The organism is Klebsiella sp. GB_Kp047, assembly GCF_040065235.1.
Classification (GTDB): Bacteria; Pseudomonadota; Gammaproteobacteria; order Enterobacterales; family Enterobacteriaceae; genus Klebsiella; species Klebsiella quasipneumoniae.
On sequence record NZ_JBEAJG010000012.1, the window covers coordinates 1 to 52,639 of the forward strand.

At 50.9% G+C, this 52,639-nt stretch carries 42 protein-coding genes, 1 tRNA gene and 1 pseudogene; 20 read left to right on the forward strand and 24 right to left on the reverse strand.

Annotated features, from left to right (window positions below; translation table 11 throughout):
• Positions 1-335: 335 nt before the first annotated feature.
• Both ABLV76_RS07335 and iolC read right to left on the reverse strand, forming a co-directional pair.
• Positions 336-1,193 carry a MurR/RpiR family transcriptional regulator gene (locus ABLV76_RS07335; protein WP_004206536.1) on the reverse strand — a complete coding sequence of 286 codons (858 nt, stop codon included), beginning with the start codon at positions 1,191-1,193 and terminating at the stop codon, positions 336-338.
• A gap of 151 nt (positions 1,194-1,344) precedes the next feature.
• Complete coding sequence (gene iolC / locus ABLV76_RS07340) at positions 1,345-3,258, reverse strand: 5-dehydro-2-deoxygluconokinase (RefSeq protein ID WP_348878246.1); 1,914 nt, start codon at positions 3,256-3,258, stop codon at positions 1,345-1,347.
• A gap of 505 nt (positions 3,259-3,763) precedes the next feature.
• Between iolC and iolD the strand changes: the two genes are divergently transcribed.
• Genes iolD through iolE form a run of 4 tightly spaced genes read left to right on the forward strand, consistent with a single transcriptional unit; the run spans position 3,764 to position 8,613 of the window.
• A complete protein-coding gene (iolD, locus tag ABLV76_RS07345; RefSeq protein ID WP_004152191.1) occupies positions 3,764-5,704 on the forward strand; it encodes a 3D-(3,5/4)-trihydroxycyclohexane-1,2-dione acylhydrolase (decyclizing) in 1,941 nt (646 codons plus the stop codon).
• A 46-nt stretch (positions 5,705-5,750) separates the two neighbouring features.
• Positions 5,751-6,764 (forward strand): Gfo/Idh/MocA family oxidoreductase, encoded by a 1,014-nt coding sequence (locus ABLV76_RS07350; protein ID WP_004186740.1) that lies wholly within the window; start codon positions 5,751-5,753, stop codon positions 6,762-6,764.
• A gap of 41 nt (positions 6,765-6,805) precedes the next feature.
• On the forward strand, positions 6,806-7,690 hold the full coding sequence (locus tag ABLV76_RS07355) for a sugar phosphate isomerase/epimerase (RefSeq protein ID WP_004152193.1): 885 nt from the start codon (positions 6,806-6,808) through the stop codon (positions 7,688-7,690).
• Between the two features lie 23 nt (positions 7,691-7,713).
• Positions 7,714-8,613: a myo-inosose-2 dehydratase gene (iolE, locus tag ABLV76_RS07360; protein ID WP_002886970.1), complete on the forward strand. Its 900-nt coding sequence runs from the start codon at positions 7,714-7,716 to the stop codon at positions 8,611-8,613.
• A gap of 185 nt (positions 8,614-8,798) precedes the next feature.
• Here the strand turns inward: iolE and ABLV76_RS07365 are convergent, their stop codons facing one another.
• The 8 genes from ABLV76_RS07365 to ABLV76_RS07400 all read right to left on the reverse strand — a co-directional run bounded on the left by ABLV76_RS07365 (position 8,799) and on the right by ABLV76_RS07400 (position 17,185).
• Positions 8,799-10,109, reverse strand: coding sequence for an ABC transporter substrate-binding protein (locus ABLV76_RS07365; protein ID WP_073901621.1), 1,311 nt, complete (start codon positions 10,107-10,109; stop codon positions 8,799-8,801).
• Entirely contained in the window at positions 10,102-11,175 is a 1,074-nt protein-coding gene (locus tag ABLV76_RS07370) for an ABC transporter ATP-binding protein (protein WP_348878247.1), read from the reverse strand. Before ABLV76_RS07370 ends, ABLV76_RS07365 begins: the two co-directional genes overlap by 8 nt.
• Positions 11,176-11,180: 5 nt before the next feature.
• On the reverse strand, positions 11,181-12,005 hold the full coding sequence (locus tag ABLV76_RS07375) for a phosphodiesterase (RefSeq protein ID WP_017899879.1): 825 nt from the start codon (positions 12,003-12,005) through the stop codon (positions 11,181-11,183).
• 10 nt (positions 12,006-12,015) lie between these two features.
• A complete protein-coding gene (locus ABLV76_RS07380; RefSeq protein WP_004206543.1) occupies positions 12,016-12,903 on the reverse strand; it encodes an ABC transporter permease subunit in 888 nt (295 codons plus the stop codon).
• Positions 12,893-13,777, reverse strand: a complete 885-nt coding sequence (locus tag ABLV76_RS07385; protein ID WP_004146807.1) for a sugar ABC transporter permease — start codon at positions 13,775-13,777, stop codon at positions 12,893-12,895. The genes ABLV76_RS07380 and ABLV76_RS07385 overlap by 11 nt, the downstream gene beginning before the upstream one ends.
• A gap of 130 nt (positions 13,778-13,907) precedes the next feature.
• Entirely contained in the window at positions 13,908-14,927 is a 1,020-nt protein-coding gene (locus tag ABLV76_RS07390) for an NAD(P)-dependent alcohol dehydrogenase (RefSeq protein ID WP_004178400.1), read from the reverse strand.
• Between the two features lie 111 nt (positions 14,928-15,038).
• Positions 15,039-16,508 carry a SulP family inorganic anion transporter gene (locus tag ABLV76_RS07395; protein ID WP_348878248.1) on the reverse strand — a complete coding sequence of 490 codons (1,470 nt, stop codon included), beginning with the start codon at positions 16,506-16,508 and terminating at the stop codon, positions 15,039-15,041.
• Positions 16,505-17,185, reverse strand: coding sequence for a carbonic anhydrase (locus ABLV76_RS07400; protein WP_348878249.1), 681 nt, complete (start codon positions 17,183-17,185; stop codon positions 16,505-16,507). The genes ABLV76_RS07395 and ABLV76_RS07400 overlap by 4 nt, the downstream gene beginning before the upstream one ends.
• A 590-nt stretch (positions 17,186-17,775) precedes the next feature.
• Here ABLV76_RS07400 and ABLV76_RS07405 point away from each other — a divergent pair.
• The 3 genes from ABLV76_RS07405 (at position 17,776) to ABLV76_RS07415 (ending at position 20,403) form a co-directional block, all read left to right on the forward strand.
• A tRNA-Leu gene (locus ABLV76_RS07405) sits at positions 17,776-17,860 on the forward strand.
• Positions 17,861-18,046: 186 nt separating this feature from the next.
• Complete coding sequence (locus tag ABLV76_RS07410; RefSeq protein WP_348878250.1) at positions 18,047-19,312, forward strand: integrase arm-type DNA-binding domain-containing protein; 1,266 nt, start codon at positions 18,047-18,049, stop codon at positions 19,310-19,312.
• A 215-nt stretch (positions 19,313-19,527) separates the two neighbouring features.
• Entirely contained in the window at positions 19,528-20,403 is an 876-nt protein-coding gene (locus tag ABLV76_RS07415) for a phosphorothioated DNA-binding restriction endonuclease (protein ID WP_348878251.1), read from the forward strand.
• A 647-nt stretch (positions 20,404-21,050) separates the two neighbouring features.
• Here the strand turns inward: ABLV76_RS07415 and ABLV76_RS07420 are convergent.
• From ABLV76_RS07420 to ABLV76_RS07460, 9 genes are all read right to left on the reverse strand, one after another.
• Positions 21,051-22,127 carry a Shedu anti-phage system protein SduA domain-containing protein gene (locus tag ABLV76_RS07420; RefSeq protein WP_151085343.1) on the reverse strand — a complete coding sequence of 359 codons (1,077 nt, stop codon included), beginning with the start codon at positions 22,125-22,127 and terminating at the stop codon, positions 21,051-21,053.
• A gap of 38 nt (positions 22,128-22,165) precedes the next feature.
• Positions 22,166-25,300, reverse strand: coding sequence for a type I restriction endonuclease subunit R (locus ABLV76_RS07425; protein ID WP_348878252.1), 3,135 nt, complete (start codon positions 25,298-25,300; stop codon positions 22,166-22,168).
• Positions 25,301-25,315: 15 nt separating this feature from the next.
• A complete protein-coding gene (locus ABLV76_RS07430) occupies positions 25,316-26,512 on the reverse strand; it encodes a DUF4268 domain-containing protein (protein ID WP_348878253.1) in 1,197 nt (398 codons plus the stop codon).
• Positions 26,505-27,830 carry a restriction endonuclease subunit S gene (locus ABLV76_RS07435; protein WP_220982678.1) on the reverse strand — a complete coding sequence of 442 codons (1,326 nt, stop codon included), beginning with the start codon at positions 27,828-27,830 and terminating at the stop codon, positions 26,505-26,507. Before ABLV76_RS07435 ends, ABLV76_RS07430 begins: the two co-directional genes overlap by 8 nt.
• Positions 27,820-29,526: a class I SAM-dependent DNA methyltransferase gene (locus tag ABLV76_RS07440; protein ID WP_348878254.1), complete on the reverse strand. Its 1,707-nt coding sequence runs from the start codon at positions 29,524-29,526 to the stop codon at positions 27,820-27,822. The genes ABLV76_RS07435 and ABLV76_RS07440 overlap by 11 nt, the downstream gene beginning before the upstream one ends.
• Before the next feature lie 309 nt (positions 29,527-29,835).
• Positions 29,836-30,126: a hypothetical protein gene (locus ABLV76_RS07445; RefSeq protein ID WP_220982680.1), complete on the reverse strand. Its 291-nt coding sequence runs from the start codon at positions 30,124-30,126 to the stop codon at positions 29,836-29,838.
• Positions 30,127-30,386: 260 nt separating this feature from the next.
• A complete protein-coding gene (locus ABLV76_RS07450; protein WP_143113950.1) occupies positions 30,387-31,022 on the reverse strand; it encodes an inovirus Gp2 family protein in 636 nt (211 codons plus the stop codon).
• Between the two features lie 373 nt (positions 31,023-31,395).
• Positions 31,396-31,653 (reverse strand): AlpA family phage regulatory protein, encoded by a 258-nt coding sequence (locus ABLV76_RS07455; RefSeq protein ID WP_045411024.1) that lies wholly within the window; start codon positions 31,651-31,653, stop codon positions 31,396-31,398.
• A 293-nt stretch (positions 31,654-31,946) separates the two neighbouring features.
• Positions 31,947-33,209 (reverse strand): hypothetical protein, encoded by a 1,263-nt coding sequence (locus ABLV76_RS07460; RefSeq protein ID WP_348878255.1) that lies wholly within the window; start codon positions 33,207-33,209, stop codon positions 31,947-31,949.
• Between the two features lie 96 nt (positions 33,210-33,305).
• Here ABLV76_RS07460 and ABLV76_RS07465 point away from each other — a divergent pair, with 96 nt between their 5' ends.
• The gene (locus tag ABLV76_RS07465; RefSeq protein ID WP_348878256.1) at positions 33,306-34,196 is read left to right on the forward strand and encodes a GTPase; all 891 of its coding nucleotides are present in this window, start codon (positions 33,306-33,308) and stop codon (positions 34,194-34,196) included.
• A 36-nt stretch (positions 34,197-34,232) separates the two neighbouring features.
• On the opposite strand, the gene ABLV76_RS07470 is transcribed toward ABLV76_RS07465, so the two are convergent.
• Positions 34,233-34,586: a hypothetical protein gene (locus ABLV76_RS07470; RefSeq protein WP_301696098.1), complete on the reverse strand. Its 354-nt coding sequence runs from the start codon at positions 34,584-34,586 to the stop codon at positions 34,233-34,235.
• A gap of 318 nt (positions 34,587-34,904) precedes the next feature.
• Between ABLV76_RS07470 and ABLV76_RS07475 the strand changes: the two genes are divergently transcribed.
• The 9 genes from ABLV76_RS07475 (at position 34,905) to ABLV76_RS07515 (ending at position 42,658) form a co-directional block, all read left to right on the forward strand.
• Positions 34,905-35,594, forward strand: coding sequence for a hypothetical protein (locus ABLV76_RS07475; protein ID WP_348878257.1), 690 nt, complete (start codon positions 34,905-34,907; stop codon positions 35,592-35,594).
• A 223-nt stretch (positions 35,595-35,817) separates the two neighbouring features.
• Entirely contained in the window at positions 35,818-36,264 is a 447-nt protein-coding gene (locus tag ABLV76_RS07480; protein WP_240265882.1) for an antirestriction protein, read from the forward strand.
• Positions 36,265-36,274: 10 nt separating this feature from the next.
• A complete protein-coding gene (gene radC, locus ABLV76_RS07485) occupies positions 36,275-36,751 on the forward strand; it encodes a DNA repair protein RadC (protein WP_243811844.1) in 477 nt (158 codons plus the stop codon).
• Between the two features lie 13 nt (positions 36,752-36,764).
• Positions 36,765-37,091, forward strand: coding sequence for a type IV toxin-antitoxin system YeeU family antitoxin (locus ABLV76_RS07490; protein ID WP_348878258.1), 327 nt, complete (start codon positions 36,765-36,767; stop codon positions 37,089-37,091).
• 24 nt (positions 37,092-37,115) lie between these two features.
• Entirely contained in the window at positions 37,116-37,457 is a 342-nt protein-coding gene (locus ABLV76_RS07495) for a TA system toxin CbtA family protein (protein ID WP_080851713.1), read from the forward strand.
• Between the two features lie 114 nt (positions 37,458-37,571).
• Entirely contained in the window at positions 37,572-38,405 is an 834-nt protein-coding gene (locus tag ABLV76_RS07500) for a DUF4942 domain-containing protein (protein ID WP_348878259.1), read from the forward strand.
• Between the two features lie 279 nt (positions 38,406-38,684).
• Positions 38,685-39,917 (forward strand): metallophosphoesterase, encoded by a 1,233-nt coding sequence (locus ABLV76_RS07505; protein WP_213313689.1) that lies wholly within the window; start codon positions 38,685-38,687, stop codon positions 39,915-39,917.
• A gap of 1 nt (position 39,918) precedes the next feature.
• Complete coding sequence (locus ABLV76_RS07510; RefSeq protein ID WP_143113961.1) at positions 39,919-41,715, forward strand: hypothetical protein; 1,797 nt, start codon at positions 39,919-39,921, stop codon at positions 41,713-41,715.
• Positions 41,705-42,658, forward strand: coding sequence for a hypothetical protein (locus ABLV76_RS07515; RefSeq protein WP_348878260.1), 954 nt, complete (start codon positions 41,705-41,707; stop codon positions 42,656-42,658). Before ABLV76_RS07510 ends, ABLV76_RS07515 begins: the two co-directional genes overlap by 11 nt.
• 699 nt (positions 42,659-43,357) lie before the next feature.
• Here ABLV76_RS07515 and ABLV76_RS07520 read toward each other — a convergent pair.
• Together ABLV76_RS07520 and ABLV76_RS07525 are read right to left on the reverse strand one after the other, a co-directional pair.
• Complete coding sequence (locus ABLV76_RS07520) at positions 43,358-44,845, reverse strand: HNH endonuclease signature motif containing protein (protein ID WP_129678767.1); 1,488 nt, start codon at positions 44,843-44,845, stop codon at positions 43,358-43,360.
• Positions 44,846-45,420: 575 nt separating this feature from the next.
• Entirely contained in the window at positions 45,421-46,290 is an 870-nt protein-coding gene (locus ABLV76_RS07525) for a phosphorothioated DNA-binding restriction endonuclease (RefSeq protein ID WP_348878261.1), read from the reverse strand.
• A 179-nt stretch (positions 46,291-46,469) separates the two neighbouring features.
• Here ABLV76_RS07525 and ABLV76_RS07530 point away from each other — a divergent pair, with 179 nt between their 5' ends.
• Positions 46,470-47,108, forward strand: coding sequence for an HNH endonuclease (locus tag ABLV76_RS07530; protein WP_064158617.1), 639 nt, complete (start codon positions 46,470-46,472; stop codon positions 47,106-47,108).
• A gap of 81 nt (positions 47,109-47,189) precedes the next feature.
• On the opposite strand, the gene ABLV76_RS07535 is transcribed toward ABLV76_RS07530, so the two are convergent.
• Both ABLV76_RS07535 and ABLV76_RS07540 read right to left on the reverse strand, forming a co-directional pair.
• Positions 47,190-48,869, reverse strand: coding sequence for a glycoside hydrolase family 43 protein (locus ABLV76_RS07535; protein WP_348878262.1), 1,680 nt, complete (start codon positions 48,867-48,869; stop codon positions 47,190-47,192).
• A gap of 58 nt (positions 48,870-48,927) precedes the next feature.
• Positions 48,928-50,367, reverse strand: coding sequence for an MFS transporter (locus ABLV76_RS07540; protein ID WP_072140513.1), 1,440 nt, complete (start codon positions 50,365-50,367; stop codon positions 48,928-48,930).
• Between the two features lie 426 nt (positions 50,368-50,793).
• Between ABLV76_RS07540 and xylA the strand changes: the two genes are divergently transcribed.
• Positions 50,794-52,113 carry a xylose isomerase gene (gene xylA / locus ABLV76_RS07545; RefSeq protein ID WP_348878263.1) on the forward strand — a complete coding sequence of 440 codons (1,320 nt, stop codon included), beginning with the start codon at positions 50,794-50,796 and terminating at the stop codon, positions 52,111-52,113.
• A gap of 330 nt (positions 52,114-52,443) precedes the next feature.
• Positions 52,444-52,639, forward strand: a pseudogene (locus ABLV76_RS07550) (carbohydrate porin); the annotation flags it as partial.

A 52,639-nucleotide genomic window follows, 5' to 3' on the forward strand; every position in this document is an offset into this window, starting at 1 on the left:
GGGGGTACAGGGGGCGGCGGCGACTGGCCGCCCCCTGTGCGCTCCCTGCGCCATGCCAGGCATAACGCAGACGATTAACCGGGAGCGCAAATTTCGCTGAAGTTACACGTGATAAACGCATTGTCTGGCCGGGAAAGTTGCAAACCGATAACAGTCTCTACGGCGACCCGCAGGCGCACATACCCCAGGCCCGGCAAGCGCAGCGCCGCCGGGCAGGACACCTCCGGCGCCATACCTGCCTTTGTGCCGGATGGCGGCTTCGCCTTATCCGGCCTACGGGATCCTCCCGCAGGCTTATGCCACTCCGCCAGGCAACCGACGCCAGGCGGTCTGTCTCACGCCTTCTGCTTGGCCTCAGACTCCTGACTGCTGTTCAGCGCCAGCGAGACCGCCAGCGTCTGGGCCAGGCACAGCGAAGCAACCTGCGAGCGGAAGCCATCCACCTGCGCTTCCCGCACCACAAAGCAGACATCGCTGAAGGCCGCCAGCGGGCTGACCTGGCTGTCGGTAATGGCGATCTGCCGCGCTTTGCGCTGCGCGCCCAGCTCCACCAGCTCGACCACTTCCCGGGCGTACGGCGAGAAGCTCACCGCTACCACCACGTCTTTCGGGCCGACCAGACTCAGCTGCTCGGTGAACATGCCGCCGAGGCCGTCGATCAGAAAGGCTTTGCGATCGAGGTGGCGCAGCGCATAGGTCAGATAGGAGGCGACGCTGAACGACCGGCGCAGGCCAATGACGTAGATATTTTCCGCCTCGCCCAGCAGGGCCACCGCGCGCTCCAGCTCATCGCTGGAGGTCTGCATCGCCAGCTGCTGCAGCGCCTGGTTGTTCACCATCGTGAACATATTAAGGATTTCCGTCGGCGTTTCCGGCGGGCTGGACTCATCGCTGGTGGTCTGGCGGAACAGACGGGCGCGCTCGGTATAGTTGGCGGTCTCTTCCATCAAATGCTGCTTGAACATCTGTTTCATTTCGTTAAAGCCGCTGAAGCCGAAGGCGTTGGCAAAACGAATCAACGTGGAAGGGGGAACGTCCGCCTGTTGCGCAATGGAGGCCACTGTATCGAAAGCCACGCTATTGCTGTTATCAAGGATATAGCGGGCGACCTGTTTCAGGCGTTTGCTTAACGTATCGTAGCGACGCCTGATTTCATCCTGCAGGATGGTCAGCTGTGTTGGGTTATTGGCCATAGAGTGCGCTCTGAGAAAATGGAAGGAATATGGCTTCCAGTGTACCAAATGAAGCGAATTTTTCATTTATTGCGACGAAATACGCGATTCATTTCACGAAGAAACAGAAAAACGCCCGCTCCGCAAGGTGACGGAGACGGGCGTCGGGGGATCAGCGGCGGGCTTCGCGCCAGTAGCCAATAAGCGTCAGGTAGTTGCGTTTCACTTCCTCTATCAGCGCCTCATCGCTGAGCTCACCCTGCATCCAGCGCCGAGACGGCTGGCCAAAGATGGTGCGCCCGACGGCGAAACCTTTGATCATCGGGTGTGCGGCCGCTTCGGTGAAACCGGCGCGCAGTTTGTCGGAAGGCGCGTCGAGGCCGAGGATCAGGATCCCGCGGCTCCACGGATCTTCGCGCTCGATAAGGGCGGTGATCTGCTGCCAGCTGGCGCTGGAGAGCGGCGGCAGCTTCCACCAGTCCGGCTTGATCCCCAGCTGATAGAAGTGTTCCAGCATGGTGTGGTAATGGCGCTCGTCTTTGTCCGGGCCATTTTCCGGCAGGATCACCTCCAGCAGCAATTCATGGCCTGACTTGTTACAGGCCTGCCACACCTCGAGCAGCAGGGCGTCCTGCTCTGCACGCAGCGCCGCCGGGTCATCCGGGTGATAGAAAACCAGACATTTGACGACATGCTCCAGCGGCCAGTCGATCAGCTGCGAGCCGATGTTGCCATGCTCCAGACGCAGCGGTCGCGAGCTGGGCAGTTCGATAGGGCGCCCGATCCACCAGCCCTTGCCGGTAATGGCGTTCAGCGCACGCTGGCCGTAGGTGCCGTCGGCCAGAATACCGCTGCGCTGGTCAAGGCCCGCCTCCTGCGCCGCCGCTTCGGCCGCGGCCAACAACAGCAGCTTGAGCTGCGGAATGCAGGCTTCATCGCGCCCGGCCCCCCGCGCCAGATCGGCCAGCTGTTTGCGATGGTCGAAGGCGAAAATGCACAGCTCCGGCCACTGCTGGCGGCGGCTGGTCACCCGGTGCAGGTGGTTGAGGCGCTCGTCGACGTCCGGGCGCGGCACCGATTCGGCGCGCTGCAGATAGTCATCGAGTTCGACTTTGGTCGGCATCGCCGGCGCACAGCCGTGGCGGGAGACCACCAGCGCCCCGCAGGCATTGGCATAACGGCAAGCCTGCTCCCAGCCCTCGTCGTTAAGCCAGCCGCGCAGCAGGCCAGACATAAAGGCATCTCCGGCGCCCAGCACGTTGAGCACCTCCACGCGCACGCCCTGCTGCAGCGGCACCTGGTCCCAGCTGTCCGGGATGTCGCCTTCCAGCACCACGCAGCCCATCGGCCCGCGCTTGCAGACGAGGGTGGCTTTGGTGGCATGGCGCACATTTTTGAGCGCGGTCAGGGTATCGGTGCTGCCCCCGGCAATATGAAACTCTTCTTCGGTTCCCACCACCAAATCGAACAGATGCAGCACTTCCTGCAGCTGGCTGGTGACCGGCCCGGACTCAATGAAACGGGTTTCGCCATCGCCGAGCGAGGTGAGTCCCCACAGCACCGGACGGTAATCGATATCCAGCGCGGTACGCAGGCCGTGACGGCGGGCGTACTCCAGCGCCTTCAGCACCGCGGCGCGGGTGTTGGCGTGCGACAGATGGGTGCCGGTCACCGCCAGCGCCCGGGAGGAGGCAATATACTCCTCGCTGATGTCGTCAGGCGTTAAGGCCATATCGGCGCAGTTATCGCGGTAGAAAATCAGAGGGAAAGTCTCCTGATCCTTGATCCCCAGCATCACCAGCGCGGTCAGGCGGGATTTGTCGGTAATCAGATACTCAGTATCCACCCCGGCGCGGTTGAGCGTTTCACGCAGGAAACGGCCGTTGTGTTCATCGCCAACGCGCGCCAGCATGGCCGATTTCAGCCCCTGAATCGCGGTGCCAAAGGCCACGTTGCCGGAGGAGCCGCCCAGATATTTCGAGAAACTGGCAACGTCTTCTAGCCGCGAACCGATCTGCTGGGCATAGAGGTCGACGGCCACCCGACCTATACAGATGACGTCGAGCCGCTTTACTGCTGCATTCATAGCTAGGATTTCCTTTTTGGTGTCTGCTGCCTGGAAGGGTCGGGATCCCGACGTCGACTCCGTGAACAGCCTGAGGGTTATTGGTTACCCTTAGTTTGAGAAATAAATATTTCATTTGCAAACTCGTTCGAAATTAAAAAACCAAAAGTGTGAGGGATCTACCACTCTGCCGCATTGAGCCTCGCGTGAGCGCGGATCGTCCCCACTGTTGACCCGGGAGGAAATGAAACGCCACACGACATCCATTTACCTATGATTTTTAAGGGGATATTGCCGTGTGCTGCGGCAAAAAAGGGCCCGAAAACGTGTCAGGAATGTAAGTGAAACGTATGAAATGGGTAGAGAGTTTGATCCTTCTCGCAAAATGAAATATTTCTTCTGTATTTGTATTTAATGAAAAAAATGTTTGCCTATAATCCACAGGTATTCCAGTGACGTGAACGACGGCCCCGGCGGCATCGGCGCGACGCCACACACAAATACTGAACAATAAGGATTGTGCATCATGGGCAAACTGAGACTGACAACGGCGCAGGCGCTGGTGAAGTTCCTCGATAACCAGTACCTGGAAGTGGATGGCGTAGAGCTGAAGTTCGTGAAAGGCATTTTCGCGATATTCGGCCATGGCAACGTCCTGGGGCTGGGGCAGGCGCTGGAGCAGGACAGCGGCGACATGCGCGTCTATCAGGGGCGCAACGAGCAGGGGATGGCCCACGCGGCCACCGGTTTTGCCCGCCAGGCCTTGCGCCGGCAGATTATCGCCTGCACCTCCTCCATCGGTCCGGGGGCGGCCAACATGATCACCGCCGCCGGCACCGCCAGCGCCAACCGCATTCCGCTGCTGCTGCTGCCGGGCGATGTCTTCGCCACCCGCCAGCCGGACCCGGTGCTCCAGCAGATTGAACAGAGCTACGATCTCAGCATCAGCACCAATGACGCTTTCCGCGCAGTCAGCAAATACTGGGACCGCATTACCCGCCCGGAACAGCTGATGAGCGCCTGCATCAACGCCATGCGCGTCCTGACCGACCCGGCGGAAACCGGCGCGGTGACGCTGTGCCTGCCGCAGGACGTGCAGGGCGAAGCCTGGGACTACCCGGAATCCTTCTTTGCGCGCCGGGTGCACCGTCTTGACCGCCGCCCGGCCAGCGCCGCGCAGCTGGCGGACGCCGTGGCGGCCATCAAAGCCAGCCGTAAACCGCTGATCGTCTGCGGCGGTGGGGTGAAATACTCCGGCGCGGGCGAAGCGCTGTCCCGTTTCGCCGAGCGCTACGGGGTGCCCTTCGCCGAAACCCAGGCCGGGAAGGGGACGGTGGTCTCTTCTCACCCCCTGAACGTCGGCGGCGTCGGCGAGACGGGCTGTCTGGCGGCGAACCTGCTGGCGAAAGAGGCCGACCTGGTGATCGGCGTCGGCACCCGCTTCAGCGATTTTACCACCGCCTCGAAATGGATTTTCCAGCACCCGGAGGTGCGTTTCCTGAATATTAACGTCAGCAACTTCGACGCCTGGAAGCTGGACGGCATTGCCATGCTGGCGGACGCCCGGGAAGCGATGACCGCCCTCGACGCGGCGCTGGCGGACAGCGGCTGGCAGGCCGGCTGGGGCGCGCAGATCGAGAGCGTGCAGAGCCGTCAGTTAAAAGAGACCCAGCGCGTCTACCAGGCGGTGTGGCAGGAGAAATCCTTTGTCCCGGAGATCGACGATCATCTCGATCGCGAATCAGTGTATCGCGAATTCCGCCAGATCACCGACTCCACCCTGACCCAGAGCAGCGTCCTTGGGGTACTGAATGAAACGCTGCCGGCCGAGGCGGTGATCGTCGCGGCGGCGGGCAGCCTGCCCGGCGATCTGCAGCGCGTCTGGCGCAACCGCGCGGAAAACACCTACCACGTGGAGTACGGCTACTCCTGCATGGGATATGAGGTCAACGCCGCACTGGGCGTAAAGCTGGCGCAGCCGCAGAGCGAAGTCTACTCCCTGGTCGGCGATGGCTCGTTCATGATGCTTCACTCTGAACTGGTCACCTCTCTGCAGGAGCGGGCGAAGATCAACGTCGTGCTGTTCGACAACATGGCCAACGGCTGCATCAACAACCTGCAGATGGAGCACGGGATGGACAGCTTCGGCACCGAGTTCCGCTACCGCCAGCCGGAAACCGGCCAGCTGCAGGGCGGCCTGGTGCCGGTGGACTTCGCCACCATCGCCGCCGGCTACGGTTGCAAAACCTGGCGCGTCACCACCCTGGACGAACTGCGCCACGCGCTGGACGCCGCCCGTCGCGAAACGGTCAGCACCCTGATTGATATTAAAGTGCTGCCGAAGACCATGGTGCACAAATACGGCAGCTGGTGGAACGTTGGCGTCGCCCAGACGGCGCTCTCTGAGCGGATCCGCAAAGTTGCGCAAATGATTAATGAAAAGCGCGCCCAGGCGCGTGATTACTAAAACGAACATCCACTCTGAATCCTACAGACTTACGGAGAAAACCATTATGTCGCTCAAATTAGGTGTCATCGGCGCTGGCGCTATCGGTAAAGAACACATCCGTCGCTGCACCCAGGTTCTGCAGGGCGCCACCGTTGTGGCGGTGTCTGATATCAATGCCGACAACGCCCGTGCGGCGGTCGCGCTGCCGGGCGTGCAGGCGGAAGTCTACGCCGACGGCCACGACGTGATTAACGCCAGCGATGTCGACGCCATCCTGGTCACCTCCTGGGACCCGACCCACGAAGAGTACACCCTGGCCGCCATCGCCGCCGGTAAGCCGGTGTTCTGCGAAAAACCGCTGGCGATGACCGCGGAAGGCTGCCGCCGCATCGTCGATGCTGAAATGAAGGCCGGCCGTCGCCTGGTGCAGGTAGGTTTTATGCGCCCGTACGACGAAGGCTATCTGGCGCTGAAAAAAGTGATCGACGATGGCGATATCGGCGCGCCGCTGATGCTGCGCTGCGCCCACCGCAACCAGTCGGTCGGCGAGAACTACACCACCGATATGGCGATCACCAACACCCTGATCCACGAGCTGGACGTGCTGCGCTGGCTGCTGAACGATGACTACCGTTCCGTGCAGGTGCGCTTCCCGCGCTCCACCTCGCACACCCATGCGCGCCTGAAAGATCCGCAGATCGTCTCCTTTGAAACCAAAAAAGGCACCCTGATCGACGTCGAAGTGTTCGTGAACTGCCAGTACGGGTATGACATCCAGTGCGAAGTGGTCGGCGAGACCGGGATTGCCCGTCTGCCGGAGCCGTCTGCCGTCCAGATGCGCAAGTCCGCCAGCCTGTCGACCGCCATTCTCACCGACTGGAAAGACCGCTTTATCAAAGCCTACGACGTCGAGCTGCAGGCCTTTATCAACGACGTCAAAGCCGGCCAGCTGCACGGCCCGTCGGCCTGGGACGGCTACGCGGCGTCGGTGGCGGCGGACGCCTGCATTAAAGCGCAGGGAACCAGCGAGCCGGTTGAAGTGACGCTGCCTGAGTGCCCGGCATTCTATAAACGTTAAGCACGTTTTGCTGACGGAATTTCTTTGCACAGGTAACGACGATGAAAATTGCCTTTGATGTGGATGTGATTAAGGACCTCGGGATCACCCGCATGGTCCATCAGGTAGCGGAGTGGGGCTACAAGTACATTGAACAGTCGCCGCACCCGCAGATTAACCCGTTCTACAAGCACCCGCGCGCCAGCCGGGAGATCATGGCGGAGTACAAGCAGGCGCTGCGCGATACCGGCCTTGAGCTGTCGTCGTTTATCTGTGTCTACCGCTGGTCTGGCCCGGACGAACTGCGCCGTCAGGCAGCGGTGAAAAACTGGAAACGGCTGGTGGAAATTGCGGTGGAGATGGGCGTTCAGGTGATCAACACCGAGTTCTCCGGCGATCCGAATCAGCCTGAGATCTGCGATGAAATGTTCTATCGCTCGATGGAAGAGCTGTTGCCGATTTTTGAGCGGGAAGGCATCCGCGTGGAGATCCAGGCGCATCCCTGGGATTTCTGCGAAGAGAACAATGAAACCGTCGATATTGTGAAGTCGTTCCGCAGCGATAACGTGAAGTACGTCTACAGCGTGCCGCACACCTTTTTCTACGACAAAGGCGTCGGCGACGTGGCGAGCATGCTGCGCTATGCCGGGAGCGATCTCTCCCATGTCCTGATTGCGGATACCCGCAATCATACGAAACATTGCCGCTATATCGTTAACCCGCCGGGCGTGGATGCCGTGGTGCACCAGCACGTAGGCGTCGGGGAAGGGGATGTGGATTTCGACGCGCTGTTCCGCACCTTGCGCGAAATGAAATTCGCCGAGCAGACCTTCAAGGTCGGCGGGGAGCCGATTGTCGCCACCTCGCTGTTTGGCTACCCGGAAAAAATGAAATACCAGGCAGTGGAAACCCGTGAACTCATTGAACGTGAATTGCTGCGCCGCTAAGGCGCAGCGGCAGGAGCCCTACTATGAACAAAGATAACGTCAAACTGGCTATCGCCCCGATCGGCTGGACTAACGATGATATGCCGGAGCTCGGCAGCGAAAACACCTTCCAGCAGATCGTCAGCGAAATGGCGCTGGCCGGCTTTACCGGCAGCGAAGTCGGCAGCAAATATCCGCGCGACCCGGCGGTCCTCAAGCCGATGCTGGACATCCGCGGCATTCAGATCTGCAACGCCTGGTTCAGCACCTTTTTCGCCAACGGCCAGCGGGAAAAAACCATTGATGAATTCGTCAATCACATGAACTTCCTGCATGCGATGGGCGCGAAAGTGATTGGCTGCTCCGAGCAGAGCGGCAGCATCCAGGGGCTGGATAAACCGATCCTCGGCGATGCGAAGCCGTGCTTCAGCGACGAAGAGTGGCAGCGGGTAGCGGAAGGCTATAACACCCTCGGTCGCCTGGCGGCGGAGAAGGGGATGCAGGTCTGTCTGCACCACCACATGGGCACCGGCATCCAGACCACTGCGGAAATCGACAAGTTTATGTCGCTGGTGGACGAGCGCGTCTTCCTGCTGTTCGACACCGGCCACGCCTGGTATTCCGAAGGCGGCGAAGCGCCGATGCTGGCGATCCTCAAAAAGTATCTGCCGCGCATCAACCACGTTCACCTGAAAGACGTCCGTCCGCCGGTGATCGACCAGGTGCGCCGCGACGGCCTGTCGTTCCTCGACGGCGTGAAAAAAGGCACCTTCACCGTCCCGGGCGACGGGGTGATCGATTTCCGTCCGGTGTTCAAGCTGCTGGACGACTTTGGCTATAAAGGCTGGATGGTGGTGGAAGCCGAGCAGGATCCTGCCCTGGCCAATCCTTTCGAATACGCCGTCAAAGCGCGCAAATATATTCGCGAAACGGCAGGGATCTAATCGTTGTGACATTTTCAGGCCATACCGGGTATGGCCTGCTTTTTTCCTTTCTCAACCGGACCCAGGGCTCAACCACGGCGCCGGACAGTTCCCTCTCCCGGGCCCAGGGCTTAACCACAGCGCCGTACCGTCCCCTCTCCCTCAGGCAGAGGGCCAGGGTGAGGGTGACGATGACGGGTAAAGCGTCACTTCACTTCCGCCAGCGCGGTCTTATCCACATAAGGTTTCATCAGCGCGTCGGCTTCCTTCTGCGCCGCCTGCACCGCCGCTTCCGGCGTCACTTTGGCATCGTTAACCACCGCCGCCAGCTGGTTCTCCATCGCCTTACGTACCGCAACGGTCTCCCAGGTGGAGTACCACGGATGGGCGTACTTCAGCTGCTCAAGGGCGATCGCCGCCCGCGGATCCTGCTGCAGATAGGCCTTCATCTCTGGCGTATCGTATGACGCCTTGCGCGGCGAGAAGTAGCCGGTAAAGCGGCTCCACGCGCCGTTCACGTCGGGGCTCACCAGATAGGTCAGGAACTGATACGCCGCTTTCTTCTGCGCATCGCTGATGCCTTTAAAGCTCACCAGGCTGGCGCCGCCGATCGGCACCGCGCGCTGCTCTTTGGCCGGCAGCATCGCCACCCCAAGCTCAAAATCTTTGCTATTTTCGCGCATAAAGCCCAGCGCGCCGGTGCTGAGCATCGCCATCCCGAGCTTGCCGGAGAAGAAAGCAGCGCTGATCTGCTTCGAGTTCAGCACCCCGGACGGCATCACCTTGTCCTTGTAGATCAGATCCTGCCAGAAGCGCAGGGCGCCGATGGCGGTCGGCGAGTTGTAATAGACCTCGCCAGGATAGTCTTCGTTAAAGTATTTCCCGCCGTTGGCGCGTACCAGCGCCGAGAAGATCCAGCCGCCGTAGTCGTCGTTGGTCGACGGCAGCATGATCCCCCACTGGCCTTTGCTCTCGTCGGTCAGCTTTTTGGCATCAGCCAGCAGCTCGGCCCAGGTCTGCGGCGGCTGTTTGATCCCGGCCCGATCGAACATCGTCTTGTTGTAGTAGAGGATCGGCGTCGAGTTATGGAACGGGATCGCATAGGTGGTGCCCATCACCTGGGCGTTCTTATGCATCGCGGGCCAGAATTCCTTTTGCAGAAAATCGCCAGCCTTTTGATCGCCATATTTAAACAGCTCGTCCATCGGCAGGATCTCATCCTTCAGCGCCAGATCGGTGGTGAAGTTGGCGGACATGATCACCAGCGCCGGCGGCTGGCCGGCCTTCTGCGCCGATTCGGCTTTGATCTTGGTGGTGTCGTAGTTGCCAGTGAAGATGCCGCGCACTTCGACATCCTGCTGCGAGTCGTTGAATTGCTTAATGACGCGGGTCATCTCCATGGTCAGCTTGCCGTCCACCGGCGCCGGGAACATGAAGTCTATTTTCTCTTTTGCCAGCGCCGCGCCGCTCAGGGCAAGACTGAGGCCAACCGCGACTACCGTAAGAGGTTTAAACATGATTACACTCCATCAGTAAATTATGCTGGGTCTCAGCATGAAAAAGATGCACATCGGCAGGCGAGAAGCCGACCAGTAGCGACTCGCCTTTCTCCGGCACCGTGCCGCGGTGGCGGCGGCTAAAGCGCAGGGTGCCGATCGGAGTGCTGACGTGGAGCAGGTAGTCGGCTCCCATCAGTTCTCGTTGCAGAACGGTGGCCGGGAGGCGCAGATGGCCCTCCTCCACGCGGTCGGTAATATGTTCCGGGCGAACGCCCAGCCAGACGCGGGTCTGATCCCGGTGGCGCGGCGGCAGCGGATAGCGCTGTTCTCCCAACAGTACTTCACCATTGGCGCAGGGCAGCGACAGCAGGTTCATCGCCGGCGAACCGATAAACCCGGCGACGAACAGGTTGGCCGGGTTGGCGTACAGATACTCCGGGCGCCCGACCTGCTGTACTTGGCCGCCGTTCATCACCACGATGCGGTCGGCCATCGACATCGCCTCGGTCTGATCGTGGGTCACATAGATCGTGCTGGTTTTCAGCTGCTGGTGGAGGGCCATAATGCTGTCGCGCACTTCGCTGCGCAGGCGGGCGTCGAGGTTGGAGAGCGGCTCGTCCATCAGGAACAGCCGCGGATTGCGCACGATCGCCCGGGCCATCGCCACCCGCTGGCGCTGGCCGCCGGAGAGCTTCGCCGGTTTGCGGTCGAGCAGCGCCTCCAGCTGCAGCATCTGCGCCACTTTATCCACCCGTGGCTGCCAGCTGCTTTTCTCTTCCTTGCGCACTTTCATGCCGAAGGTGATGTTGTCGCGCACCGACAGATGCGGAAACAGGGCATAGTTCTGGAAGATCATCGCGAAGTTGCGCTCGCGCGGCGTGGCGGCGGTGATGTTCTCATCATGCAGCCAGATTTGGCCTTCGCTGACCGGCTCCAGGCCGGCGAGCAGGCGCAGCAGGGTGCTTTTCCCGCAGCCCGACGGGCCGACCAGCACCACGAATTCACCTTCGTGAATATCCAGCGACAGGGCGCTGAGCGCCGGTTTGCCGTCGAAACGTTTACTGATGTTTTGCAGACTGAGCATGGCGGTTAGCGCTCTTCCGTTGGGCAACTGATGTTTTCGTCGTACAGCCAGGGGCCGGCGTAGTGGGCCAGCGAGTGCTGGTAGCTCACCCACTGCTCGCCGACCTGGCGGTGCATCAGGCATGAAGCCGGGGAGAGGTCGTAATAGGGCCGGGTGTCTTCGTGGCAGTACGGCACCTGATGGACGGTACCAGGGATAGTGGAGATCAGCGCCTGGCGATACTGGGTCATGGTCAGGCTGTGGTTATGGCCGCAGAAGATGCGCGTCAGCGACGGGAAACGCTCCACCAGCGCCAGCAGACGGTGGCCGTTTTCGCAGGCGATCGGGTCCATCTGCGCATTGCCCAGCGGCAGAGGCGGGTGGTGCATAAAGATGGTCGCCGGTTTGTCGCCGCCCTCGAACAGCTGGGCTTCCAGCCAGCCGATGGTCTCGTCGGTCAGCCAGCCCTTCGAGGTGCCGGCGCGGCTGGAATCGATAAACAGCAGGCGGGTGGCGAAGTCATCCACCGCATAGCGCATATTTTGCGGATCGTTGCCCAGCTGCGGGCACAGCGGGTGAAGATGCTCCAGAAAATGGGCTTTGTCGTCGTGGTTGCCGGGGATCAGATACAGCGGATAGTTCAGACTGCCGAGGATCTGGCGGGCCATCTGATACTCCTCCGGGCGGCCGCAGTTGACGATATCCCCGCTCACCACCACCGCGTCCGGGCGCTCGCGCAGCGCGTTAAGCTGCGAGACCACGTCGGCGTTGGCGGCGTTGACGTCGATAAAGCCGTACAGCTTCTCGCCGCGGCTGCGGAAATGGGTATCGGAAATGTGCGCTAACAGCATGAATCACTCCTTATTTGATCCCGGAGAAGCCGAAGCTCCGCAGGAACTGTTTCTGAAAAAGAATGAACGCCAGCATCAGCGGCAGACAGACCATCAGCGTCCCGGCGCCGATGGTGCCCCACTGGCCGCCGGATTCGGCGCCCATGGCGAAGGAGACCAGCCCGACGGTCAGCACCTGCTTATCGGGATCGTTGAGCATCATCAGCGGCCACAGGTACTCGTTCCAGTGGTAGGTAATGCTGACGGTGGCGAAGGCCAGCACCGACGGCCAGGACATCGGCAGCAGCACGCGGAACAGCACCTGCCACCAGCGGCAGCCCTCCATCAGCGCCGCCTCCTCCAGCTCTTTCGGGATGGCGAGGAACGCCTGACGCATCAGGAACACGCCGAACGCCGAGGTGAAATAGGGCATCATCACCCCGGTGAGGGTGTTGAGCAGGCCGAAGGTTTTCAGGGTCAGCATGTTCGGCACCATCATCACCACCGGCATGATCATCAGCTGCACCAGGAACAGGAGAAACAGCGTCTGCTTGCCGCGAAACTCGTGGCAGGCGAAGACGTACCCGGCGGTGGTGATGGTCAACAGCTGCACGCAGAAGGTGCCGAAGGTGAAGATAAGGGTGTTGGCGTACAGGCTCAGCCAGTCGGCGCTGTTCCAGGCGTCGCGGAAGTTATCGAGGGTTAGCGGCAGGCGCGGCAGCAGCGAGGCCATGTCTTCCCCGAAGGTGGTGGCGCTGAACGAGGTGGCCAGCATCCAGATAAACGGGCTGATCCACAGCAGCGCCAGGCAGCACATTAATACTGTAAGCGTAAAGGGCGACGAGCGGCGCAGGCGCAGCCACAGCGGACGCGCAGCGGCGGGTGTGCGGACCAGCAGCGGCGAGATGTCAGCGCTCATAGTGGGCTCCTTTCTCCAGCAGTTTCAGGTTAATCAGCGAGAAGGCGAACAGCCCGGCCAGGGTCAGGAAGGTGGCGGCGGAGGCTTTGCCAAGGTCGTGGGTATCCCAGGCGAGATTCTGAATGTAATAGAGCAGCACGGTGGTGGCGTTGTCCGGCCCGCCGCGGGTCATCACCGCCACGTGGTCGATCTGGGTGATGGAGTAGATCAGCGCGGTGGTGATCACAAAGCTCAGGGTCGGGCGCAGCAGCGGTAGCGTGACCTTAAAAAAGACCTGCGTGCGGGTAGCCCCTTCCATCAGCGCCGCTTCCCGCGTCGAGGCCGGAATGCTCTGCAGCCCGGCGAGGAAAAACAGCATGTAATAGCCGGCGAACTTCCACACGCCGATCAGCGCCAGGGCCAGCAGCGCGCTGTTGCTGCGCCCCAGCCAGTTGTTGTTCATCGGCCCGAACAGCTTCGCCAGATAGTGATCGAGCAGGCCGAGGCCGGGCATAAAGATAAACAGCCACAGTGCGGCGGCGCTGACCATCGGGATAATCATCGGGAAGAAGAAGGCGGTGCGCAGCCAGCGGTTGACGCGATGGTTCTCGCTCAGCGCCACCGCCAGCAGCAGGGCGAGGGTCACCCCGGGCACTACCGTCAGCAGGATATAGAGCAGGTTATTGCCCAGCGACTGCCAGAAGACGTTATCGGCAAACAGGCGGGCGAAGTTATCCAGCCCGACGTACTGTGCGCCGTCGCTGGCCATGCGGGTATCAAACAGGCTGTCATACACCGAACGCCCCAGCGGGAACCAGGTAAACAGCAGTAAAAACAGCAGGGAAGGCGACAGGATCAGCCAGGGAAGCCAGGTCTTTCTCATGGTGACGCGCATCTCGTTCAGCCATTTATCGAAGCCCGGATTGTGGGAAGCAATGACTACAGAGGCATGGCGGGGAGATGACGGTTTGATGAAGCGACGGGGAAAACGCCGGGCGAGCGGGCCGCCCGGCGGGAGAGAACCATCAGAAGTCGGCTTTCAGCACCGCGCGGTAGCGGGCTTTGCCTTCGCGAACGTGCTTCAGCGCTTCGTTAATTTGTGACATCGGGAACAGCTCGGTGGTCGGGGCCACTTTGCTGCGCCCGGCGAACTTCATCAGCGTGCGCAGTTCGGACGGGTTGCCGGTCGCCGAGCCGGAGATGCTGCGGTCGCCGCCGATAAGGGTAAAGGCCGGCACCGGGAACGGCTTCATCACCGCGCCGACGGTATGGAAGTTGCCGCCGTAAGCCAGGGCTTCGAAGTACGGCTGCCAGTCGAGGTCCACCGCCACGGTGTTGATGATCAGGTCAAACTGGCCGGCCAGCGCTTTTAAGGCTTCGGGATCGCGGCTGTTGACCACGCGATCGGCGCCCATCGCCAGCACTTCCTGCTCTTTGGCCGGGTTGGAGCTGAAGGCGGTTACTTCCGCGCCCATCGCCCGCAGCAGCTTAATGGCGATATGGCCGAGGCCACCGATGCCGATCACCCCGACGCGGCTGGTGGCGGTGACATGGTGGGTCAGCAGCGGTTTAAAGACGGTGATGCCGCCGCACAGCATCGGGCCGGCGGACGCCAGATCGATGCTCTCCGGCAGGGGGATCACCCACTGCCAGTCGGCGCGCAGCTTATTGGCGAAGCCGCCGCGGTTGAGAATGGTCGGCACCGAACCTTCCAGACAGTTGATCTGGTTGCCGCTGATGCAGGCGTCGCAATGGCCGCAGCTGCGCGCCGTCCAGCCGATGCCGACCTTCTGGCCAATCTTCAGCCCTTTATCCTGCGCCGCGCTGCCCAGCGCCGCCACCCGGCCAATCACCTCGTGACCGGCCACCAGCGGGTAGCTCGACATCCCCCATTCGTTGTCGATCATCGACAGGTCCGAATGGCAGATCCCGCAGTATTCCACCTCAACTTCGACATCTTCCGGCTGCAGCTCGCCGGCATCGTACTCCCACAGCGACAGATCGGCGCCCGCTTCTTTGGCGGCGTAGCTTTTAATGATGCTCATGTTTATTTCCTTGGGGTTGGCGTGATAACCCAGAAAGTGTAGAGCATGGTATTCCACGGCGCTTGGCAATCGGAGGGGTCGCGAAGCGGGCGGACCAGCCGCCCGTTAAGGTCAGCGGCTGGCGAGCGGCCACTGATTAAGGCGGATGCCGCGCTGCGGGGCGCTCTCGGCAAAATCATCCAGCACCGCCCGCACGTCCGGGTCGAGATAGCCGACGCTGTCGTGCTCGACGATCACCACGCTCTTTTCCGGAATTTTCGCCAGCAGGGCCAGCAGATGCGGATTGTGCATAAAGGTCAGATTCTGCTGGATGCGCAGCACGTAGTGGTCATCGTAGCGCGCCAGCTGCAGCGAGTGGCGATGGCTGCGCCAGAGGCTGAACGCCATCTGGGTGGCAAGACCAATCCCGATCCCCGCCAGCATGCCGAAGGCGATAATCCCGCCGATGGTGGCGAGGAACGGGACGTACTGCGCCGCCCCCTGGCGGAACTGCTCGATGAACAGCCGCGGCGTCGCCAGCTTATAGCCGGTATACAGCAGCACGGCGGCGAGGCTGGCGAGCGGGATTAAGGTCAGCAGGCCGCTGAACCACAGGCCGCAGATCAACAGCAGCACGCCATGGATAAAGATCGACAGTTTGCTCTGCGCGCCGTTGCTGACGTTCACCGAGCTGCGGACGATCACCGCGGTGATCGGCATCGCCCCCAGAACGCCGGAGAGCAGATTGCCCACGCCCTGGGCGACCATTTCACGGTTCGGCGAAGGCGGCGGATTTTGCGGGCGCAGCTTTTTCAGCGCCTCCTGGCTGAGCAGGGTTTCGAGGCTGGCGACCAGCGCCAGGGTCACCGCCACCACCCACACCGACGGATTGCGCCACGCGCTCCACGCCGGAGACTCCAGCTCGTCCAGCAGCTCGCCGAGGCTGCCGAACGCCGGCAGGGTAATACGCGGCAGGGCGGCCAGCTGCTGCGGCGCAAAATGGGTCAGCAGCAGGGTGGTCACGCAGCCGAGCAGGACGGCGATCAGCGGCCCGGGGATCCAGCGCAGGCTCTTCACCCGGCGGATAAGCGGCGAGCCCCACAGCCAAAGCACCAGCAGGCCGCCCGCGGCGACGGCAATCGCAGTGACGGAGAAAGCGGCATTGCCCTGAACCACATCGGCAAGCCCGGTCTCTTCCGCCGTGCCGAGCGCGACGGGGATCTGCTGCATAATCAGCAGGATGCCGATCGCCGCCAGCATGCCTTTGATGACGCTGGCGGGAACCAGCGAGATAAAGCGCCCGGCCCGCAGAATGCCGAACAGCAGCTGCAGCGCGCCGGCCAGCACCAGCGCCATCAGGAAGAGGGAGAAGGAACCCAGGGATTCAATGGCGGCGACGACGATGGTGACCAGTCCGGCGGCGGGGCCGCTGACGGCGAAGCGGGAGGGGCTGAGGGCGGTGACGACCAGGCCGCCGATGATGCCGGTCAGCAGGCCAACGAAGGGCGGTAAGCCGCTGGCCTGGGCGATGCCGAGGCACAGCGGCAGGGCGACAAGGAAGACGACGATGCCGGCGAGAGAGTCCTGACGAAGCGTGTTCATGGGGCGTGCTCCTGCGGTGAGAGGTGTTCGACGAGGGTGGTTAAATGGCCGGAAGCCAGATCGTAGACGCAGCCGTGCAGGCTGAGCGGCCGCCCGCTGGCGAGCACCGTCTGCACCGGCTCACTCTCCAGCAGACGGGCGAACTGGGCGCGAACGTTGGCTTCCACCAGGGCGTCAAGGGCACGGCGAGAGGGCTCCGCGTCGGAACTGGCGCTGGCACTGGCGCCGGGGGAGGCCGCAACAACACACCCATCGGCGATCTGCGCAATTTCTTGATGCACGGTGTGGCGCAGCTGGCCGATGCGGCGAGCCAGCGCCGAGGACTCCTGCGCCAGCGGCAGGGTGGGCAGGGAAAGCGCCGCCTGCACGCCGCCGCAGCCGTAGTGGCCGCAGAGCACCACCCGCTCCACCTCAAGGTAGTGGAGGGCATACTGCAGGACGCTCATGACGTTGTCGTCGGCGGGATCGAGCATGTTGGCGATATTGCGGTGGACAAAGAGCTCGCCGGGCTGGCTGCCGGTGAGCACCTCGGCGGGAACGCGGCTGTCGGAGCAGCCGATCCACAGCGAGTGGGGCCGCTGCCCGTCGACCCATTTTTCGAAATAGTCCGGGTCATGCTGACACTTCTGCAGCGCCCAGCTGCGGTTGCGGGCCAGCAAAGGTTTTAACGTCGTCACAAGTATTCTCCTGAGTTAATTCATCGAGTGAATATGTCCATCAAGACTCGTACAGCGACTAGTAAAAATAGTGTTTACCGGAACCCTTCACGCCTGAGGAAAATCCTGGAATAAACGGCAAAAAGAAAACTTTTCATTAATGTAAAGTTATAAAAATATTGATGAAATTGATATTTGACTGCGGAGCGGATGAATAACAAAAAGGTATTGGCTAAAACTTTCTGGAATATATAGGAATGATGGTGGGTGGGATTAGGGGGATATTTGGCGATTGGTGAGTGGATTTGTTTGGGGAGAGATGGATTGTGATGGGGATGCGGGCGAGAGTGATGTGAGAATAATTTGAGATGAATTTGAGTGGGATTTGGGAGTGCTGGGGGAGAAGGGGGAACGGCTGGCAGGTGGAGTTGGATTTGCGGGAGGGTGAGAGGAGGGGGCTGGTGGCAGTCGCGCTATGGAACGGCAGCAAAAGGTGACGCCGCGCAGGATAGCGCTGTTTTTTTCAACACTTAGCGCAATGACGGCACGCTGTCGCTTGCATGACCGCCGCCGACAGGTATAATCCAGAACGTTTCCGCATCCCCTTCAGTGCCGAAGTGGCGAAATCGGTAGACGCAGTTGATTCAAAATCAACCGTAGAAATACGTGCCGGTTCGAGTCCGGCCTTCGGCACCAAAAGCATGTAAATGGACCTCAACTGAGGTCTTTTTTTATGTCTAAAATCCAGTATTTATCTACCTTTCCCGCTATATTAACTCTCTCAAGGTCAACCGACATCAACGTACATCTACCAACAGATGTTGGTATAGATGATGGTATTTCCGGTTCGATAATGCTTGTACCAACAGGGAGGGGATAAGCATGGCTCTAACAGATATCAAAGTCAGAACAGCCAAGCCAACGGATAAGCAATATAAGCTGACCGATGGCAGCGGTATGCACCTTCTTGTCCATCCAAATGGTTCTAAGTACTGGCGTTTGCAGTACCGTTATGACGGCAAGCAAAAGATGTTGGCACTTGGGGTTTACCCTGAAATCACACTGGCGGATGCCAGAGCACGTCGTGACGAAGCGCGTAAGCTACTAGCGAATGGCGTCGATCCGGGAGACAAAAAGAAAAATGATAAGGTTGAACAGAGTAAAGCACGAACCTTTAAAGAGGTAGCGCTCGAGTGGCATGGCACCAATAAAAAGTGGTCTGAAGATCACGCCCATCGTGTGCTAAAAAGTCTGGAAGATAATCTCTTTGCAGCGCTTGGTGAACGTAATATCACTGAGTTAAAAACGCGCGATTTATTAGCGCCCATTAAAGCCGTAGAGATGTCTGGACGTCTTGAGGTTGCTGCTCGTCTTCAACAGCGCACTACGGCCATCATGCGTTATGCAGTGCAAAGTGGGTTAATTGATTATAACCCGGCACAAGAGATGGCTGGGGCGGTTGCTTCCGGTAATCGACAACATCGTCCGGCGCTGGAATTAAAGCGCATCCCTGAGTTGCTTGAGAAAATAGATAGCTATACCGGCAGGCCGCTAACCCGCTGGGCGACAGAACTCACTCTGCTTATCTTTATTCGGTCCAGTGAGCTGCGTTTTGCTCGCTGGTCAGAAATCGATTTTGAAACGTCAATGTGGACCATCCCGCCTGAGCGAGATCCTATTCCTGATGTGAAACATTCTCAGCGAGGTTCAAAGATGCGTACACCGCATCTGGTGCCGCTTTCAAAGCAGGCGCTGGCGATCCTGAAGCAGATAAAACAGTTCTGTGGCGAACATGAGCTGATCTTCATTTGCGATCATGATCCACGTAAACCAATGAGTGAAAACACCGTAAACAGTGCGCTACGGGTGATGGGATATGACACTAAGGTTGAGGTTTGCGGCCACGGCTTCCGTACAATGGCCTGTAGTTCGTTAATTGAGTCAGGACTATGGTCGAAGGATGCGGTGGAAAGGCAGATGAGCCATATGGAACGCAATTCGGTGAGGGCGGCGTATATCCATAAAGCGGAACATCTGGATGAGCGCAAGCTGATGTTGCAATGGTGGGCTGATTTCCTGGATGCCAATCGGGAGAGAGTGATTACGCCGTTTGACTATGCGAAGATCAACCGGGGTAATGGCGAGTGAGTTGAATGCCTTTGTTTCTCGGTTGATGTTTAAATTAAAATGACCAACCAGCCCGCTTAGGACTGGTTGGTCGCTGTATTTTTTACCGTTGTTATCAGAATTCCATCTGCCAGGTACAGAGTAGCCAGACAAAAAGGATGTCTGCAATAATGCCTTGAATGTACATAAAGTTGCGAGCATCATCGCAAATATGTGCTCATGGATTCTTCAACGTAATGACCTCTGACAAAACCCTAAGGCAAGCGATATCAAATATCACCATTTGGAGCAAAGGCGAACAGCGTGCGCCACATAAGCCATTATTGCTGCTGCATGTCCTCTCACACTATCGGCATGGTCATGAGCGCCTGTTTAACTATAGTTCTGAAATCTACGAGCCCCTGTTGGATCTTCTGGAACGTTATGGACCGCAGCGTCGTGACCAGCGCCCGGACATGCCATTCTGGCGTCTGAAGGGCGATGGCTTCTGGGAACTACAAAATGCGGAACGGTGCTCAACCAATGGTAGCCGCCAGCCGCCCCGACGTGAACTCATCGAATATAATGTCGCGGGTGGATTTGATGCCGATAATTTTGCGTTGGTGGCAAAAAATCACAGGTTAATTGATACGCTCGCGCAGCAGCTCCTGGAGGCGCATTTTCCGGCCAGTATTCAGGAAGACCTCGCTGATGAGATGGGTTTTGATATTCGCACCTCTCTCCGTCAACGCGATCCGAAGTTCCGTCAGATGGTGCTACGTGCTTACAATTATCAGTGCGCGATCTGCGGCTTCAACATGCGCCACGACAATGCGCCGATTGCTCTGGAAGCCGCCCATATCAGATGGAAGCAGCATCATGGCCCTTGTGAAGTACCTAATGGCCTGTCATTGTGTGCAATCCATCATAAAGCGTTTGATCGTGGTTCGATTGGTTTGGATGAAAATATGCGTGTGATGGTTTCCGGCGCGGTAAATGGTGGTGGGGTGGTACAGCGGCTGTTCTGGGATTTTGCGGGAAAGGCGATTGCGTTGCCACCGATTAAAGAAAATTATCCGGGCGAGCGGTTTGTGGAATGGCATAGGGAAGAGGTGTTTAGAAGCGGAAGCTAATAAGACGCCCTCGACAAAACTGAAGTTTATTGTTGTGATTTTAGGAAGTATCCTTGAATTCAAGGAATAACAGTGAGATTTTCTGTGTGATAATTATAAATGTAGATAAAGAAGATTTGAATTGCGAAATGATACTTATTGATAAATCCAAAAGAAGATGTTTTAAGGTTTGATCCTGATGGAATTATTAGTTTGTTAAAAGATAAAGTGTCATAAAAGAGTTTGTCTATGGACAACAAGGTGGGCCTGATATAGCAGAAGCAATCAAATATGTGAAGCGAGCAGTTTAAAAATACCTACTTTTTTATTTTTCTGTAATAATTCAAGTGAATTGGAGGATTCCGTGTTTTAGGTAGGTGTATGGGAGTTCGTGGATTATAGATGATGCAAACAAGCAGGAAAGCATTAACTATTTTCAGATGTGAAAATTTATTGACTATCAGCCCAATGGGTTGAAATGTATAGTTATTCGGCTGAAGATGCCAGAAAAGGATGTATAAGATAAGACTATTTTAAATAACGCACTCAAAATGTTTGGATTCTGTAAAATGAAGGTTGTGGTTTTTTCTAAAACTTGATAAAAGGTGGGGATATTTCCTCTCTTTTATCAAGTTTTATTTTTTAAGCTAAATATGTAAAGCATTATCTTAAAATTTATTTATTAAACTATCCCAGCTTTCTAATCTGATCGGTGGACTGGATGTAATTTCAACATTATGTCGTTGTTTACTTTCTTCGAGATCATTATTAGAACGACCAGCAATAACAACACTTCTGATATTTATATCTTTATCAGGGTCAACACTTAAATTTCCTTTTGGTCCAAGTAATGCGTTTGAGAAGCCAGAACCAGTTTCGACCTGTTCTCTTATCTCATGAAAGTAGTTTCTATATTTTTCATAATCTCCTCTATATATTACACTAATTCGCTCTCTAACCTGTTGTATCGCCTCATTTGTTTTTTGTGACAGATTACCGTATCCAGATTGGTTCATAAGATTAAAATTAGCACCTTTGATTTCTATGAGAGTAACATCCATTCGTGATCGACCGGAAAAGATGACATAATCAACGAAACCATTAGCAATTTTTAATTCTGATAAAACAATATACTCTTCTTTGGGATTAGCATAAAAACTAGCGAAAAACGATAAATCTTTTTTTATAAAATCAGCTATTTCACGTTCGGTTGGGTTTGTTTCAATAAAATCAGAAATTTCTTTTTTTGATATAGAATGCTCTTTTATTTGTAATCTTTTCGTGATGGTATTGCTATCTTCAACATAAGTCTTTTTGGTGTAAGGATAAAGTTGTTGATGAAGATATTCTATCTTTTGAAAGAGCCTTTTGTTTTTTAATGTACTATCTAATAATTCTTCGAGAGAACAATCAAGCATTAACTGCATTTTTTTGAGTGTCGTTTTTTCCCAGTGAGGATAATTATTATGGTTAAATGTTACAATATCAAAAGTGCCGTAGCCAGAAAATCCTTCTTCATAATGTTCAATAATTACAGTGTCATTGTAAATAAAGCCATCATTAATTAGTTGCTCGCGGATATATTCTACAGAATTTGTCACACTAGTTGGTCCGCTTTTATCACCTAGATCTGTTAATAGTGAAAATTGAGTATTCCCATGTAAGAATATCCTTACTCTACATAAGGCCTCTTCATGTGAATAATTATTAGGTTTAAATTGAAAAATAAAATCACTTACTTTCATTATATTCCCTTATGCCATTAGTTTATATGTAAATTGCTTCACATAGTCCAATGATTCGAAATAACTTCCGCTTGTTTTAAAATTAACTCCACCGCACCCGCTGTTTTATCCGGCGGATATTTATACCGACGCAGAGTCTGTCGAACCAGGATACGCAACCTTGCGCGAACGCTTTCCCGTACCTGCCAGTCTACGGTTGTAGATTGCCGTAGCTTTAGTGTCACTTCTATCGCCAGCTTCTTAAGTACCTCATCCCCTAACTCTCGGACGGCGCTTTCGTTTTCAGCCAGTGCGTCGTAGAAGGCGATCTCGTCAGGATTCAGGCCAAGTGCATCATCACGCGCCATTGCGGACTGAAAGTCCTTCGCCATCTGTATAAGCTCTTCAATCACCTGCGCCGTCTCAATAGCCCGGTTGTTGTATTTAATCAGCACGTCCTGAAGACGTTCAGAATACTTCTTCTCCTGCACTACGTTATTTTTAGTGCGGGACTGGATACCATCATTAATCAGTTTTTCCAGCAACTCTACCGCCAGGTTGCGATATGGCATATCGTGGACTTCCTGCAAAAACTCATCAGAAAGTAAGCCAATATTGGGCTTATCCAGCCCGGCTAGCGTGAAAATATCATCCACGCCGTTTGCAATTACGGCATTATCAAGAATCTGTTTCAGCGCGGAGTTCTTCTCGGCCTGGCTTATTTTTTTGTCCACACTGGTGAATTTGCTGATCGCGGCCTTCACCGCAGACAAGAAAGCAATCTCCAGTTTATAAGACTGCGCCGCATCCAGCGTACAGCAAAGCGACCAGGCTTTAGTAATTGCCAGTACGTTATCAAGAAAACGCTTCTTACCGTCTTCAAGGCCGAGCACGTAGTTTGCAACAGGCACCAACAGCTTTTGTGCGTGAGCTTCAAAGCCGGTGTAGTCAAAACCCGCTGACGTTGCTGTTTTGGCAAACATACCGTGGATGATGTCCAGCTTTTCCTGCATGATTGCCAGCGCTTCTTCGGCATTAATGGTCGCATCGCCTTTACCGTTTGCATCGGTATAGGTTTTCAGCGCCAGTTTCAGTTCATTGGCGATTCCGATGTAATCAACCACCAGCCCGCCGGGTTTATCTTTAAATACCCGATTGACGCGGGCAATGGCCTGCATCAGGTTATGTCCGCGCATTGGCTTGTCAATATACATAGTGTGACAGCAGGGGGCGTCGAAGCCGGTCAGCCACATATCGCGCACAATCACCAGCTTCAGCGGATCGTTCACATTCTTGAAGCGTGACTCTAGTCGTTTTTTAGTTCGCTTGTTGTAGATATGCGGTTGCAGCATTGCCTTATCGGACGCTGTACCGGTCATCACGATTTTGATTTGTCCTTTTTCAGGATCGTCATTGTGCCACTCCGGGCGTAGCGCGATAATTTCATCGTAAAGATGGACGCAGATTTCTCGGCTCATCGCGACAATCATCGCCTTGCCGTCCATTACGGTATTGCGCTTCTCAAAGTGGGAAATCAGATCAGCGGCAACCTGCTGGAGACGAGGTTTAGCACCAACCAGTTTCTCCAGACGGCTCCATTCACCTTTGGTTTTTTCACGCAGCTCCAACTCATCATCTTCAATCAGTTCATCAACCTGATCGGAGAGCGCCGCCAGTTCTTCATGATTGAGATCGAGTTTCGCGAGCCGGGATTCGTAGTGAATAGGCACCGTTGCGCCATCGTCCACTGCATCCTGAATATCATAAATCGAGACGTAATCACCAAATACAGCACGGGTATCGCGATCCTCTGCTGAAACCGGTGTTCCGGTAAACCCGAGAAACGAGGCGTTAGGCAGCGCGTCGCGCATATGTTTAGCGTAACCGTATTTATAGACGCCGGTTTCCCGGTCCAGATTAGCTTTCATGCCGTACTGGCTGCGGTGCGCTTCATCGGAAATAACAACGATGTTACTGCGCCCATTGAGTACCGGATGGGCGTTTTCCCCTTCTTCCGGGGAGAACTTCTGTACGGTCGTGAAGATAATGCCGCCTGCATCGCGAGTTGCAAGCAGTTCCCGCAGTGTTTCGCGGTCATCCGCCTGTACCGGCATTTGCTTGAGCAGTTCCTGCGCCTGACAGAATGTGCCGTAAAGCTGGCCATCCAGATCGTTACGATCGGTTACGACCACAATCGTTGGGTTGCCCATCTCCGGCTGTTGTAGCAGTTTGCCGACATAACAACACATGGAGATGCTTTTACCGGAGCCCTGTGTATGCCAGACCACACCTGCTTTCTTACTGCCAGGCTGAATGTTGCTGTGCAGGGCCAGTTGCTTACCGGTAGCAGCGACAATTGTCGCCTGTACGGCCTCGCGCACCGCATGGAACTGGTGATAACCGGCTATTTTTTTGATCAGCCTTTCATCGTTGTTCTCGAACAAAACGAAGTAACGGATATAGTCGAGCAGTAGTTCCCGGTTAAAGAACCCCCGTACCATAGTTTCCAGTTGCCATTCCAGCAACGGCTTGTCATTTTCATTGCTGATGGTCTTCCACGGCATAAAACGTTCTTCCGTGGCCGTCAGAGAACCCACACGCGCCAGATAACCATCGCTGACAATCAGCGCTTCGTTGCTGATAAACAGATCGCGAATTTCGTCTTTATAGGTCTGTAACTGATGGTACGCATCCCAGATATCTACGTTGTCGTCGATGGGGCTTTTCAGTTCCACCACCGCCAGCGGAAGCCCGTTAATAAAGCAGATGATATCCGGGCGACGAGGTTGTTTCGTTCCGCTGATGGTCATTTGATTGACCACCATAAAACGGTTGTTTTGCGGCTGGTTAAAATCCACCAGCAGAGCGTGATCGTGGATAAGTTCTTCGTCGCGGCGGTACTGAACCGGTACCCCTTCCAGCAGCCAGTGATGGAAGGCTTTGTTACTGGCAATCAGATCCGGGCTTTCAGCACGAGTAATACGGGATATAACCTGTTCGAAGACGTCTGCGGGCAGATGCGGGTTGATTTTTTGCAGGCAAGAGGTTAACACGGGCGTCAGGAACACTTCATGATAGCTGGCGCGTTGCGGGTTACTGCCATCAGGGGCAATATCCGGCCCGTGATGAATTTCCCAGCCTTGTTCGGCAAACCACCCCAGGCAAAGCTGTTCTAAGTCGTCTTCAGTCAGCATCGGTAACGTCCTGTGTTAAACGTGTTCGGCTTCTTCAGTAATAATTTCAGCTTCATCATGCCCGTTAAAGGTTCGCTTAATCAACTGATTAAGTTCCGGTAGACATGTTGAAAAGGCTTTTTCAAATGCCGTCATATGTTCTACCAACCAGTCGACCATCTCCGGCCACTTTTCCTGATCTGCGATGCCGTTGATGGGTTTTCTGTAGGTAATACGGCAGGATTTCTTATCCGGTAAGGCCTGCCAAACAATTTCATGCCCAAAGCGATTTTCGATTGCGGATCTGCGTTCATGAAGCCAGTCAAACGCGAATGTATTGGTTTGTGCTGACGGTTTGGCAATCCAAAGCTCAACCCTAATTTCTTTTTTGCTGAAGATAAGATTGTACGAAACGCCACTGATGCCAGAACCTGCGCTTAACCAGTGGTCGGTTGACGGGCTGATATTATTGTAGAGTGAACATGAGCTAACACGGAATTTCTCCAGAGCTTGGGTCCAGAACGCCTTACGTAAATGGTGGCGAGCTTTGGATTCTCCAGTCGTGGACTGCTCCTCAGCCTCTTTTTGCGCCATACCGATCATGTAAGATTCCGCTTCCGGCGTCGGTATTACCTGCTTGATATCAATAAACACATCGTTACCATAACGGTAAGGTGTGACCTTAAAGCACTGTACACGAATATTGAACTGCATTAACCAGAGTGCGGTATTGGTTGCTTCTTTGCGGAAATTTGCTGCGACCATCATGATACGCTGTGAACGATTCTGGTTAATTTGCACCTCTTCCAGGCTATCGTGCTCAAGAAATTCAGCCAGCACGTCAGCCGCAGGACGCGTTTCTTCTGGTTCGTTCTGATCAAGGTAACGCTGGAAGATCTCAACGATATGTTCTTTGCGTAGATTCGCGCAGTAACCCGCGTACTTCAGCGCCTGCCAGACGACATCGCGCCCGGAATCATCGAGCTTATTCTCGATGATCACAAGATTACCGTCCTTGTCGATCGCCAGTAGATCAAGCCGCTCTTTGGTGTCGTCGAACCCGGCAAACTCTTTCTGGATGATAAGTAGTTCGTCATCGCTGCTGCGGGTCAATGCCTGCGGGTGCTTCGCCAGCCATTCCTGCAAGTGATAGCGTTCGGTGAAACCCGCGTTAGTGAAGGTGGTTTCCTGAAGGGGTTGTAGGCTATTGCTGGGCTGATCGACTTTAAACATAGTCGGCTTCCTTTGCTAATTCCTCGGCTTCCGGCAGGGTGATTTCGCCGGAGAGGAGTTTGGGGAGGAGGGTGTCGCGTAAACCCACTAAGGATACTATTGTATTATTATTTTTTTGAATACCGTTTCTGATGGTTGCTATGTGATTGTCGAATCTATTCAAGATAGATTGAGTTGGTTTCAATACTTCAAGACGATAAACATTATCTCTATTTAACCCAGGAACAGCAGCGTCGGTGTTCATGCTGGGCAGATTCAATGTTTTCATTAAATAATATAAATAACTTAATGGAATTTCTTCTTTAGTGGCTACGTAATAGACAGTATCAATTGGATGGAATTTTCCATCTTCCCAATAAATTGTACCAATTGAGCCTTTTCTGCCCACTATAATACCAGGCCCTTCAACAAGGTAGCCGTTGTGAGAGCCGGTAACCCCACCCGATCCATAGACAGGATATGGCCCATCAATGCGTTCTGTTTTTTTTAATGCTTTTCCGTAATGAAGAGTTGCTATATTTGACATTCGTTGCGAACTCCATCCAGCCGGAATGTCCCCTAATTCACTTTCCTGCATAGTCGACGGGAACAACTCTGCCGTAGCCCTGAGTTCAGCATATTTTTCAGGATGCTCTTGCTCAAATATGGTCAAAGAATCAGCATCCTTTCCAGAAATTGCTGTCATGGCAGCAAGTGTTGCTTCTTCTTGCGAACCACCCGATTCCAGCACCGCGATTTTAGCTTTTACCGGTTCAAAATCAACAAACCAGCTTTTGAACAAGGCTTGAGCCATTTGTTCGAGGGTATGATTGATTCTTCTATTGGCGTAAATTTTATCATTTAGATTCCATCCAATATCGGCAATACAATCTTCTTTATAATCACCAAATCGGGGAATAAGTAGCGATTTAATTGCTTTTAAACTGAGCGTTTTTTGAGTTGTGCCAACAACCTTACTTTCAATTTGTCGTTGAACGAAACTTGAGTTCAAACATAAATAAAGATATTTAGCGTTTATTTTAGGCTTGATTGCCGATGTATTTTGACCGAGGCAAAATTCAGTGTCATCGACCAAAGCAGTTAAACCATAACTACCTACCCTAGTAATTATCAGGTCATTTTTTTCTGGCTTATACCGGCGAGAAAACTCATTGTATACGATTTCTTCTACTTTAAATGTACTCTCTAATTCAAGATATCCATAACTAACATCCGTGCAACGTACCATTGCCCAGCCTTTATCGGCATATTTAGGTGTTTTATGCAGTGAATCAATTACATCTGCAATATCACTTAATGATACAAGTTCAAAGCTCATAACCCAGCCCCCCCAAATTCGCCTTAATCTGCGCCTCCAGTTTCGCACTCTCTGACAACTGTTCTTTAAGCTGTGCCGTCAGCCGCGCCATTTTCTCCACAAACGGCTCATAGTCTTCATCCAGCTCAACCGCACCAACATAGCGCCCTGGGGTCAGAATAAAATCATTTTTCTGAATATCTTCAAGGGTTGCAGAGAAGCAGAAACCAGCTTCATCTTTATAATCTTTATCCGTCTGCCAGGCATGGAAGGTATCTGCAATCTTGCGGATATCATCCGACGAAAAATCACGCAGTACGCGATCTTTCATAAAGCCAATCTGGCGAGCGTCGATAAACAACACTTCACCTTTACGGTGCGCTTTGCCGTTACCACCCGATTTGTCTTTGGTTAGCAGCCAGATACAGGCTGGAATTTGGGTGTTAGTAAACAATTGTCCTGGTAGCGCCACCATGCACTCCACCAGATCAGCTTCGATAATCGCCCGGCGGATTTCGCCTTCGCTGTTAGTATTGGAGCTCATCGACCCGTTCGCCAACAATAGCGCCATTGAACCTTTTGGGGCTAAATGGTGGATCATGTGCTGCATCCAGGCGAAGTTGGCGTTGCCCTGCGGCGGGGTGCCGTATTTCCAGCGAACATCTTTTTCCAGCGTTTTGCTCCACCACTCTTTCATGTTGAACGGTGGGTTAGCCATAACAAAATCGGCCCGCAGATCCGGGTGCTGATCGTTCAGAAATGTATCGGCGTTCTGTTTACCGAAGTTAAAATCGATGCCGCGAATCACCATGTTCATCGCAGCCAGACGCCAGGTGGTAGGGTTGGACTCCTGCCCATAAACGGAGATATTGCGCTTTTGCTCGGCGGCGTTGTAATGCTTTTCATCAGCGTGCGCTTCGATAAAGCGATCGCTGGAAACGAAGAAGCCACCGGAACCCATCGCGGGATCATAAACACGGCCATCATAGGGCTGAAGCATTTCAACAATCAGCGTGACGATGCTCTTTGGGGTGTAATACTGGCCGCCCTGCTTGCCTTCAGCCAGTGCGAACTGACCAAGGAAGTATTCGTAGACGTGGCCAAGAATATCTTTGCTCTTCAGATTGAGCTTCACACCGTTATACTTAGGTTCGCTGAAACTAGTATCGGAAAAAACGTTAATCAGGCTGATTAACAGGTCATTACCAAGCTGATAGTGGCCGATACGGTTAAGGATGTTTTTCAGTGTCGGGTTGCTGTTTTCGATAGTATCCAGAGCGATATCAATCAGCTTCGATACTGACGTCATGACGATATCTTTGCCGCTATCGTCTTTCCCCAGAACCGTCCCTACAGGCAGAGCAGCGTTGGTTTTGAGCGTTTCCCAGCGAGCTAGCTTTGGCACCCAGAAAACGTTTTTCTCGGTGTAATAGTCCTGAACTTCCAGTTCTTCTGCGATCGCCTGCTGGTACGCCTCTTCCGTGTCGTAATCGTCATGAGAAATCGCATAAATGTTGTCCGGGTTGACGTTATCTTCAAACAGCCCTTTCAGTTCCTTCTGACGGGCGTCAAACGCATCTGAAACATACTTCAGAAAGATAAGCCCCAGTACCACATGCTTGTAGTTGGCCGCGTCCATATTGGCGCGTAGCTTGTCTGCGGCTTTCCAGAACTTAGTATCCAGATCGTTCAGAAATTGCTGTTCAGCGTTGTCCATCAAAACCTCAAAAAATCATTTATGCCTGGTTGGATGTCCAGGTTGTGTAAAATCGGGGAAATTGCCAATGATCATACCCTGACGTCAGAGCGATACCAAGATGTAGGGCTGATTTCCGCATCAACTGGTCATGGCAGCAGGAGACTCTGTTACTCTATTGTTCCGCTACTGGAGTCTCTCACACCCTATGACCTTTACTATTCCCATGTGCGAATCGCACATAGCACGTTCTCAGGAATGAATTTGAACGCCAGAGCGAGCCGTACTTCTCATAAGCAGATATAATTTTGTTACTGATTAGCCGTGGCTTCACTTTTTCTGATTAATGCAATCATGCCACTGACCTTCTGGTGTGATTCTATCGATGTACTGCTGAAGACGCTCACAGGCCCGTTCAAACTTCTCTCTGTCTCCTGGTGTGGTTCGGGGACAGGGGAGCGATGCTACTTTATTTAACTGTGTAATTGCTCGCCCGCGCCAGACATACCGCTCAGCATCACTACAGCATCCTTGTAAACCGTCCCAATACACTTTGAACATGGTGATGTATGAACGATACTCCGCCACTTTCATAGCATGTATTTTCTTGGCTTGTTTCATGTGTTTGTCCTTTTGATTGGGATGAAAAACACTCAGAGACGTTTCCACACAGGCCATGAATGGCCTTAACATATATTTGATAAAGGTTAAATATGAGAGTCCGGTTTCCAGAGCGCAGCTCCGGGCATCGCTGCAAGGGCTCTCTTTGTCGCTGTAGCAACGATGAAGTGAATAAGCAGTGAAGAATCACCGCTAAAGGTTGCAGGCTGCTCGGTACTACCCAGACGTGGTACTGAGAGCCTGCATTAAGGTTGAGGCCATTAACACTGGCTGTAGCCGATTGAGCGTTCGTAGGCGTCGTAAACTTTAGTGTGTTCTTTAGCGAAATAACTAATCCGAAATGTTAACGCGTTGCAGGCCTGCTGGAAGTTAGCGGCATTAATATCCAGCACGTATAAAGGATTAGCTGGAAAATGCACAAGTTGCCTGTATTCAGGATAATCCTCTAATCCTAACGCACTTAGCCAGGCATCCTGAATGAACGAGCCCAGGTTATCTCCTGTATGCAAAAAATCCCCAAGCCCACGAAAAGTATCTTTATTCACAAACAGGACAACATGGAAATGTGGTTTACTCGCATCGGCTATTTCTTTAACCCATAGATAACGAACTTTGCATGGGTTAATCCTTTTACCCTGCTTTGCCTGACGTTTTTGAAAGGCATCAATTTTTGACTGCGCTGACCGGATGAATCGGGATAGCAACCCTCGAGTTATATTAGGTGTGCAACTTATACTATCTCCGATATCGCGATATTCAGGTAATCGTAAATCAACACGCACGGCCATGGTTCTATGATGCTGCATTAGCGCATTATCCATGGTATTGATAATAGCCTTAAGATACTTTTCATTAAAAGGGGCCTGACTCCAGTCAAGGCAGAGATGGTTCAGCATGAAATAAACTCCTGGATGACTAAATTTGAAGAGTGTATAAATATTTCTTCGATGAATTAAAGTAGGTGAGCATATTTGTGACAAGATACTCAATGAAAGGAAAGTTATAATTTTGTCAGATAATAACTCACCTTTAGTTAAAGGTTTGTATCATTTCCAATTAGGGCTATTGATATACTGTTAACTAACCTTGTGATAGTTATGCTTTTAAACCTTTCGAGTATTGCAGAGGGATGTTACTAATTATAGATAATAATACTATTACCAACAAAAAGAATAGTAATGGCCGGATGAAATGATACGCTTGGAATGATGTCAATCCAATATTAGTCTTCGCTATTTTACTCTCAAGTTAGTAATTCACTTATAAAAATTAAAAGCGTTTTTTATCACTCCCTCGCGAAGCTATAATTCGACTATTTACCCACTCTTCTACTTCGCTTTTAAGCCAGCGCGAACTACGGCCCAGTTTAATTGGTTTAGGCAATAAACCTAGCTGGACTTGTTTGTATATCCACTTATCTGTCATGCCTGTAAACATTGTAATAAATGCCATATCAACGAGTTGGCTATTCAACACTGAATGGGCATTCGCTTCTTTAATCTCATTTGTGTCAGTTTTTATTGTCATGCTGATGCTCCCGTGAGTTGGTATGAGTACGAGAGAGGATTTCTGTTGCCACTAGCAGGGTAACGGTCATCCTTCTCATACCATAATGTCGGGAGTTAAAATTTACATGAAAGTATCTCGCTACGTATTCAAATTGTTGCTTATTTTTATAATTATAGGTCCTCCTCGAACCAGTTTATAATTTTATTCAGTGGATGATGTACGAGAGGGCATGCCAGTTCGAAAAGTGACGCCACCCCCTGCTAGCCTGATCACTGACAAGGGATGCCTTATGTGTTTTTTGCTGTTAAATTTCATTTAAAATTATTTTTAAATATATTTTTATGTATGGATGATATTTTTTCTGTTTCGGTGTCTTCTTCAATTACATCTTCACTAAAGAATGAGTTGTACAACCTAATGAATTCGCTTTTATTTTTCATGTTAACATGAAATAAAGCCTTGAGATTATATTCTATTTCATCTAACAAGAGTTTACTTGCTGAGGTCCTATTTGTTGGTGTGAGTTTAATAAAGAATGATGCCTGAGTTAAAAATTCCCTTCCTATTGCTTTACCTGACATCAAAGCATGAAAGCTTAAAATCGCAAATGATTCTAGATGCATTTTGAAGTGGGATAATTCATTTTCTACTTTAACAAATATGTTTGCCTCAGATTTTTGATATATTCTGATGTATTCCATTTGTGCTAACCGAAATAGTGGCAGGGATTTTTCAATGGGGCTGTATAGAAAGGGGGGGTATCTTATAAATATTGTAGAAGGAAGCTCTTTTAATTGTTCTCTCATCTTATCCATAAACTTACTAACCTCTTCAGGTTCATTTTCTCGCAGAATTCTGTGGTAGATACCATCGCTTCTTTTTTTAATTTTACTCTTTATTTTCTTGCTCTCATGATTCTGGGATTTATCTTTTTGTATTTTTTTCTTAAGAAATGCTTTTTCCATGGAAAGCATTCTTCGGATTCTCTGTGGAATCAAAATGATATCATCCGTGCTTATGCTAACGTCAGAGTAAGGGTTGAAAGAGAAGGCTACCTCAAGTTTTAAAGTGACAACAGGGCTAATATCTCCAAGCGAAGATATATGATTTTTTTTGTATGAGTTATCTTTGTTGAGATATTCTCTGCTATGAAAAAGCTTTAGTAAATATAAATGACACACATCCTGTACATAATCCATGAATTGTTTCTCTACGCAAGTGACTTGTCTTCTTCGAATTAGTTCTTGTGTGTTTTTCCATTCTCGAGATTCGAGGATGTCTTTTACATCACTTTTTCTTTTTGTATTTTCTGATATCCATTGTTTGTTTATTTTTCTTCTGAAGATCTCTTCATTAACGTTATTGTTGCTAATTAATGCTTCGATTTTTGACAGTTTATGACTGGATATAACTCTGTCGGCTATCTTGCTTATACGTTTTTCTAACTTCATCCGGGCCTTTTCTTTTTGTAGTTCATAGTGTTCTTCGCATAAACGCTTTTTATTTGCTTCCACATGCTCTGAAATAGGTTTTTTACATTTTTTATCTACACATTCTCCAGTGTTTTTCTTCATCTGAACGTCCTTTTTGCAGAAAATTTGGCACCTATATTACCTCCTTGAACAACCGGTTGAACATCTTCCGCCATAGCCACTTCACAGGAGTAAAACATGCCTCACATTCCCGAATCGCAGGATACCAGTGATATCCTGCGTGCCTGCCTTCATTTCTTACCCCAACAAACGACCGAACGTATTCTTTCCCGCCTGCAATACGCCATCAACTACGAGCCCGTGATTGGCATTATGGGCAAAAGTGGAGCGGGTAAGAGTTCGCTTTGCAACGCCCTGTTTCAACAACCGGTATGTCTGACCAGCGATTTGCTGGGCTGTACCCGTGAACCCCAGCGGATAGTGCTCACCGTGGGCGAGCGCAGCATGACACTGGTGGATTTGCCTGGAGTGGGCGAGACACCGGAATACGATGCGGAATATTCGGCGCTGTATCAGAAGTTGCTGACGGAGCTGGATTTGATTATCTGGGTCCTGCGTGCTGATGATCGTGCGCGTGCGGTCGATATCGTCACGCACCGGTCACTGCTTGCTTATGGCGCGGATGCTTCCCGTTTCCTGTTTGTCATCAGCCAGGCAGACCGCATTCCTCCGTTGCCAGAACTTGCCGGACAGGCTGTTCCTTCAACGGAGCAGTGCCTTTCACTTGCGGTTATCAGTTCGCAGATTGCTGGTCAGTTGCCGTCCTCTTTCCCGGTGATGGCCGTTTCAGCACATACCGGCTACAACCTGCATGCTTTGGTGGAACTGATGATACATGCGTTACCCGTACAGGCCAGTAGCGCTTTTTATTGCCAGTTAAAGGCAGAAAATCATACGGAGGAGAGTGATGTCGCAGTACGCCAGCGTTTTGGTGAAATAGCCGGTTCGGCTTTTGACACGGTGATCGCTTCTGAGCGTCTACCTTCTGGCTGGAGCTTGTTGCTGAGGAGGTTGCGGGAAAAACTGGTACAGCTCGCATCGGAATTATGGGAGAGGATTTTTGGCTGAACCGGACAGACTCAGCCACGGACAGATGTAAACCCGTTACTTTTTATACCTTACAGATAAGGTTCGTTTAACGTAATTCTTACCAATTTCATAGTCCGGGTTCCATGTCGCCAGATTATGGACACCGATTGCGGCGGCGCTTACCGCTCCCAGAAGTGCTGTTGGCGACCACAGAGAGCCTGCCACCGCAGTGCTTCTGTATTCGGTGTATACGCGGCAGGTTAATTTCTTCTGCTGATGTTCAATCGCATACTCCACTCTTTTGACGGTTTCACTGATGTCGGTAACATTCGTGAGATCAAAACTTTTCCGGTAAAAAATCAGGTCGTGCAGTTTCTCTCTGGTCAGAAATTCTGCATTAAACGGCTCAATCTGTACTGTTCCTGACATCCGTTGTTCCTCTCTTTCCTGGACTCTGTGAATTTCCCTAGGCACACGCCTTATGGTCAAACGTTGCACTTTTTCAGGACATTGTTTGTCAGAAAAGAATATATCGATCTGTATAAACGATCAATAATAAGAAATCGATCGTTATTATCTATCAATAATAACTTTCGATATCCATGAATTGATCGTCTTAACCTATCAAAAAGTAAGGATATCCTGGCTTGTTTCGCGCCGTTTCCTGCTCCTTTGACAGATGTTGACTAATTAATAACTTATGCAGTGGTTCTCTCCTGACCGCTGTTGCCAATCCACAGGTGATTTATGAAAACCAGAACAGTAATTGCTCTTTTTCTCTCCGCCGCCTCTGTTTCTGCGCAGGCAGGCAACTGGATGGTGAAAAATGGATGGTGCCAGACCATGACGGAAGACGGTCAGGCGCTGGTTATGCTGAAAAAAGACACTATTGGTATCTTCGGCCAGTTGCAGGATTGCCCCAACGGTCAGCAGGAACTGATGGGAAGCCGTATCAGCATTAACGGGAATCTGATCCCCACCTCTCAGATGTGTAATCAACAGACCGGCTATAAAGCTGTTGAAATCGAAGGTGGGCAGGCTCCCGCCGCAGCCAGGAAAGCCATTGAATCAATTGCCGGTCAGGATATTTCCAGCGTACAGGTCTTTGGCACACAAATGAAATTTACCCGTGGCGATATGCTCCAGGTTTGCCCGAAATATGTCAGCGCCCTTGCAGGCGTATCAGCAGAAGTCACTGGGAACAAGCCGCTGAAAGTAAACAAAGGTTCGGTAATGAAAGCGGCCAGACAGGCGTACACGAAAGAATATGACCGTGAAACGGCAGATGCCGCTGATTTTGGCAGCTATGAAGTGAAGGGAAATACGGTGGTATATGAAGTCTACAATGCCGCTTACCGCACCTACGATAAAATCGTTGTTACAGTAGGATCTGATGGTAACGCCACCGGTGCAAAGGTGGAGTACATGGGGCAATAACCCCCTAGTATTGTTTCTAACTCAGTCCTAAAGGCCGTGCCTTCATCGGGAAGCATGGCCTTTTTGCTTTTATGCCGCCTCACTCATTGTATCACCCACCACAATACTATCTGTAAACGCAGGCAGCGATGACCGTCTTGCTGCGCTTTAACGACCTGATTTAACGACTTATCGTCACGCCAGTCCTGACCGGCTGGCATTTTTATTTTCGGAGAGATTAATCATGAATACTGCAATCACTGACGCCACCTTATCGTCAGACACTATTTTCGCCACACCTGTCGCAGATGAACAACGCCCCGGCTTCTGGCCGCAGCATTTTGGCACGATTCCACAGTGGATATTACTGGAGCCGCGTATCTTTGCCTGGATGGACCGTTTCTGTACGGATTACAGCGGCGGAATCTGGAATTTTTACTCGCTCAGTAACGGCGGGGCTTTTATGGTGCCGGATACTGACGGCGATGCGCAATGGCAACTCTTTAACAGCATGAATGGCAATGATGCGCAAATGAGTGCAGAGGCCGCCGGAATTGCCGTCTGCCTGATGGAGTACAGCCATCACGCCTGTCGTACTGAGTGTGATGCCATGACCGCGCATTATTATCGCCTGCGGGATTATGCCCTGTGCCATCAGGAATGTTCCGCCATCATGCGCATTATCGACTGAGGATGCAGGTATGACTTTCAACTTATCACCGCAGCAGGAACTACCGCTGACAACCCGGCGTACTGTTCAGCGTGCTCTGTCGCTGCTTGAACACTATCTGCGCGAGCCTGGCGCGTCATTCACGTCTACAACGGTTGTCCGGGACTGGCTGCGCCTGAAAATGACCGGGCTGGAGCGCGAAATGTTTCTGGTGCTGTACCTTAATCAGCAAAATCAGCTAATTACTCACGAAACCCTGTTTACCGGCACTATCAACAGTACGGAAGTGCATCCCCGAGAAGTGGTGAAATCAGCCCTTCGCCATAATGCAGCCGCCGTGCTTTTTGCCCACAACCATCCCTCCGGTGAAGCTGAGCCCAGCCAGGCCGACAGACGGATTACCACCAGACTGGTAAAGGCGCTGTCTCTGGTAGAAATCCGGGTGCTGGATCACTGCATAGTCGGAGGCATGACCGTGGTTTCATTTGCTGAACGAGGCTGGTTATGAAGGAGGGCAAAAAATGCCACTGACTGATGCCATACAGTGGGGATTAAAGCGAAGTTTCATACCGAATTTTGGCGCAAGGCTGGTACAGGAAGGCAACCGACTGCACTACCTGGCTGACAGGGCCAATATCACCGGTAAATTTGTTGATGCCGAATGTCAGAAGCTGGAAGAAGCATTCCCGCATTTTATCCGCCAGATGGAACTGATGCTGAGCACTGGCGAACTTAATCCCCGTCATGCGCACAGCGTCACTCTCTACCACAACGCTTTCACCTGTGAAGCCGATACTCTCGGCAGTTGTGGTTACGTCTACATCGTTATTTATCCCACTCAACGTTAAATCTTTTTCATTCGCGAAAACAAAATGAAAACCATACCAGCAACAACTCAGCGGGCGGCGAAGTCGTGCCCGTCTCCCGTGACGGTCTGGCAGATGCTACTTACCCGTCTGCTGGAGCAACATTATGGCCTTACCCTGAATGACACGCCGTTCAGCGATGAAACCGTTATTCAGGAACATATCAACGCCGGTATTACGCTGGCTGATGCTGTTAACTTTCTGGTGGAAAAGTACGAACTGGTTCGTATCGATCGCAGAGGGTTTAATTGTCAGGAGCAGTCCCCTTATCTGGGCGCAGTGGATATTTTGCGGGCGCGGCAGGTAACCGGCCTGGTGCGGCAAAGCCCTCATCCTTCGATACGCTGAATCTTGCGAGCAGTCTTCCCGATTTACATTACCAATCTTTTTTCCTTATTAACTCATTGCATAATGCGCCTGCCATTCCCGGCGGGCGTGTTTGCTTTTTACGGACAAAATACCATGCAAACAGAAGCTGAAATTTTAACCGATCATAATGAGCTGATTTGTTCCACCAGTATTGAACGCATCGTCACAGGACGTAATGCTGCGTTGAAACAGATTGAGGCGCTGATTTGTCAGCTAGATGACGTTTCCCGACTCACTTCAGAAATTGGCGGCGACATAGCGAGTCATTGGGCGATGCGGCAGGGCCATGCTTTCGACTGCTGGCTGGTGCAACCTGTAGATAAAGCGATGCCTGTCATCACCCGCAATATCGACCGCAGCATCTGGCGCGATCTGATGTTGAAGTCAGGGATGCTGACGTTGATGGACGCTGAGGCGCGTAGCCAGTGGGCTAAGAACCTCGAAGAAGGCGATCTCCCGACAATCAGCGAAGCGAATATCCTGAGTACCTTTGAGCAGCTTCATCACAACAAACAGGAGGTCTTTGAGCGTGGCATCATCAATGTGTTCAGGGGATTAAGCTGGGATTACAAAACCAATAATCCCTGTTACTTCGGCAAGAAGATTATCGTCAACAATCTGGTGAAGCATGACCGATGGGGCTATAGCCTGAACTGGGGCTGGCGGCGTGATCAACTGGCCGATCTGGAGCGAATGCTCTACCTGTTGGATGGCAAAACCATTCCCAATAACCGGCATGATATCTCTATCCGGTTTATGGATTTTGTGCGCGACAATCCGCATCAGCAGGTTTTCGAGGACGATTTGTTTACTATCCGCTACTTTCAGAAGGGCAGTGGGCATATCACGTTTAAGCGTCTGGATCTGGTGGAGAAGATGAATGACATTGTGGCGAAGCACTATCCTGGGATGTTGCCTGCCAAATGAGAGATAATGTGTATTAGTCGCGACTTGATTTGACGGTTTTCACTGGGAACACACAATCAAATCTGACAGCCTGCTTTGAACGAGGATCGGACATTGGACCTATACGATAACTGAAGCGTTCTATGGATATTCTCTAAAACGAATGGTTCGGATGACAGGGATACTTGCTCTTACGCATCCATCAGTGTTAAAACTCTATATTTCCTGAATGTTTACCTTACAAATCACACAGTTGTGATATCATGTAATAGTATTAGTATACCTATGGGTATCTGGCATATGAAAATAATAATCATTAGTGATTTACATGTTGGCGACGCGGCTGTTTCAAATGAGTTTGCAGTAGGAAGCTCTAACAACGCTGTAAAAAATCAGTTCCTAAATGAATTACGGCAGCTTTCTAATCAAGAGGATATAAGTGCTGACTATCTTGTTGTCGCGGGTGACATCACCAATAGAGCAACCAGAGAAGAATTTGAACTTGCATCTACACGCTTGAAAGAAATTGCGGAGATAGTGGGAGTAGAGCAAGAAAAAGTCTTCTTTGTTCCAGGGAACCACGATGGTAACTGGGCTGAAGAAGAACGCTCAATGACCTCAAAAGAAAGTATTAATATGACAATTGATCGCAAATATAGCAACTTGCGGTTCAATGACTTTTTTAAAAAATGTTTAGATCGCGCTCGTTTTGGCTGTTATTACAATGAACCATATTTTGCTATTTGGAGTGATGATCACATAAATATTATTGGCGTGAACAGTTCGGTTTTTGACCACTATGACAGAAAGCCTCATCACGGTGTTATTCGCAAACAGGATTTAACCGAACTGGATAGAAAGCTTCAAGAACTGCAGATTGCACATAGCGGGAAGATTAATCTGCTAGTCGTACATCACCATCCAATTCAGCAGCCAGATTTACCTTTTGACGCCGCTGACCATAGCATCTTACAAAACGCAGCTATCCTGATGGAAATTGCGTCTAAGCATAATGTTAATTTTATTGTGCATGGACATAAACATATACCTAGGCTTGCACAGTACTCTGATGACTATCAGCATCCTATTAATATATTGTGCGCAGGCAGTTTTTCTGCGCGTTTAGATGATAGGTGGTTCCAAGGGGTACCAAATACTATTCATCAAATTGAAATTGATAAAATTTGTGATGTAAACAAAACCCCTTTAGGAAAGGTAGTAAGTTGGTCACACAACACAGGACATGGGTGGACAAAAGATGAGTCCATTAACGGAATACCTCACAAAGAGTTTTTTGGTAATCGCATGTTACCTGTCGAACTAAAAAAGCAGCTAAAAGAATCTATTGAGCGTTTTTTCGAGACACAGACACATGTTAAGTGGAGTGAACTATCTAACCATTATGCTGATATAATATATACTTCGAGAAAACTTCTTGAAAAGACCATTATGGATTTATCGGATGAAGTTGGTTTTACAATATTTAAAACTCCAGGACAAGATGAGTTATTCATTTTGCTAAAGGGAAAATGATATGCATAACTTATTTGGATTTAATAATATATTTGAGCACTCTAATGCTAGATATTTCACGTCCAATCAACTAGCTGAAGAATTTGTTTGGACTCCAGCGTTTGAATCTCTAATTTCTAATAAAAATCATATAATTCTAGGTTCTAGAGGCTCGGGTAAGACTGCTCTAATTAAAATGCTTTCTCATGAATGTCTTACTAAGTTAAATGATGAAAAAGCAAGAAAAATAATAAATGAACGCTCATTTATTGCGACGTATATCCCCTTAAAAGTTGAATGGGTAAACTCAATAGGTGACATTGATGATAATAACCAGCTTTTTAGGTGGAGTTTGAACTTATCTTCATGCGCAAGATTTCTTGATACCATACGAAGCTGTCTCCATTCGTATGTTGAGGATGAAATAGACAGAATCATCAAAGAGAAAGCTATTTGCAATAAAATATCAGAATTATGGCTGTCTAAGAAATTAAATACAATTACCGATATTTATGACGAGCTAGAGATTATTGAATATAAAAAGAATATTATATTCAATAAAATTAAGCTAGGCCTGAAGTTAAGTGATGATGATCTTATGGTTGGGCTTAACTTTAATGCTGATTTATTTAAACCTCTTATAATGGCACTATTTACGGTAAGAAAAGAAATCGGACTTTCTAATTCATCCACATTCTGTGTTTGTATTGATGAGGCTGAATTCTTAACAAAAGATCATCATAGAATATTGAACACTCATATGAGGTCATATAATGAGATCGTATTCAAAATAACTACAATGCCATACCGACACTACACTCTGGAAACTGATACGGGCACTCCATTAAACATGGGGCACGACTTCGATTATTTAAATATTGATAAGCAAGGCCTTCATGGTAGCTCAAAGAATAACTCTCATAATTTTTTCGAAAATTTCGCAGAGAAGCTTTTTAGAAAAAGAATAAAAAATTCATCTATCATAAATAAAGAAATCACACTAGAGTTTCTTTTAGGCAATTCAATATTAGTTGACTCACCAAAAGACTCCCTCCCTGATGATAAATTGATGGAGAAAGTGAGAGAGTATTGTGATTCCAGTACGATAAAAAGAGCGGAAAGGTTACTGGAACAAGATTATTCATTGTTCGAAAGCTCAATATCAAGAAAGTTGAGAGGGACATTGATATTAAAGGATTCCTTCCAACGTTATAAGGGTAATGCTTCACCATTTATATTTTCTGGATATTCACTAATAGTAAGATGTTCTGACGGAAACCCACGTCGTCTATTACGATTATTCAATTATCTTTTCTCAAATAACATTGACACTTGTACTGAACTTAAGCCTTTGTCAGACAAGGAACAAGGTGCCAAACTAAAAGAGTTTTCATACTCAGAGTTAGACGGTTTAAACCTAGAGGTGGATGGAAAGAAAGCTTTCGATTTGTTTACAACAATTGGTAGATTTTTAAAAGACAAGCTTCATACAGATAAAATAAATACAGATACATACAACTCATTTTCATTTGATGTTGAAGATGACAAAGTATGGAAATATATAGAAACAGCTGTAGATCTAGGTCTAATTTACCCAGATTTTAGGGGGTTAGACAATGATAATAAAATGCCAAATAGGAAAGGTAGATTCTCATTAGCCTTTTGTTTATCACCTCATTTTTACTTAATGCCAAGGAAAGGAAACTCCATCAAATTATCTGTGATAATGAACAATTATTCATATAGTCGATTTAAGGCTTTAAATAAGAATAATGATGATGGACAATTTAGTCTAGATTGGGAGGGAGATGATGAATAAATTACATGTAGATGACTTATCAATAGGTGAACTAAGTCAGTCAAAATATGATATTGCATTATTTTCTTGTGGCTACGAAGAACGCTGTATTGACGTAGCTACACGATTGCATAGAGACAATATAGATAATGTTATTGTCTTAGCGTTTGACCAACATAAGGAAGATCCAGTCCGTATCGATAGTTTGAATTACTTTTCAGAAAGCTGGACTGGCTTCAAATTACTTGAAATTTCACAAAGAGAAATTTCTGAAATACAAAAGGTGCTAAGTGAAATAATCAAAAAAATTAATGTTACTGAATTAAAAATATTAATTGACTACACTTCTATGTCTCGAGCTTGGTATGCAGCGATTTTAAACTATTTAGTCAATTTTTGTGAATTAAGAGTAACTGTTGATTTGACATATGCAACTGCAGTGTATAGAAATTTAGATCTAAACGTTGAACTAGGTGAGTTACGCATAATTCCGGGGTGCGAGGGTATTTCATTAACCAAAAGGCATAATGCAGCAATATTCATGTTGGGTTTTGATAGATATGGTCCTCAACGTTTGTATAACTTACTGAACCCAAACAAATGCTTTGGTATCATGGCTGCACCAGCTGCAACCTATGATTATGAAAATACTTGTTTAGAAAAAAACAAAGACTTTATTTCACACTACCTTGGTGGTGAAGATAAACTTATAAAATTACCAATCAATAGTATTGCAACTTGTTATGATAACATGTCGCAAATGCTCTCTCCCCTAAGATCTGATTATAACGTATCCATCATTCCCTTTGGGCCAAAACCACATATTTTAGCCGCGATATTATGTAGTTTTAATTATCCCAATGTTACTTGCTTATATTCTGAATATATTCGAAATGAAACTACAAAAGTCGAATCTTCTGGAGATTTTGTAATATCTCGCTTGCATATCAAGAAAAGTGAGTAAACTAATGACCCTAACTAAATTACTTGATAATTTAGTTAGGGGGCGGGTGTGTTTCTGAGCCAAAATTAATGCCGTGCTGAACTAGAGATAATTTATCTTTCTGCTCTGACCAAAAATCAGTACAGTGTGAAATAATGCATCCGGGATTTTTTTGAGGGCTACGGATAATCTCATTTAGAATTCCGGCTATTTAAAGATGAGGGGGATATTTTCTGGTCATGTTCGCGTTTACAGTGACAGAAACCAGTGCACGTTCAGTCACTCGCCCCTAAATCTGCCATTAAATGACTTGAACAATGCGTTGTCCGTCGACACCGAGAGGTCTTAATGGATCCCTCATTCATATATATAACTCATCTACGAGGGCCACGTGTTTTTAGATATCTGACCTAACGAGCAATAGCGTTCTTGATGTCTGCTTTTTGCATTTATTAGACAAGTTCGGGGCAAGACGTCGGCTATGAGCTGTAAGCACACCTGTTTTAGTTCCAAAAAAAGTGATTACAGAAACAGTCGCAATTCAATGGACGGTATTTGCTTTAAGTAACCACGAGGGCGATATGGATTTGTAGATATAAACCTTTATGTTGAGTTTGATTTTTTATAATTTGCATTTCAGGCGAAAAAAGGTTGATTATGAATATTTATTGCATGTTAAGGATAATTATCTCCATTAGGTAACGTATTGTTTTAATTGCTTTAAATTCTATCAGCATTAAAGATAAGCCAGCGTTCTAACAATCCTGATTTGTTCAGAGTAACTGGGTGATCATTTAGTTTTTTACCTTCCAACGTTCTTTTAGCAAAGTATGTACAGTCGGCCTTGAAATGCACTGTAAGAGAATCAGGATTGATAGCCATCAATCCAGCGTCGAAAAGACGATGCAAACAAGCAAGCATAAGCACCCCATTAGAAGTGTTATTGTTCCCCGTTCCTACTGGCTCAATGTGAGCTGCTTCTAATGCTTCTCCGCTATTAGTAATGGCGCAACGATAACCAAAGTTAGCGGCTACACGTTCTTTAAAATCATTCTGATTGGTACGGGTACGAACAATGCGATCAGCAAACAAAGCTTGCTCAAAAGAATCAACGAGGGTAACAGCATAGGAGGAATCATTAGCAACAGATGCTACAGGTGCTTCTACAAGCGTTTCTCTGGCCTCTGTAATGGTACTTGCTTGTTCAGGGATAATAATCGCTTCTAGAGGACTTACAGGTGTTTCTACAGGGGCTTTATAGGGTTTACAGACACTAAGAAAATCATGTATCTGTAATGCCGTCATATTCTCTTTAGTTGCATCACGTTTAAACGCTTCAACCATTGCGGCACTGTAACCTTTCTCTGCAAACAACCTTATCCACTTATCACTAAATGATTCTGGCGTTTTGGTAATGGGAATAGAAACAACCGGCTCTACTGGTTCGTTAGGTCGAAATATAGATGGCTCAATGACAATATCCACAGTGTCAATAGAAACTTCATTTTCTACAATTAACTTAGGTGTACTTACGCTAGCATGATGAACATCTTTAGTATGATCTACAAATCCACCAAATGATTTAAAGTCAATTTTGCATTCAATACATGAAATAGGACGCCTTAAAAGTGCTGTGTCGATTCGTCTTTGTTCGACATTAAATAAATTGATCGCATCTTGCTTAACTTTTGCTATGTGCCAGGGATCAGCTTTAAACATCTCCTCATTAAGTAAAGTATTGGATATAATGATTCGGTTTGTTCTGACAGCAGAAGGTTCTTTATCGTTATTTGGTTTGTCTAGATTTGTACTTAAAATAACTGCTCTAGCTTTTTTAGTGGCTTGTTTTTTAGATAAGCCAGAGGCAATAAAATCTTGCATTAGCTTTGAATAAAGTTGAGGGTTGTTTTTACGCCTTTGATTATCTAACTTGCGTTTTTTGTTGTATATTTCCATTTGTTCAGGAGTTAAAGCACCTCCCGAACTACGGATAGTACCAGATGTAGCTAACGGCTTCTTACCGTTCATATTCCGTTTTACTTGCTCTTTACTAACTCTAACTTTAGCTGTAGGGGCTTCTATAGGGAAATCGTGCAGGCTATCATTTTGAGTGCTGATCAGAACTTTTCGAACATCATCGGGAATAGGCTTACCTTCACGGCTTGCTCTACCCCATGCCTTAATAGCTTCTAAGCGTGTCATTTTCATGCGAGTACCTGAAAAATCTGTAAATATGGTCAAGTATATAAAGCATTCTTATCATTCGTCTATCCATGCGACAGCAAGCACTGATGGAATGAAGGCAGGCATTACAGTCACACATTAATCAACGTACAAACGGCGTAGGCGTTGTGTAAGTATCCCTGCAAAACAAACCATCTTTTAGAGGACTTCTGAAACTCCTACTATCGCTCCTGGCACTGAGCAGCCTGTCAGATTAGATTTAGATCTGTGTTATAGCTGTGGCAGGTCACATCTGAGCTAATACAACACAGTTATGTTTGTCCGGGTTCGATACCCAAGAACAATGAATTTTCGTGTTGGTATCTGTGTTGGTATAAAATGAAAATGTTTTTTATTAACTATTTTAAATCATGAGGTTGAGTCCTATGTGCGAGTCCGGCCTTCGTACCAACTCACAAACATCAATATCTAAAAAATCATTAAGTAAGTCTTTTAATCTAACAACGACCAATCATTGATCAACCCCGAAATCCTCTCCGAAACACATTCAAAATCCCTAAACCCTACGCTCAACATTAAACCCCACACACCATCCCCCCTCATCCCCTGAACACCTCCCGCCGGTGCCACGCCACAAACCCCTCCTGGGGATAGCATGCTTTCCCCAGCGGTAAGGTAATCGGCTTACCATCAAAATCCCAGAACAGCCTGCCAACGATGCCCCCGCCGTTCACCGCTGGCGAAACCTGGATGCGCATATCCTCATCCAGACCAATGGAGCCTTTATCAAAAGCCTTATGGTGAATCGCGCAGAGCGCCAGGCCGTTAGGGATTTCGCAGGGGCCGCCGTGCTGCTTCCACTTGATATGAGCCGCTTCCAGGGCGACGGAGGTATTGTCATGGCGCATATTGAAGCCGCAGATCGCGCACTCATAGTTATAGGCGCGCAGCACCTGCTGGCGAAAATGCGGGTCGCGCTCTTTACGGATCTGCAGCAGATCAAACCCCATCTCTTCAGCCAGCTCTTCCTGAATACTCTCCGGGAAATGCGCTTCGAGGATCTGATGGGCGAGGGTATTGATCAGCTTCTTATTTCTGTTGAGTAGCGCAAAATGCGGCTCATCAAAGCCGCCGGCGACGTGGCAGAGCTCCAGCTCTTTGCCGGGCGGCTGTCGGCTGCCCTGGGTTGAACACTGTTCGCTGTTGTGCAGCTCCCAGAAGCCGTCGCCTTTCAGGCGCCAAAAGGGCATGTCCGGCCGGTACTGGCGGCGCTGCGGGCCAAAGCGTTCCAGCAGGCTATGCAGCTCATCGCGTATCTCTGAGGCATAGTCGAACATCCGCACATGGCCGCGCTGGTACTGTGAGAGGACGTACAGCAGCAGCAGTGGCTTATGCGGTGCACGCTGTTCGCCTTTGCGCCAGATGGTGATGTTCTCGATCGCGTGTTGCAGGGTCGTGCTGGAGGGCATAGCGTTACATTGGCAGCTAAATAAATGCGATGATGCTCGCAAAATCCTTGCCGATCAACCTACCAGATGCGGCGATTCTACGTGGATCGCTATTTAACTATCACTGCCAGTTATTTGTTCGAAAAGCCCATAGCTTTCTATTTATACTCAAGCTTCGCGCCATCAGATAGCTATGTCTTATGAAAAAACTACCGGACCATTTATCCAGGGAATGCATCATCGCCGCCATTCGCGCTTATGATGCAGGCGTTGCGCATGAGTTTAGAAGCGCGCGTCTGTATGAGATCGAATTTGAGGGGCGTCGGTATCCTTCAAAAGCCATCGTCGGGTTAGCGGCCACGTTTGCGACGGGGACGGAATTTACCCCGGCGGATTTCAGCGGGGGGATTAAATCCAAATGCGTGCGTCTGTTACTGGAGCAAGGATTTACGATCGCGTCGCAGGGCGCTGGCGATGACGAGGCTGCGCTTTTCCCCGATGAGGGGCAGACGACCATGGAGTACGTGGAAGGGGCGGCGATGCAGGTGGTGGTCAATCGCTATGAGCGCGACCGTCAGGCTCGTCAGGCGGCGCTTCGCCTGCACGGCTGCCAGTGTAAGGTATGCGGTCTGGATATGGCCAGCCGCTATGGCGATATCGGCCAGGGCTTTATCCATATCCACCATCTCATTCCGCTGTCCGGGATAAAGCAGGACTACCGTCTGAACCCAGAAACCGATCTGATCCCGGTATGTCCCAACTGCCATGCAATGCTGCACCGGCGAGATCCGCCGTTTACTCCCGAAGAGCTGAAGGCCCGGCTGCGCCCTGCAGACTGACATCCGACAGCTCTCGCTTTAATTACATCAAACACACCACAAACCCCACGCTACCTTACCGGTAGCGTGGGCTCACACTCCCTACTTATCCCGCGTCTCGCCAGCCTCCCAGCTGTAGCTGCCATCGGCCGCTAACCTATCGCCCAGCTCCTGATACTCGAACTGATAAAACTCAGCCTGGGTGCCGTACCCGGCGTAGTCTACCGCCGCCAGGCCGACGAACGCCCCGGTAAAGAACCCGCCATAGCTCTGCAACACATAGTCATCGGACAGCACTGCGGCATCCAGCTGGACCGGGATCTCGGTGAAGGTCACGCCATCGAAGCTGTATTCATAGCTGTAGGTCTGCTTGCGGACTTTGGTCCGGAACCAGACGTATTCCACGCCGTCCGGCACCTTGATGGCGTTATCTTTCAGGTACGATGTGTATTTCCCGCGGTTATTTTCGCCGGCTTCGATGACCTTGCCGTTAATTTCATTCCAGGTCAGGAAGACAAAGCTCCAGTGGCGGTCGTTATAGTAATTCGTTAACCCGGCCATCTGCTGATAGCTGAAGGGCTCGAATTTCACCTTCACCGCGGCGTCAAAATAGAAGGCCTGCCAGCGGCGGGCAATCAGCGACAGGTCATGGGTATTGGCTAACGAACCCTGGCCGATTAAGGTTAATTTGCCGTCGCCGGTGGTGCCCATTTTGGCCGTAAACGGCACCCGCAGGGTATTCCAGTTCGGATCGAGCGCTGGCGAGGTAAAGTCATCCTGCTGGCTATTATCGCTGGCGCTTTCGGTGAAGATGGCGTCTTTCGGCCCTTCGACGAAGGTCTTCCCGCCGTGACCGCCTTCAATACGCGGCCAGCCCTCGTCGTCCCAGTACACTTTCTGGATCGCGGTTTCCCGGCCGAGGGTTGACCAGCCGCGCGGGTCGTAGATGGATTCCCCCGGGCGGTTCCACGGCCTGGCGCAGAGCGAAGCGTAATACCATTCGCCTTCCGGGGTGGAGACCAGCGCGCCATGGCCCTGTTTCTGGATGTAGCTGTCCGGGGTATCGACGTTGGTTAAGAACACGTCGCCCGGCTCGGTTTCGAAGCTGTCGGCCTCGAGGGTTGTCGACCGCGCCACCACCTCCTGGTGGGTAAACACGGTGCCGCCCTGGGCAGCAAACAGGTAGTAGTAGCCGTTCAGTTTATAGAGGTGCGGCCCCTCGACCAGCGCCACGGCGGTGCCGCGGTAGATGGTGCGCGCGGTTTCCGGCATTAACTTCAGCGTGTTGGTATCCAGCTCCGTTAAGGTAATGCCATCGAAGGGGTGATGGTACTCCCGGTGATCCCAGGTTTGCTGGACGATATATTTCCGGCCATCGTCGTCATGGAACAGCGAGGCGTCAAACCCGACGCCGTTCAGCTTGATCGGGTCGCTCCACGGGCCCCGAATATCCTTCGCGGTGGTCAGGTAGTTGGTCATGTCTTTAAAGGCGCCTTCGGTGACCTTCACATCGGTATACACCAACCAGAATTGCCCGTCGGCCCAGGAGAGCGCCGGCGCCCAAATGCCGCCGGAGGAGGGGTTGCCCTTCATATCCAGCAGGGTGGTGGTGGAGAGCGGCGAAGGCAGCAGGTTCCAGTTTTTCAGGTCTTTCGACTCATGTAAACGCACGCCCGGGAACCACTCAAACGTCGAGTTGGCAATATAGTACGTATCCTCGACGCGAATAATACTGGGGTCGGCATTAAAGCCGCGTAATATCGGGTTTTGAATAAGTGACATTTCATTACACCTTTTAAAATGGAAAGTGACGAATCGGTCTGATTTATAATTTTTTTAACTACACGCGGATCTCATCCAGCTGACGGTTGATGTCGGTAACATGTTTATCGGAGATGGGATAAACCTGCATGATCACCATCGAAATAGCGGCCAGCGCAATCGGGATCCACACCGCGGTCATAATGATCCCGTCGATGGCGCTGGCGCTCTGCACGGCGCCGCTTTCATTAAAGCCATACACCGCCAGCAGCCACAGCGGGATCGCGCCGCCGATGGTGAAGCCGATCTTGAAGAAGAGTCCCATAATGGCATTGATAATGGCGGCATTGCGTTTGCCAGATTTTAATTCGCCGTACGCGATGACTTCCGGTACCAGCGCCCACATAAAGCCGGTGGCGGAGGTTAAGCCCCACTGTTTAATAAAGGTGGCGATGTAGGCCAGCCACAGCGCGTCGTGCATCCCTTCGCGGGACCAGACGTAGGTCAGCAGTTCGCCGACGATGAACATGGCGAGGAACAGATGGAAGAAGCCTTTTTTACCAAAGATTTTTTTCAGTTTCGGCCAGAAAATCGGGAAGGCGATGCCGGGAATAGACGCGACGAGACCCACCGCGCCCATCCATTCGGAGTGGCCGACGACGTACTGGTTGAAGAAGCCGTTAACGGTGTTCATGAAGAACATGAAGGTAAAGGCCAGCATAAAGAACATGCCCAGAATAACCAGCGGGCGGTTATGTCGGAGTTCGTGGAAAAGGTCAGTGGTTTTGACGTTGGCGGTCTGCTCGGCGGTCGCGACAACGCGTTCTTTGGTGCATTTGTAGCAGATAAACAGGGCCACCGCGCCGATGATCATATAGATGGCGTACACGCCGAACCAGGCGTAGTTTGCCGACGGATCGGTATAGTTGCCCAGATTCAGCTCAAGGCCGAAAAAGCCGGTGTCTTTCAGGCTGCGATCTTTCGGCGCCGCCATCTGCACAAACATCGGGAACAGGGTATAGACCAGCAGGTTGGCGCTGTTGGCCAGCATCATGCGGGTACTGGTCAGTTTATCGATCGATTCCGGGTCGCGGGTCAGCGACGCATTCAGCGAGCCATAGGGAATATTGACTAAGGAATAAACCAGGTCCAGCGCCAGATAAATAATAAAGGCGAAAGCCACCGAACCTTTCACTCCGGGGATGGGCGCGAACAGTAATGCCGACAGGATCACCAGCGGCACGCCGGCTCGTAACAGCCACGGACGATATTTTCCTGCTTTTGAGGTTCGTTTATCCACGTAGGTGCCGACCATCGGATCCCAAAACACATTAATGATGCGGACAAAAAGAAAAATAAAGCCTGCCGTTGCCGTGCTGATGGTATTTACCGTCAGCATATGCAAAGCCAGAAAACCCCCAATTGTGCCGAAAACCAGGTTTTGCGCAAAGTCGCCCATGCCATAACCAATTCGTTCTCCGCGGGTTAATTTATGATATTCATCATGCCGACTGTGCATTATGTTTTTACTCATTCTAAGCAGACTCCGGTTTGTTTTGTGTAGGTGAAACACTTTCTGACACAGTTGACCTGGAAGAATCTATTACGTTTTTAAATTAAGTAATTATGTTTTTTTACTTCTGTGATCCTCGAAGCAAAGGCCTGTATCACCTGCGTTGAGCCGCCATTCGCCGCTAATTTTCTGGCCGACAGGCAATGTGACAAAACCGGCATTTTAATTCGCTATGTCCAGCTGAATTCCCCAGGCAGTGTACGCTATACGCGCGCGAAGCGAGATATTTAAAATAGTTTTATTTGCGAGATGGCTCACATTTGAGCATTTTCTCAATCGCTGAGTGAAATAACGTAATTGAGCAAGCGCCGATGAGAATACACGATGTGTCACAGTTGTTAATTTTCGGCTTTCTCAATTTCGGAGTTCATCATGCAAACTTATTTTGACCAGCTCGAACGCGTTCTTTTTGCCGGACCTAAAACCGATAATCCTCTGGCGTTTCGCCACTATAATCCGGATGAAATCGTGCTGGGAAAACGCATGGCCGATCATCTGCGTTTTGCCGCCTGTTATTGGCATAACTTCTGCTGGAATGGCGCGGATATGTTTGGCGCCGGCTCGTTTGAGCGTCCCTGGCAGGCCGCGGGCGATGCGCTGGAAATGGCCAAACGCAAAGCGGACGTGGCGTTTGAGTTTTTCTACAAGCTCAACGTGCCGTATTACTGCTTCCACGATGTCGACGTCTCGCCAGAAGGCGCGTCGCTGAAAGAGTATTTGCATAATTTTGCCGTGATGACCGAGGTGCTGGCGGAGAAACAGCAGCAAACCGGTGTGAAACTGCTGTGGGGCACCGCCAACTGCTTTACCCACCCGCGCTACGGCGCCGGGGCGGCGACCAACCCCGATCCGGAGGTGTTTGCCTGGGCGGCCACGCAGGTGGTGACCGCCATGAACGCTACCCACCAGCTCGGCGGCGAAAACTATGTGCTGTGGGGCGGCCGCGAAGGTTACGAGTCACTGCTGAATACCGACCTGCGTCAGGAGCGCGAGCAGATTGGCCGCTTCCTGCAGATGGTGGTGGAGCACAAGCATAAGATTGGCTTTGGCGGCACGCTGCTTATCGAGCCGAAACCGCAGGAGCCCACCAAGCATCAGTACGATTACGATGTCGCGACGGTGTATGGCTTCCTGAAGCAGTTTGGCCTGGAAAATGAGATCAAGGTGAACATTGAAGCCAACCACGCCACCCTGGCGGGGCACTCTTTCCACCATGAAATCGCCAGCGCCATCGCGCTGGGGATCTTCGGCTCCGTTGATGCCAACCGCGGCGATGCGCAGCTCGGCTGGGATACCGATCAGTTCCCGAACAGCGTGGAAGAAAATACCCTGGTGATGTACGAGATCCTCAAAGCCGGGGGATTCACCACCGGCGGCCTGAACTTTGACGCCAAAGTTCGCCGGCAGAGCACCGACAAATACGACATGTTCTATGGCCATATTGGCGCCATGGACGTGATGGCGCTGTCCCTCAAGCTGGCCGCGCGCATGATTGAGGATGGCAAGCTCGATCGGGAGCTGGCAAAACGCTATGCCGGCTGGCAGGGCGAGCTGGGGCAGCAAATTATGACCGGCTGCATGTCGCTGGATAATATTGCCCGGTACGCTGAGCAGCATAATCTGAATCCACAGCATCACAGCGGGCGTCAGGAATTACTCGAAAATATCGTCAATACCTATATCTTTGGTTAAATTTGGCTGACATGCCCCTGCGGGGGCATGTATTCCGCCGTTTGCCCGCTGCCGGGAAATAGCGTTTATTTGTTCGTGTTGTATTTATGCTGTCTGCGCCGAAAAGACCATCTGTTTGACTGTCTATAGAGGAACAATCCGCCGCGCGGATGGTTCTGCCATTGTGCCACCTGTTTAATAGCAATAAAGGAGGGGAAGTCGCGATAATTGTGTAATGCCTCTGTGACCGTACAAAATAAAAATAACTTGTTCTGATGATAGCGACATATTCTGTCAGCTCAGAATAGGCTGGTTATTGTCTGAATAAAATTAACCTATATTGAGAAACTCATGACAATGATAAAAAAACTTCCATTAACCATGGCGGTTATCGCCGCGTTTTTTCCGCTTACCTCTGTAATGGCGCAAGAATTTACTCAGGAACAGATCGACGCCATCGTCGCCAAGGCCGTTGATAAAGCGCTGGCCGAACGCCAGGCGAAAATCGACGCCGCGGCCGACAAAAAGGTCGACGTGATCACCAACC

Excerpts from the sequence above, each read along its gene's own strand:
- ABLV76_RS07410 (WP_348878250.1), top strand. The coding sequence starts at position 18,047 with ATGGCTCTAACAGATATCAAAGTCAGAACAGCCAAGCCAACGGATAAG.
- ABLV76_RS07335 (WP_004206536.1), bottom strand. The coding sequence starts at position 1,193 with ATGGCCAATAACCCAACACAGCTGACCATCCTGCAGGATGAAATCAGG.
- iolC (WP_348878246.1), bottom strand. The coding sequence starts at position 3,258 with ATGAATGCAGCAGTAAAGCGGCTCGACGTCATCTGTATAGGTCGGGTG.
- ABLV76_RS07370 (WP_348878247.1), bottom strand. The coding sequence starts at position 11,175 with ATGCTCAGTCTGCAAAACATCAGTAAACGTTTCGACGGCAAACCGGCG.
- ABLV76_RS07435 (WP_220982678.1), bottom strand. The coding sequence starts at position 27,830 with ATGAGCTTTGAACTTGTATCATTAAGTGATATTGCAGATGTAATTGAT.
- ABLV76_RS07520 (WP_129678767.1), bottom strand. The coding sequence starts at position 44,845 with ATGAAAATGACACGCTTAGAAGCTATTAAGGCATGGGGTAGAGCAAGC.
- ABLV76_RS07490 (WP_348878258.1), top strand. The coding sequence starts at position 36,765 with ATGCCACTGACTGATGCCATACAGTGGGGATTAAAGCGAAGTTTCATA.
- ABLV76_RS07445 (WP_220982680.1), bottom strand. The coding sequence starts at position 30,126 with ATGAAACAAGCCAAGAAAATACATGCTATGAAAGTGGCGGAGTATCGT.
- ABLV76_RS07470 (WP_301696098.1), bottom strand. The coding sequence starts at position 34,586 with ATGTCAGGAACAGTACAGATTGAGCCGTTTAATGCAGAATTTCTGACC.
- ABLV76_RS07505 (WP_213313689.1), top strand. The coding sequence starts at position 38,685 with ATGAAAATAATAATCATTAGTGATTTACATGTTGGCGACGCGGCTGTT.
- ABLV76_RS07455 (WP_045411024.1), bottom strand. The coding sequence starts at position 31,653 with ATGACAATAAAAACTGACACAAATGAGATTAAAGAAGCGAATGCCCAT.
- ABLV76_RS07465 (WP_348878256.1), top strand. The coding sequence starts at position 33,306 with ATGCCTCACATTCCCGAATCGCAGGATACCAGTGATATCCTGCGTGCC.
- ABLV76_RS07500 (WP_348878259.1), top strand. The coding sequence starts at position 37,572 with ATGCAAACAGAAGCTGAAATTTTAACCGATCATAATGAGCTGATTTGT.
- ABLV76_RS07350 (WP_004186740.1), top strand. The coding sequence starts at position 5,751 with ATGTCGCTCAAATTAGGTGTCATCGGCGCTGGCGCTATCGGTAAAGAA.
- ABLV76_RS07355 (WP_004152193.1), top strand. The coding sequence starts at position 6,806 with ATGAAAATTGCCTTTGATGTGGATGTGATTAAGGACCTCGGGATCACC.
- ABLV76_RS07430 (WP_348878253.1), bottom strand. The coding sequence starts at position 26,512 with ATGTTTAAAGTCGATCAGCCCAGCAATAGCCTACAACCCCTTCAGGAA.
- ABLV76_RS07515 (WP_348878260.1), top strand. The coding sequence starts at position 41,705 with ATGATGAATAAATTACATGTAGATGACTTATCAATAGGTGAACTAAGT.
- ABLV76_RS07425 (WP_348878252.1), bottom strand. The coding sequence starts at position 25,300 with ATGCTGACTGAAGACGACTTAGAACAGCTTTGCCTGGGGTGGTTTGCC.
- ABLV76_RS07510 (WP_143113961.1), top strand. The coding sequence starts at position 39,919 with ATGCATAACTTATTTGGATTTAATAATATATTTGAGCACTCTAATGCT.
- ABLV76_RS07460 (WP_348878255.1), bottom strand. The coding sequence starts at position 33,209 with ATGAAGAAAAACACTGGAGAATGTGTAGATAAAAAATGTAAAAAACCT.
- ABLV76_RS07395 (WP_348878248.1), bottom strand. The coding sequence starts at position 16,508 with ATGAACACGCTTCGTCAGGACTCTCTCGCCGGCATCGTCGTCTTCCTT.
- ABLV76_RS07475 (WP_348878257.1), top strand. The coding sequence starts at position 34,905 with ATGAAAACCAGAACAGTAATTGCTCTTTTTCTCTCCGCCGCCTCTGTT.
- ABLV76_RS07375 (WP_017899879.1), bottom strand. The coding sequence starts at position 12,005 with ATGCTGTTAGCGCACATTTCCGATACCCATTTCCGCAGCCGCGGCGAG.
- ABLV76_RS07495 (WP_080851713.1), top strand. The coding sequence starts at position 37,116 with ATGAAAACCATACCAGCAACAACTCAGCGGGCGGCGAAGTCGTGCCCG.
- radC (WP_243811844.1), top strand. The coding sequence starts at position 36,275 with ATGACTTTCAACTTATCACCGCAGCAGGAACTACCGCTGACAACCCGG.
- ABLV76_RS07540 (WP_072140513.1), bottom strand. The coding sequence starts at position 50,367 with ATGCACAGTCGGCATGATGAATATCATAAATTAACCCGCGGAGAACGA.
- ABLV76_RS07420 (WP_151085343.1), bottom strand. The coding sequence starts at position 22,127 with ATGAAAGTAAGTGATTTTATTTTTCAATTTAAACCTAATAATTATTCA.
- ABLV76_RS07535 (WP_348878262.1), bottom strand. The coding sequence starts at position 48,869 with ATGTCACTTATTCAAAACCCGATATTACGCGGCTTTAATGCCGACCCC.
- ABLV76_RS07415 (WP_348878251.1), top strand. The coding sequence starts at position 19,528 with ATGACCTCTGACAAAACCCTAAGGCAAGCGATATCAAATATCACCATT.
- ABLV76_RS07480 (WP_240265882.1), top strand. The coding sequence starts at position 35,818 with ATGAATACTGCAATCACTGACGCCACCTTATCGTCAGACACTATTTTC.
- ABLV76_RS07525 (WP_348878261.1), bottom strand. The coding sequence starts at position 46,290 with ATGCCCTCCAGCACGACCCTGCAACACGCGATCGAGAACATCACCATC.
- ABLV76_RS07450 (WP_143113950.1), bottom strand. The coding sequence starts at position 31,022 with ATGCTGAACCATCTCTGCCTTGACTGGAGTCAGGCCCCTTTTAATGAA.
- iolD (WP_004152191.1), top strand. The coding sequence starts at position 3,764 with ATGGGCAAACTGAGACTGACAACGGCGCAGGCGCTGGTGAAGTTCCTC.
- ABLV76_RS07530 (WP_064158617.1), top strand. The coding sequence starts at position 46,470 with ATGAAAAAACTACCGGACCATTTATCCAGGGAATGCATCATCGCCGCC.
- ABLV76_RS07365 (WP_073901621.1), bottom strand. The coding sequence starts at position 10,109 with ATGTTTAAACCTCTTACGGTAGTCGCGGTTGGCCTCAGTCTTGCCCTG.
- xylA (WP_348878263.1), top strand. The coding sequence starts at position 50,794 with ATGCAAACTTATTTTGACCAGCTCGAACGCGTTCTTTTTGCCGGACCT.
- ABLV76_RS07440 (WP_348878254.1), bottom strand. The coding sequence starts at position 29,526 with ATGGACAACGCTGAACAGCAATTTCTGAACGATCTGGATACTAAGTTC.
- ABLV76_RS07380 (WP_004206543.1), bottom strand. The coding sequence starts at position 12,903 with ATGAGCGCTGACATCTCGCCGCTGCTGGTCCGCACACCCGCCGCTGCG.
- ABLV76_RS07385 (WP_004146807.1), bottom strand. The coding sequence starts at position 13,777 with ATGCGCGTCACCATGAGAAAGACCTGGCTTCCCTGGCTGATCCTGTCG.
- ABLV76_RS07390 (WP_004178400.1), bottom strand. The coding sequence starts at position 14,927 with ATGAGCATCATTAAAAGCTACGCCGCCAAAGAAGCGGGCGCCGATCTG.
- iolE (WP_002886970.1), top strand. The coding sequence starts at position 7,714 with ATGAACAAAGATAACGTCAAACTGGCTATCGCCCCGATCGGCTGGACT.